Here is a 57168-nt window from a genome sequence, read left to right as displayed (position 1 = left end):
GCGCCTTTGGAAAGCTCCAGGGCAACAACCTGGCCCGAGTCGACATCATTGACATAAAGCCGTTCGTTGCCGGGGGCGAGCACCATATGCTCCGGACTACCGCCAACCCGAAGATTGCGTTTGACGAACCAGTGCCGGGTATCCACTTCGCTGACCGTGCCGTTGCCGGTATTGCTGACCAGCAGAGACTGACCGTTGTCGGTCGCTACCACGTAGTTGGGCGCCGGGCCCGTCGCCACGGTTTCAACCAGCTGTCCGGATTCCAGGTCAACCACACTGATACCGCCGCCCATGGGGTGCGTGGAAACAGCGTAGCGACCGTCAGGGGTCACCAGTACATGGTGCACCGGCCCAGGCACCTCCAGCGTGCGGGCAATCGCGTTCGTGGAGGTATCGACAACATAGATCCGCCCGGTATTGGCGTCTTCCGGAGCTGCCGCGGGCGCACCACCCCCATGATGGGCGGCATGCTCATCTTCCGTCACGCCCTCCGGGCGACTGACCGGTTCCTGGCTGTCGTGAGCGGTCAGGCTGCCGGCAACCAGATAGCGGCCATCGGGTGTCAGTGCCGAGCCATGGGTATTGATGGTCCCGCTGATCGTCGACGTTATCTGGTAACTTTCCAGATCAATAACGCCCACGGAATCCGCCGTCCCCATGGGTACGAATGCCCGGGCACTGTCTCCCATCGCCGTCAGGGACAGGCTCATCAGGACAGTGGCTACCAGCGAGGAGCGCCACCGGTTACGCGCCTGGAGTTTCATAAAACCACCTCCTCAGGTCAGGGTACAACGGGAATCAGATCTCTCTCGGTCACTCAAATCGATTCAACAACCTTTAAAAGCATTTCCCTGACTTTTCCAGCAACCTGCTTGAGCTCGTCGTTATCAATAGCGGTCATGGAAGCCACGGGGTCTATCGCGCTGACCTCGATACCCTCCACAACTTCGCGAAGAATGACGTTACACGGCAGCATCGCGCCGACACGAGGCTCCACGCCAATGGCTTCCCAGGCCATACCTGGATTACAGGCCCCGAGAATCCGGTACGCAGACATATCCTTGTCCAGCTTTTTCTTCATCGTGGCCTTGACGTCAATTTCCGTCAGCACCCCGAAGCCGTGATCGGTAAGCGCCTGACGCGTTCGTTTGTCCACCTCCTCGAAACCCGCATTGCCGATAAGTCGGTCAATCGTGTATGACATACAACCTCCTGTTATTTTTTCATCGGCGGGATTTTCGAACAGCAAAACGGCTCATGCTTGGCATTGGCCCGGACGTTGTCGTCCGTATAGCGATACCACGCCAGTTTCCGCCGGGTCCACCAGCCCGCTTTCAACCGGCCTCCATGGAGCTCGATCAGCTCCAGCAGCTCATCGGTGGACCAATGGGTCCCATCGAAGGTGACATACAGCTGGTTGCCCGGTTTGCGCTCGGCAAAATCGACGCAGGGATGGTGGTTGAGTTCGTGGATAAAATCGTCCCACTCACTCTCGCCAAGGTCTTCGACGGTCAGTTTCCGGCGCAACAGAAACTGCGCCTGATTACTTGCTTTGTGTGCTTTGGTCATGGGAGTGCACCTCGTTGCCTCGCTACCTACCCTCTATCACACCATGCCAACCTGAACTGCGACTGAATACAGGTGAAAATTCCAGGTGGACTCGACCCAGATCAAAGTGTATACAGAAACGGGCCCGGGGAGTATCCCGGGCCCGTCAGCCCCACGATCAGAACGCGATGCGGGCGCCGATCACGGCAAACCAGTCTTCCGTACCACCGCCCCCGGCTTTGGCGAAATCCGCGGTATCGCCGTACTTGCGCTCGTGCACCACACCCACATAGGGCGAGAACGTGCGGTCAATCAGGTCATAACTCAACCTGAGGCCGGTTTCGGTGGACACCAACCCCTTGCCGACGCCAATTTCCCGGTCCTCGCTGAACGCTACCGTCGCATCCAGAGTCGCATACAGGATCCAGTAGTTGGTCAACAGCCACTCGTATTCGGCATCCAGATCGGCGGATGTGTCGCCCTCGTCACTCATGTACAGGTTCGCATCGATCTCAAACCACTGGGGCGCCAGCCCGACAACACCGAGCACCGCGTACGTCCGGTCCGGACCCTCGGGTGTGTCGAACCGGACGCCGGCTTTGGCATCAAAGAACCTGGAAATCGGCACCTGCCCCACCAGCTGGTTTTCCAGTGATTCGTAGGCCCGCCCCTCCAGGCTGTACTCACCTTTTGAAATCCACCGGAGTTTCAGCTCGTCGGTGCCGTAGAAGGAATCCGCATCCCAGACTCCCAGCTCCTCATCATCGTCACTGTAGCGGTATTCAAACTCCTCCAACTGCACACCCCAGGTCGTGAGCGGCTGCTTACGCGCGGTGGTGTCGGAAATCATCTCCTGAGCCGCTAACGCGGTTGGGAAGCCGATCGAAACAAGCAGGCTCACAGCACCCAGCAATCGGATACGGCTCATGCATCACCTCCTTCTTCGGTCGTGGCGCCTGCCTTTGCCTGAGCCGACTCCGGGCCACCCTCAACAATGACCTTGCGGAACATACCGGCTGCCGCGTGATAGGACAGGTGACAATGGAAGGCCCACTGCCCGGGTTCATCAACCTCGGTTTCCATATAAACTGTGGCTCCGGGCTGTACGCTGACAGTGTGCTTGATGGGATTCCACTGGCCTGCACCGACCTCGAGAATGGACCACATACCGTGAAGGTGCATAGGGTGGGTCATCATGGTTTCGTTCACAAACTTGAAGCGGACTCGCTCACCGTACTGGAGACGAATCGGATCCGCATCCTCGTACTTAACGCCGTTGATGCTCCAGATATAGCGCTCCATGTTGCCGGTCAGTCGAAGCTCGATTTCCCGGGTCGGTTCCCGGTCTTCATACAGCGGGTTTTGAGCTTTCAGGTCTGCATAGGACAGGAATTTGCCGCCATTCGCCGCCACGGGCACAAGGCCACTGCCCTTCGCGTAGAACGGATCGCTCGCGCCACCTTTGGGCATCTCCATGGAATCGTGGTCCATGCCCGCCATGCTACCGTGGTCCATACCGGGCATGCCGCCCATATCGGCCATGGTCAGGCGCGCAGGCTCACGCAGTTGGGGAACGGCGGCTTCCATTCCTTCTTCCGGAGCCAGCGTTGCTCTTGCATAGCCCGAACGGCCCATGGACTCAGCGAAGATGGTGTAGGCCTGCGCCTCCCTGGGGCGGACAATCACATCGTAGGTTTCTGCCACGCCGATCCGGAATTCGGCGACATTGACCGGCTGTACGTTATTGCCGTCTGCCTGCACAACCGTCATATCCAGGCCGGGAATCCGAACGTCAAAATACGTCATCGCCGAGGAGTTGATGAAACGCAGCCGGATGCGCTCCCCGGTTCGAAGAGGCCGGTCCAGTTCTGCTCCGGCCCCTTGCCGTTGATCAGACCGGTAAAGCCCTGCAAGTCCTCGACATCCGCTTTCATCATGCGCATGTTACCCTAGGCCATCCGGTCCCGGACCGTATTCATCAGGCCATTTTCAGAAACGTCCGAAAAAAACTCACCCACCGTTTGCTGCTTGCGGTTGTAGTAATCGGGTATCATTTTCAGGTTCCGCATGATGCGGTCACCGGAGTGCGGGTGTTTGTCGGTCAGCTGAACCACGTACTCACGGTCGTAACGGAACGGCTCACGCCCCTCGGGTTCGATGACAATGGCACCGTAAGCACCGTCAGGCTCCTGGAAGCCGGAGTGGCTGTGAAACCAGTAGGTACCCGTCTGCTGGATGGGAAACTGGTAGGTAAAGGTTTCTCCCGGCTTGATTCCGGGGAAACTGATACCGGGCACGCCGTCCTGATCGAAGGGAAGGATCAGCCCGTGCCAGTGAATGGAGGTCATCTCATCGAGGTTATTGGTCACATTGATGGAAACCTCTTCGCCTTCCCTGAAGCGCAGAACCGGCCCGGGGGATTTGCCATTGTAGCCGATACCCGTTTTGACAAAGTCGCCGGTATCGATTTTTACCCGATCGACTGTGAGGCTGTATTCCCCTGCCAGGCCGATCACCGGCAACAGCAGAGCCGCAATGCCTGCCAGAAAGGTTGTGTTCATGGTTTTGATTGCTCCCAACTACAAAACAGTCTATGAGGAACGCCCGCCAGGCCGAGGATTTCGCCGGCGCGGCGGGAGCGGTTGATCAGAAAGGGATCAGTCGAAATCCACTTCGCCATACATACCGGCCTGATAGTGCCCGGGCACGTTGCAGGCAAACTCGATATCACCTTTATCGGAAAACTTCCAGACCACTTCCCTGCTCTGCCCCGACTCCAGCAATACGCTGTTCGGATCGTTGTGTTTCATGGCCTTGCCATTCCCCATATCCATTTCCATCATGTCGCGATTGAGCGTGCCGCCCTGGATAATCCCGTGCTCAACCATCATCATCATTTCCTTCTGGTGGGCTTCGTGCATGGCAGGCGTGCCAATATTGAATTCGTGAACCAGGCTGCCCTTGTTCTCCACTACAAAGCGCACGGTTTCGCCAGGCTTCACATCAATCGAGTCCGGCTCGTAGTAGTTGTCATGCATTTCCACGGTGATTGTCCGAGTGGCTTCTGACGCTTTGCCCGGCTCACCAGTCGCCGCGCCGTGCCCGCCACCATGCCCGCTACGTCCGCTACCATGCCCTTCGCCATGAGCACCCGCTGCAAATGCCGTTGCGGACATCGAGATCGCGACTGCCGCCACCAAGAACTTTGATGCACTCATCCCATCTTCTCCTGCAATAATTTATAGTAAGCGCTGGTCACACTTGCCCCGAAACTTGAGCAATGTCCAGAATCGGCTGATACCACCGCTCACTAACCTGAATTCTTGCTGAAAATACCAAAATAATTATTATTCAGGCTGGATTCAGGCGCTTCAGCGAGACTGCGCCGGTCATATTGCCACTGGAAAGGAACAACTATGCGATTACTATTGGTCGAAGATGATCGCTTGCTTTCACAAGGCCTCACACGCCAATTAGAGAAATCAGGGTTCAGTGTGGATGCCGCCTACACGGCGAAAGAGGCTATCGTTCTTGGCGAGCAGGAGGATTACCGGATAAGCATACTGGATCTGGGCTTGCCCGATGGTAACGGTCTGGATGTGCTGAAAAAATGGCGAGCGAACCGCGTCAGCTTTCCTGTATTGATTTTGACTGCAAGGGACGATTGGCATGATAAGGTCAATGGTCTAAAGGCCGGGGCAGACGACTACCTGGCCAAGCCCTTCCAGACCGAAGAGCTGATCGCCCGCCTTAACGCCATAGTGCGTCGAAGCGAAGGAAGAGTCCATTCCCTGGTAAAGGCCGGCCGCTTTGAATTGGACGAGAATCGCCAGAGCCTGAAACTGGAGGGAGGCACGGAACACCCCCTGACAGGCACCGAGTTCCGCCTGTTGCGCTGCCTGATGAGCCGGCCTGGCCAGGTTTTCTCGAAAGAGCAGCTGATGGAACAGCTTTACAACCTTAATGACAACCCGAGTGAAAACGTCATCGAGGCCTATATCCGGAGGCTAAGGAAGCTGGTAGGCCCCAAAACCATCTCAACACGGCGCGGCCAGGGGTATCTGTTCAACGATGTTTCATAGGAAACCAGCGTCAGTCAAGGGAACTCTGCTTGCCCTGCTATTGCCGGCCAGCATTGGCCTGATGGTTCTTGCGTGGCTGGTGCACGACTTGTTGCTGGAACGGATGTCCAGGGAATTCGTTGAAAGCAGGCTCAAGGACGAAGTCGCGTTCCTTGTACACCAGATTCGCACGTCGAATGGTCGCGTGGATACGCTCCAGACCGGTGATTACTTCCAGGATGTCTTCCATCACGCCTTTGCCATACGGTCGCCCTCCGGGACAATCATTTCGCCCGAGGCCTGGGCGCCTCTTTTAACGCCCTTGATTGAGTCCGGCAATGACGGAACCCTTCGGGTGCACGACACAGAAATAGCTGACGCACCCTCGGATATCCTTGCCTATCGAAAATCCTTCCAGGTAGGCGAAACGCCTATCACTGTGATTGTCTCCGAGGATCTCGGCGCATTGAAACGCAGTCAGGCAGAACTGCATGCCTGGACTGCCATCGTCTCCGTTTTGCTGATACTGCTTCTGGTCGCCGTGATCTGGTTCGGCATTACCCTATCCATGCGCCCTGTTGTAACACTCAAGGCTGCACTAAAAAGGCTCCAGGATGGCAAAATTTCGCGTATTGACGTCCAGTCTCCCGAGGAGTTTCAGCCCCTTGTGGAGCAGCTCAACCAGTTGCTCGACTCTTTGGATCAGCGACTGGAGCGCTCACGAGACGCCCTGGCAAACTTGTCCCACAGCGTTAAAACACCCATCGCAGCTGTCCGGCAGATTCTGGACGACAAAAGCCACCCTCTAAACAACGATCTGAGACACCAGATGGCAGCCCGGCTGAATGACATCGACAAACAGCTTGAAGCGGAAATGCGGCGCAGTCGTTTCGCCGGCCCGCAGGTTGGAAAAAGTGCGTACCCCTTGAAGCAGGCCCGGGATCTTCTTTGGATGCTAGGCCGTTTGTACCCGGAAAAATCCTTTGAGCTGTCCAGCGCCCTTCCCGAGGAAAGCCGCTGGCCGGTTGAAGAGCATGATTTGAACGAGATCCTGGGAAATTTGCTGGATAACGCGGGAAAATGGTCGAACAGTTACGTTGAACTTTCCTTATCACAAGACAACGGGTTAACTCGCATGGTCGTGACCGATGATGGCCCAGGAGTCAACGAAAACGAAATGACCAGCCTGGGTCAGCGCGGGCTACGTCTGGACGAACAAACACCGGGGCACGGCCTTGGGCTCGCCATAGCGAGAGAAATCGTTGAGCGTTACGGTGGGCAGGTTACCTTCTCAACAGCTTCTGGTGGTGGCTTGCAAGTGACTGTCGAGATTCCTAATTGACCCTCTATCTGACGCTTTTAAAGGGTCGACGAATTAGCCAGACGGGACACTGTATATGTATATGTGGCTAGCTCCCTGACTGAAAGGTATTGTTCGTTAACAGAATAAGCGTAATCGGGAGTAGTAACGATTTTCCTCTCCTTTAATGGCATAGCGACCCTTGGCAAAGAAACTCTACCCAACTCAATCCTGGGGAAAGGCTTCCCACCGGGAGACTGCAGTTCAAGATAGCTTTCAGCGACACTGATCCTCGTAGCGTCGTCGATGGGGAAAACTGAAAAGATTTCTCTGTCAGAAAGCGACGAACTCTCTTCGCCAGCTCCGATCCCTGAACCCTTCACAGAGGCAACCATCAGTTTCCCGATGTCTCCGGCAAGCAATTCATATCGCTGGACATGCAACTGGTTATTAATAAACCTTATGGCAACATTCTCTGTTTTTTCAGTTTCTTCCCGCAGCTCCTCCCCAGAGACCTCGAAAAGTTGAGAGTAGATCTTCGTGTATTGCCCCTTGCCTGAGATGTCCCGATCCTGCCCCCATACCACTGCAATCTCAGGATGCGGGTCCACCCGCACCATGGAGCCATCGATGGCCAGCAGGCGCAGTCCCTGCGCATCCAGTTGAGCCTGAATGGCCTGGTTCAGGGCCTCGAACACGGCCGGATCCAGCTTTTGGCGGGCCTTGCAGAAGGCAGAGGCGGTCACGTGACAGGACTCCAGGGCAGCATCGGTGACCTGCTGGAAGAAGCCGTTCAGTTCGGTCTGCAAGGCGGACTGGGGTTGGTTGAGCAGGAACAGCACCAGATGCTTGAAGGTCAGGTGGCAGTGGCGGGTGAAATCCTGGGGGCGCTGACGGTGCTGGGCGATAAAGGCGGGACCATCAAGCAGGTTGGTTATTTTATGTACAATTTTTGGTCAGGACCTGGCTGGGGGTGTCAACCGTTGGCTTTTGTGGGTGTTTCATAAGGCGTTTTCCTCAGGAGTGTGTGAGCGATAATTGTATGGTATTTATCGATAAAAGTCACTAATTCAATGACGTTGGCTGTGGATCAAGCGGCAGGCCATATACATCAGTTCCTGCATGACCGCTCTCAAGCGGCGGCGTTTGGCCGGGTGCCGTATCGGAACATCCGGGCTGAGGAAGGCAATTGCTTGATGCCCATAGCCGACTTGAAGAACGGGTCGGTGCGGACGGTTTACGTCGGTCGACCAGAATGGGGAGACAGCAAAGGACTATTAAAGTTCAATAATTATTTGACACGCTAAAACCGGCATGCTTTGCTAAGCAGACCAATAACAAAATGCTGTAAAAAGCAATACAGGAGTACGCCTATGTCTAAGTCTACTAAGCCCGTGTCTTTCAAGAAATTGACCCTTGCCACTGCGATATTGGCATCACTCGGCCTCGGAGCGGCCCAGAGTAACGCTGCAGAGATCGAGTTCTTTGGTACTGCCAAGATCAAACCGACCTATTACTCCAATTTTGACTTTGATGACCAAAAAGAAGATGGCGCGACGCTCAATGAAGGGGGCCTTGTCAGTGGTAACGGCGCTAATACCCGTGCCGAAACGCGTCTGGGCTGGAAAGCCGCCGGCGATGACTGGTCGGTCAAGATGATCGCAGAGGCCGATCAGATCCTGACCAAAGACAACGTTGACCGGAGTTTTTTTACTACAGCAGAAAAGAACGGCCTGCCCAACGCGGGTGGCGAATTCGGTATCGAACGCGCCGAGTTCCTCTACTCGCTTGCGCCGGCTGTGCAGCTGCAGGCGGGCTGGGACATACGCTATCTCGATCTGCAGTCCGGCGGCCTTCTGTACGGTGACGATCACCCGTTCGTCGGCTTGCGGGGCAAGAACAACGATACCAGCTACGAAGTGCTCTATATTCCGATCAACAATAGGGTAAATACCGGCTCCAGTGAAGCAGGAGACTGGCGCGTCTACAGCGCCAAGGTAAGTCAGAAGGTAGCGGAATGGACGCTCAGCCCGATCCTGGCGTATAGCGATAACGTCGATAGAAATGCCGATGTGACCTATTTCGGCCTGGAAGGCTTCGGCAAGATTGGTGGTGCCAACCTGTCGTTTGAAGTGATCGGCGCCGATGGCACTGTCGGTGAGCGTGACCTGAGCTCCGCGGCTGCCTACGCCGGTATCGAACTCCCTGTCAACGACAGCTTCAGTCCCTATGTGGCGGTCAGATATACCCAGGGCGACAGTGACGCAACCGACAACAAGGTCGAAGGCTTTAACGGTATCACCGATATCGGCCGCTTCAGTGGCCTGATGGGCATGGACGGCAACATCCTGGGCGAAAACCTGAGCACCGGTTATGGCGCAACACTGTATGCCTATGCGCCGGAGCGTACTGGCGGCGCGGGCGTACAGGGTTACGGCGGCATCGGTAACGGTGCATCGGGTATCAACCCGGGGTCGCGGATCTTCGCGCTTGGCACCAAGGGCGCGTTAGCCAATGTGTCACCGAACCTGTCATATAAGGCGCAGTTGTTCATGATCTGGTTTGATGAAACCGGCAACCTGATCAATGCCAAAAACCCCGGCCAAAAGGTTGATGATTATGCCGGTACTACCGTGGATCTGCAGCTGAAGTACGCCTTCAACCAGAACTTCTCGATGGATTACATCCTCTCGACGTTCGTTCCGGGTGACGGCATTCAAGATCAGACCAACTCCAATGATAGTGCCTACGTTAATACGCTGAGCATGAACTGGGCGTATTAAACCGGTCATACGAACAGCGTCAAGTAGCAAGGCAAACGATACCTTTGTATCGTTTGCCTTTTTTTGGAGGCAATATGATCGACATCGCTCGGATCAATTTCAGGCTCCCCGTCTTACTCATTTGGCTGCTGTCTGTCGCCTGGCTGCCAACAGCCTATGCGGAATGGATCCAGACAGAGAAATCATTAGCCGCGTGGGACGATAGCAAAACCATCGATTTCATCATGACCGGTGACGATGGCAGACTCGCTCTGGAGTCACTGGAACTGCTGCGACGGCTCGTTAGTCTCGGCTACCAGATCACCCTGGGGCGGCATGCCGACTCTCCGGTCAGCGCACTGGAGTTGCGCTTAACCGTGACGAACAGGACGGCGACACTGGTGCTTAACCGTACGCGGGACGGCATGACCATCGGCGCCGAGCAGCGTCAGCTTGCTGAAACGACGGCCACGAACTACACCAACAAGACAGTGCGGTTGGCTGGCCGGCCGTCGGTTGGCAACTCTGTCCCTGACCGCCGTATTGACCTGAATCGACGGCCGCTGCGCATTGTCTCGTTAAATCAGCCTAACCCCGATATTTTGCGGGTGGCGCTGTTAGGTGCGAAGGGATTATCGGTCTATGACATCGATAGCACCCAAGTTTTAAAGCCGGTCGCTGAATTCAGACCGTCTAATGCGAACCTGGAGGCTTTGTACCTGGATGCCGGTGATATTGACGCGGACGGCAACACAGAGATCGTCGCGGTATGGGGCGAGAATAATATATCTGGATTTGATGGTATCGATACCAAGCTGCATGCCTGGGTGTTGGCTCTGGACGATAGCGGCCTTAAGCCAGTCAGCGATGATTTGCAGGCCTATCTGCGCATTAACAACAACACGGCCTATCTGCAACGGCGCGGGGTTTATGAGGCTTTTGCGGGGGGGGTATATCAACTGGAGAGCCATGACGGCCTGTTCAGCATTGCCAAAAGCCCGGCATTCCTGGGGTTAAGTAATATTTATCAGGACACCCCCATTGACCACGCATCCGCGTTCTCATTGGATGAAAACGACCGGCTATTATATCGGACCGGTGTTGGGCAGCGGCAAACGGCGGTAACGAGTGTACCCTATTCAGACGCGCTTGGAGAGATAACATTTCCCGTGGTCTACGTGAAACTGGAGCAACAGGAGTATCCACTGGGGTTTGATGAGAGTGATCGCGTCCGGGAGCGGGCGATCCCGCTGGCACGGCGAGTGCAGATCGATGGCGATATCGCTTATACCCAGGTGCGGGGCAGAAATACCTCTCTGTTTAGATCCAAAGCGGAAGGGACGGATCGGATAGTGGCAGTCGATATTCGGTCCGGGCGGATGACAGAGCCATTTGCCGCCGTGGGGAACTTTATCCTCGACTTTACGGTAAGGCAGGATCCTAATAACGCCCGCGTCGCCATTTTACTGCTAAATGACAAACCCGATGGTTCAGGTCGGTCGAGTCTTCGTATTCAACAAGATTCTACCAACCAATAACCACCCGCAGCTCGGGTAATGTAATGGTTGACGGGCAGCGCCGCCGTTCTTGGTGTCGAAGTGGGGACGACGTTCGCAGTTCTCGTGAATCAACCGGTCATAAGTGAGGCACCGTCATCAACTTAACCCGAATTATTCATAAAAAAGGCGAACCTTGTTTATCCCATTGATATAATGGGAGTTAGACCAATAACGCTTCGGAAGAAGCTAAACAAGGCTCACCCATGTCCAATTCTATCCCAACTCAACTGCGTTTTCCTCCCTTTGCCGGCTTTACCGTACGGGCTGATTTTGAGGGCGGGGCGCTGTCATCCGATTTCGGCCCCCTGCTGCTGCGGGGCGTTGACCAGCAGATCGGCCTGATCCATCGACTGGCCCAGGGCAGGCCATTGACGACCGCCGTCACGCGTCCTACATCGACCACACGCTTGGTGCTCTGCTGACCCAACGGATCTTCCAGATCGCTTGCGGCTATGCCGATGCCAACGACGCCAACACCCTGCGCCGTGACCCGATGTTCAAGCTCGGCGCCGAGCGCAAGCCGCTTGACACTGAGCAGGATCTGGCCAGCGCTCCGACCTTCTCGCGCCTGGAAAATGCCGCTAACAATCGCGACCTTTACCGCCTGGCCCAGGCATTTGTGGAACAGTTTGTCGCCAGCTACGCCAAACCTCCAAAGATGATCGTACTCGACATGGATCATTCCGAAGACCAGACACATGGCCAACAGGAGCTGGCGTTTTACAATCATCATTACCAGAGTCACTGCTACCTGCCACTGTTTCTGTTCGAGGGCCTGTCGGGCAAGTTCATCACCGCCGCCCTGCGCCCCGGCAAACGCCCGAAGGGGGCAGAGAACGCGATGATCCTCAAGCGGGTGCTCAAGCGGCTGCGCCAGCACTGGCCCGAGACCCGCATCCTGCTGCGAGGTGACGCTCATTTTGCCAACGTGGAATTGATGCAGTTGGCGCTCGACGATCCGTACACGGATTTTCTGTTCGGCCTGACCGGCAACAGCCGCCTGAAAAAACTGGCCGAGCCACACCTGAAGCGTACCCGCCGGTTGCACGACACCCGCTGCCACAACGCCCGCCTCGCCGAACAGGAGCCGCCGCAACGCTCGCGCACCTTCCACGAGATCGACTATCAGGCCCGCTCCTGGCCGCAGAACTTTCGCACTGTCCTGAAAGCCGAAGTCATGGGACTCGGCGATAACCCCCGCTTCGTTGTCACCTCCCTGAAAGATCCGGCCCCGGAGATGCTGTACACCGAGCTGTATTGCGCCCGGGGCCAGGACGAGAATTTCATCAAGATGATGAAAAACGATCTGGCCAGCGACCGCACCTCGGATTGCCGCTTTGCGGCTAACCACATGCGCCTGTTTTTCTCCTGCGCCGCCTATGTGCTGCACCAGGCCTTGCGCACCGAGCTGTTGCAAGGCACCGAGCTGTCCCGGGCCCAGCCCTCAACGGTGATCATCAAGCTGTTCAAGCTGGCCGTGCGGGTGGCGCAGTACAAAGACCGCATCAAGCTCCACCTGCCCAGTAGCTGCCCGGTCGAGGCCCTGTTGCACACGATCACCGAACGATTATACCGCCTACCCCGGCCCTCGCCAAACACCAGCTGAGCGGCCGTCGGCACTCATCGCAATCCCGGCCTCGGGAGGCTTTCGCACGTCTGGGCATCAGAATTGCTCAAATAGTAAGCGATTCAAGGGGACGGTTTGTCGGCCCGGAGGTGAATCTGAATCTCTTAATAAGAGCGGTTCTCATAACCGGCCCGCGTGGGCGCTTCGACTGCGGAATTGAGTGCTTATTCGGACGGTTTATGAAACATTCGGGATAGATATTGTTCATTCTATTTTTTTGGAATCAATCGCACCCACGTATTCAGCTTCAGCGATACGCTTCGGCCCAGGGGGTGTCTTTATGACGACCAGCAACCCCGCTACCGTGATCACCATCCCCGTAATTTCTGTCAGACTGAACGTCTCATCAAACGCAAACACGCCGATGAGCAGGCCGAAGACCGGCGCCAAGAACGTAAAGGGGTTGAGACGGTTCAAGGGAGCGCTGGCCAGCAGGGCGTACCAAAGCACTACCATCAGGGCAGTCGCCGGAATGGCAAGGACAAATATGGCTGTGGCAAAAGACCAGGTCCAGTCGATCTCAAAGCCCTCACCAAGACCGATGGAAGCCATGACCAGAAAAGCAGAACCGATCAGGAGCTGAATGCCCATCGCCCAGAAAACATCGTCCTTGCCAGCCTGATATTTCAGCAAGACGTTCCCTATCGCCGTTCCAATTGCTCCACCGAGCACGTAGACCGCACCGATGAAACGGGCGTTTCCAAAGTCCAGTCCCGGCATTGCCAGCACGACCACCCCGGCAAAACCGATGAGCAGACCCGCAAACATGCGGCGGGTTACGACCTCCTTAATGATAAAGATCGATAACACCGCCGCGAATAAGGGCTGAGCGTTAGCCAACACCGTCGCGACGCCCGGCCCCAGCTTTCCAGCTCCGAGAAACATACCTCCCAGCCCCATGCCGGTGTAGCTTAAGCCAATCACAGTCAAAATCATCCACTGCCGGGGCGAATAGCTGATGCGACCACCTTGCCTGAATGCGATCAGAATCAGACCCAGGCCAGCTAAAAACGCTCGCAAAGCGGCAAAAAGCAGCGGAGGCGCTTCCGGGAGCCCAACCACGATAAAGGGAAAACAGATTGCCCAGAGAAACGCAACCAGGATCATTCCGGCAACCGTGCGCATCGACAGGGGTTGGCTCACCATCGCCTCCAAATTCCGGCACCTCCGTTCAACGAGCACAGGTCAGCGAATTACCCCAGCACACGAAGCTGAAACAGACCTGAAAACCGTTACCTGACATCTGTTTGACGAGGATTAATACCGACACTATAGTCCAGACCGTTTATGATAACTGACACCCGCTTCCACACGCCGAACAACCCACCTCAGCTACGGGCTCCAGATGCAAGACTCGACCCACGGTTACCAACGGACGGCCAATACCCACGCGGATCGACTTAACCAACAGTGCTACTGCGTCACTCTCGACCGCAAAGCCCTCGACAAAAGCCTGCTGACTCAGTTGGCGGACGCTGGAAACGAACCATCCACGGCCTCCGAACTCCACCATCTTTTTTCAAACACACCGGTTTTCGTCCCCCGGGCCGACATAGCGACGATGGAACGGATCGTTCAGGCGATCGAATCAGCCACCGAACTTCCGTCGTACCGTGAGCGTGTACTGTCCTGGGCACCGGAAATCGCACGCTTCGATCCCGGCCCCATAGGGGCGTTCATGGGCTATGACTTTCATCTGGGCCCCGACGGCCCCCGGCTGATCGAAATCAACACCAACGCCGGTGGCGCCTTCCTGAACCTTGTCTTGTCGAGAGCCCAGCGCAATTGCTGCGACCCATCTCAACAACCCACAACACCCCAGCAGCCGCTCGACGGATTCGAGGACGCGGTGTTCTCAATGTTCAAACAGGAGTGGCAAAGCCAGCACGACAATTTCGGGCCCAGTTGCCTGGCCATAGTAGACGATGCCCCAAAGACACAATTTATGTTCCCCGAATTCCAGTTGGCCCAACAGATTCTCCGAGCCAAAGGAATTGATACATTGATACTCGATCCACAGGAGCTTCAGTATGCCGGCGGTACGCTGACAGCCCGCGGTAAGCCCATTGATATGGTCTACAACCGTCTGGTGGACTTCGCATTGGACGCCGCGCCCCATGCGGCATTAAGGCATGCCTATCTGGATGGCGCCGTGGTGGTAACGCCTAATCCCCATGTGCACGCTGTGCTGGCTGACAAGCGAAACCTGGCCCTGCTATCCGCACCCCACTCCCTTCGAGACTGGGGGCTCAATGAGGCCGATGCAGGCTACCTGGAGAGAGCCGTGCCGAAAACCAGGCAGGTTTCGAGGAACGACGCGGCTGAGTTGTGGAGTGCGCGACGTCATCTGTTCTTCAAGCCGGTTGCCGGCCATGGCAGCAAAGGCGTCTACCGGGGCAACAAACTAACCCGGCGCGTTTTCGAGAACATCCTGAATGGTGGCTACATCGCCCAGGACCTTGTCCCCGCTGGAGAACGAACCCTGAGAATTGACGATGCAGTGGTCACCCGAAAAGTCGACATTCGGCTGTATACCTACGCCGGCAAAAGTATGCTGGTTGCGGCGAGGATATACCAAGGCCAGACAACCAATTTTCGTACCCCCGGAGGTGGATTCGCTCCGGTTTTTCAGGTGTGATTATTACCTTTTCAATGAGCCAATATTTGATCGCATTAATGAAGAATTCCAGATTTTTGGTTTAGCGAACTGTAGAACATTAAGTTACTTAAGCACGGTCCGGACCTATGAAAACATAGGCCCGGAGACCCCTCGGCGCTTATTCGTTGGTGAACGTCACAACATCTTTTTAAACTGCCCGTAGTCTCCTCCGGTACGCAGTACCAGAGTGATGTCGTTGTCGTTCCGATTTCTGAAAAACCAGCCATGATTGCCGGTAAAGGCTGCCTCCAGCTCGCCTTCGTCTTCAGGCACGCCCCGGCCTTTTTCGTAGGAAATTGACTGACCACCTCCATCACCATGGGTATCGAAGTTGATCGGGCCACCTTCTGACACCCAGGAGAACCGGGCTGTAGCACCTTCCTCCATAGTAAGTTTGAATTCGGTGCCTTCTCCCGGTGTGAGAATCACGCGCACTTCATCCTGCCACTGCGGTTCCGCAATTTCTGGTGCAGGCGCAGATTCTGGCTCAGAAGGCGCAACCTCTGCTTCCGGTGAGGGGGCTGGCTTCTCAACGGCTTCATCCACGACAGGTGCATTGACTTCCGGCGCCTGTCGCTCAGTTGAGGATTGAACAGCAACCATCTGAACAGCCTCGTCAGCAGCAGCCTCTTCGGCGAGCTGCTCCTTGATCTCACCCATTTCAGTCAGGCCTAAAAGGCGACCTGCGCCGGTTGGGTCCAGGGCGTACTCGGCGGGCATGACCACGGTTACCAGCAGAACCAGCGCCACAATAGCGGCAATGATGGTGGATCGAACCAGTTTGGCAGTGCTGGGCAGTTCTTCACGGTTGGGTATATCGGTGTTGTACATAAAAAATCTCCAGAATCAGGCGACAAAGTAACCGGTGAGCTGATAGCCAAAGAGCAGAAAACCTGCACTCATCATGGCCACGTTGGCGGTGTAGGCATGGCGGAAAAAGCCGTCGGTTTTACGCCAGAAGCTGATAGCAATGAGGATCATGGCCAGGGCGATGAGCTGTCCGATTTCCACACCCACATTGAAGGCGAGGAGGTTCGGAATCAGGCCGTCCGGCGAGATGTCGTATTCGATGATCTTGGTGGACAGGCCGAAACCATGGAAGAACCCGAAAATCAGCGTGGCGGCCTTGGTGTTGGGCTGAAAGCCAAACCAACGCTGATAGGCACCGATGTTGTCCAGTGCCTTGTAGACGATGGACAGACCGATAATCGCATCAATGAGGTAGCTGTTGATGCCCACGTTGAAATAGACGCCCAACAACATGGTGGTGGAATGCCCGAGGGCAAACAGGCTCACGTAGATCGCGATGTGCTTCATCTGGTAGAGGAAGAAGATGACACCCAGCAGGAACAGCAGGTGGTCATAGCCGGTGACCATGTGTTTGGCCCCCAGGTAGATGAACGAAATAAGGTTTATCCCGGTAATTTCCTGGATGTACCCCTTGTCGCCCTGAGCCACGGCATGGGCGAGTACGTCGGTACTCAGCCCCAGCAAGCCCAAAGTCAGAAATATCCAGAGTAGGCGATTGCCTGTGCCCGTTGAGGACACACCACGGCATCGGCCTGTCAAGTTTGACAACATAAAGACTCCAATCGAATGTGTTTTCTCGGGCCGCCTAAGCGGCAAGAATCAAGCAGGAAGGAGTGCTTTTGGAGGGCGTTCGAGCCGATAGCGCAAGCTGCGGGGGAAATCATCGGCAAAGGGCACGGGCTGCCGGAGAACGGTCAGGCTTTGGGAAATAAGGGGAACCCTTAGCTGGTCCACTGTCTCGTGGGTATGATTGCCAGCATCATGATGCACTGATGATGTCTCTGGCTCTTCGTCAAAATCATGGGTGTGTCCATGCGCACCATGACTGCTCGCTTGGCCGTCAAACTGCGATTCCCAGTCGCCTGCCAAGTTGGCCACACCATGAGAGAATGACTCGCCAATCACCGACAGTGACAGGCCCGCCAATGCAAGGAGTATGACGAGCGTTGGAAGCAGTTTTCTCGGGTGAATGGCCGAAATCATCAATCTACTGCGTCGAGTCTGTGGTTGGATTTCAACGAGAACGGAGGATACCATCCCCCCGTGGGGGATAGGAATTAAAAATGGTAAATGATCACACGCATCAATCTCACCCGAACATTATCAAACGTCTGAAGCGGGCAAACGGCCATCTTGAAAGCGTGATTGGCATGATTGACCAGGGACTGGCAGTGTGCCTGAATGCGCTTTTTATAGACTGTAGGCGACTCGGGCTGATGCGAGACGACTGAGACAATAGCCGCATGAATGTTTGGGCCTATCGCCCACACATGCAGATCACTGACTTTGGCATCGTCGTCTTCGACGGCCTGTCTGACGGTTTCCTCCATGTCCTGATGCTGCTCGTCGAGGAGGACCTTTGAGGTCTCTTTCAGCAGATGCCAGGACCAACGGGTTACCAGAATCGCACCGATAATCCCCATCATCGGGTCCATCCAGTTCCACCCGGCATATTTACCCGCCAGAAGGGCAACAATAGCAAGGACTGACGTCAGCGCATCCGCAAGTACATGAAGGTAGGCCGCACGGCGGTTGTGGTCATGGTGATGATGGTGGTGACCGTGATCATGGCCGTGACTGTGACCATGATCATGGCCTGCATCCCCCAGTATCCAGGCTGACACCCCGTTGACCACCAGGCCAATGATGGCCACAAAAATAGCCCCATCGAAAGAAATGGGGACGGGCTGAATAAAACGCCCGACGCTCTCGATGACCATGTAGAGCGCAAAGACAGCCAGCAGAATCGCGCCGGTAAAGCCGCCCAGCGCATTGACCTTCCCCGTCCCGAAAGAGAACCTGGCGCTGCCCGCGTTTTTCCTGGCATACGCATAGGCGAAGGCGGCAATACCCAGAGCCACCGCGTGCGAACCCATGTGCAGGCCATCAGCCAGCAAAGCCATTGAGCCATAAACGATCCCGGCCAGGGTCAAAACCAGCTTTTGGCCTATCCCCCCTGGGGGGATGGCATGAGAATGCTACTGTAGCCAGATGGCTTCAACAACCTTGACAGAGGGGGCAGTGTCCAATTCGGCATACTCTCACCCTCCCCCCGATGAAGACGAGTAAACCAAGGTGCTATCGCTTTCCAACATGGCTTACGATCTGGAAGACCTCATCAGCCCTGCGCTCACGGGGCCAGGGGTCATGTCGCTGAACCTGGTTGTGAGCTTTTCAGGGGTGCAGTCATGCCTTATCCGATCCGGTCCATGGCTCAGCGGCCCGGTGTTGCTTACAACCCTCCCGGGGTGCCGTCAGCGGCTCATGATGCAGCGCCTTCAACAGGCCAGCTGTCATAGCAACGATAACCAGCGAGAATGGCAGGGCCGCGAGGATGACCGCATCCTGGAGGACGGCAATACCTCCCGCCACTAGCAATACCGCGGTCAATACTCCGTTGCCAATGGCCCAGCCTGCTCTCGACGCCTTGGGAGGCTCAAGCTGCCCTCCTGATAAAATGATATTGACCACCAATGCGCCGGAGTCAGCAGACGTTATAAAGTAGATGCTGATAAGGAGCGTTGCCACCAGACCCATCAAAAATTTAATTGAGTCAGTCGTCTGCAGGTGCTCAATGGTCGCGAAAAGTGCATAGGCGATGTCTTTATTGACCGCCTCAACAATTCCGCCACCCCCGAATAGCTCGCTGTGGAGTGCAGCGCCCCCCATCACCGAGATCCATACAAAAGTCACCAGCGTTGGTAGGAGAAGAACCCCGAAAACAAACTCTCTCAGGGTGCGGCCGCGGGATATCCGGGCGATAAACAACCCGACAAAAGGTGACCAGGCCAGCCACCAGCCCCAGAAAAACACCGTCCAGGTCGATTGCCAATTTCCCGGTTCATTGGCGCCAACATAGAATGTCATGATCAATAGACTATCCAGGTAACCGCCAATTTCCTGCACCAACAACCCTGCCATGTAATCAAAGGGGCCAATAATCATAAAGGCGGCGAGTAAAATCAGCGTTAGCCAAAGATTTACCTCACTCAATATTTTCACGCCCCGCCTGACCCCAGAAACCACCGAAATCGTCGCGATTACAGTAACCACGGCGACCACCGACAGCTCCACCCAAAGAGACGCCTCCACGGAGAAAAGCCACTTGAGCCCCGTGCCAGTCTGACGGGCTCCCAGCCCCAGCGTCGTCGCCAGACCAAATACAGTCGCAAAAACAGCGAGCGCGTCAACGACGTGCCCCCAAAAGCCAAAGATTCTTTCACCAATAAACGGGTACAGCGCTGATCGAGGCGCGAGCGGGAGATCATGGCGATAGCTGAAGTATCCGAATGCAATCGCGACCAACGCAAAAATAGCCCATCCGTTCAGCCCCCAGTGGAAAAACGACAATTGAATTGCAGTAGACGCAGCGGAGGGAGTAAAGCCCTCCGAAGTAAAAGGGTTACCCTGAAAGTGCATGATTGGCTCGGCGATGCTCCAGAACAGCAGCCCCACACCCGTGCCGGCCGCAAACAGCATCGCCAACCAGGGAAAAAGCCGGTATTCCGGTTGTTCGTAGTCTTTACCAAGGCGCACGTTCTTGTAACGCCCCAGCCCTAGCCAAATAACAAATGCCGTCAGAAACGCAACCAGTGCCACATACCACCAGCGCAGCAGACCATCCACGTACGAGGAAACATAATCAAGCGCATACGCAAACTCAGACTGCCAGATCAGCGCGCCAGCGAGGGTCAAACCAATGGCGCCAATGCTGAATAGTGACGGCAAGATGGGTTGTTGGAGATGGCTATTGCCTTTTTCGTTCCACATGATGATTAGCCTTTTATTATGTCCTGGTCTGCCAATAGCGATGCTCGTATAAATTACGAAAAATGCTGCAGTTATTATCTGAATTCACGACCCCAGGGGAGCGGTACCAAGGCTCATCCTCAGCATCTTCTTATTGCAGGTAACAACAAGAACCAATCCCGACAGCAGCACCAACAACACACCCCAGATCAAATAGGTATAGAGCATCGGCATAAAAAATCATCCTGGCTCAGTGTTTGTTCACAAGATTGCGGGGTGCACCCTCAATGAAGCCAACAATGTTTTCGCCGGTGGTCGTGAGGATTCTTTCGACAGCCTCTTTCGTATTGAACGCACTGTGCGGGGTGACGATGACGTTTCTCATGTGCTGAAGAACATGGTTGGCGAACAGCGTTTCCAGATCATGTTTCTTGTCAAAAAAGGAGCGGATCAATTCCGCCTCCTCCCTGATGGAGGGCTCATCCGGCAGTACATCAAGACCGGCAGCCGACACTTTCCCATCCGCCAGCGCGTACAGCAAAGCCTGGGTATCAACAACGGAGCCGCGAGCGGTATTAATCAGGACAACCCCGCGCTTCATCCGCGCGAACTCCCTGTCCGACAGAAGATGCTTGGCCGATTTGCTGCCAGGTACGTGCAGCGTCACCACATCGGACTGCTCAAGAAGACGATCCAAATCGACGTAAGACACGCCATACCGGTCGGCGAATACGTCATCCGGCCTGGGATCGCAGGCAAGAACGTTCAGGCGAAACCCCTGCGCTATTTCTACAACACGCTTTCCGATAGATCCGGTGCCAATCACCCCCAGGGTTTTGCCTTGCAGGTCAAACCCCTGCAGGCCTTTCTGTGAGAAATCCCCCTTGCGAGTGCGATTGATCGCCTCCGGAATCTTGTGGCTAATGGCAAGGAGCAGCGCAAAAACATGCTCTGCTACCGTCTGGTCACCGTAGACGGGCACATTGCTGACCGGAATCGAATTTCTGGTACAATAATCCAGATCAATATGGTCGTATCCCGTCGACCGGGTAGCGACAAACTGCAGATGTTCAAAGCACTCCAGGACCGAATGGTTCAGGGCTGAATGAACGAAGGGGGAGATGATATCGGCGTCCCTGTATAGCCCAACGTTGCCTGTTCCGAGTTCCTCGTCCGTGAAAACAACCTCATGATTGCAGCAGGCCTGCTGCAAAATATCGCACTCCCACTTCTCTGCCTCAAAGAACACAATTTTCATTAGCTTTCCCTGGCCAAACTCATTTTTACTCCGACCTCAGCACAGGTAGCCACAGGATGGGGCTACCTGTGCTGAGGTCATCGATATGGTCGTTTCGCGCCTAGACTTTCTCTCGACGCAGACGCAGGGAGTTCATCACCACTGACAAAGAAGACGCACTCATTGCGAACGCCGCAAAGATAGGTCCTATCAGAATGCCAAAGAATGGATAGAGCACGCCCGCCGCTATCGGCACGCCCGCACCGTTATAGATCAGCGCGAAAAACAGGTTCTGTTTGATATTGCGCATCGTCGCCCGGGACAGCCGTCTGGCGCGGACAATACCGTCGAGGTTGCCCTTAACCAGGGTAAAGCCTGCGCTCTCAATGGCGACATCCGCGCCGGTTCCCATCGCAATACCGACATCGGCCTGGGCCAGGGCAGGCGCGTCATTGACCCCATCCCCTGCCATCGCCACCTTGCGTCCCTGGCTCTGAAGCTCGCGAATGATACTGGCCTTATCTTCTGGCAGCACGTCGGCGCGAATCTCATCAATACCGAGTTTGCCCGCCACTGCCTTAGCTGTGCGCTCATTGTCACCCGTTGCCATGATGACGCGGAATCCCGCGGCATGTAGCGCCCTCAGCGCGGCAGGCGTTGTTTCCTTGACGGGGTCGGCAACGCTTACAAGGCCCGCAACGGCGCCCTCAAGCACCACAAACATAACCGTTTCACCCTCGTCGCGCCTGGCATTGGCAACCTCCATCAGATGGCCGCCGTCCAGCCCCAGCTCTTCCAGCAGCCTGGCATTGCCCAGTGCCACCGGCTTGCCATCAACAACCCCTTTAACCCCTTTGCCCGTGACCGCTTCAAAGTCGTCGGCCTTGCCGAGTGTCACGTTGCGTGCCTCGGCACCGGCAACAATGGCTTCGGCAAGCGGGTGCTCCGACCCCTTCTCCAGCGTGGCCGCCAGCCTCAGGACTTCGGTCTCGTCATGATTCGATTCCGGCAGCACGGCCACCAGCTTTGGCTTGCCTTCTGTCAGGGTGCCGGTTTTATCGACAATCAGGGTGTCCACCTTGGCAAAACGCTCCAGGGCTTCGGCGTTCTTGATCAGCACACCCACCTGGGCGCCTCGCCCCGTCGCTGTCATGATCGACATGGGTGTGGCCAGCCCCAGTGCGCAGGGACAGGCAATGATGAGAACCGCCACGGCGGACACGAGCGCGTAAGACAGAGCCGGCGCCGGCCCCCAGATGGCCCACGCCACGAAGGACAGGGCCGCCACGGCAATCACGGCCGGTACGAACTTGCCGGCCACCATATCGGCAAACTTCTGGATAGGCGCCCGACTGCGCTGGGCATTGGCGACCATTTCGACGATCTGGCTGAGCATGGTATCCGCCCCCACCCGGGTCGCCTCCATAACCAGACTCCCGGTACCGTTGATGGTGGCCCCGGTTACCTTGTCACCGTCGACCTTCTCCACCGGAACCGGCTCCCCGGAAATCATTGATTCATCGATGGATGAGCGGCCTTCAACAACCACGCCATCCACCGGCACCTTGTCACCGGGGCGCACCCGCAAATGATCACCGACCTTCACATCCTCCAGAGCGACTTCTTCCTCGGTGCCATCGGGCCGGATCACGCGCGCCGTTTTCGCGGCCATATCCAGCAGCGCCCGAATGGCTTTGCCGGTGCCCTCACGAGCCTTCAGCTCCATCACCTGGCCCAGCAGGACCAGCGTGACAATAACGGCTGCCGCCTCAAAATAAACGCCAACGTTACCCTCGGAGTCCCGGAAGCCTTCCGGGAAGATCCCTGGCAGGAGCACCGCCACGATGCTGAAGATGTAGGCCGCCCCGACCCCCATGCCAATCAGGCTGAACATGTTCAGGTTCATTGTGCGAAACGAGTTGTAGCCCCGGACAAAGAAGGGCCAGCCGGACCAGAGAATCACGGGCGTGGCGATCACGAGCTCAATCCAGAGCGAGACCCGCTCACCAAAGAATTCGCGAACGGCCATGATGCCAACATAGGGGGTCATGGTCAGAATCAGCAGGGGGACCGTAAAGACCAAGGCAACCCAGAAACGGCGGGAGAAGTCCACCAGCTCCGGGTTGGGGCCCTCATCGTCAACGGCGGCAGACTCCGTTTCCAGCCCCATGCCACAGATAGGACAGGCGCCGGGCTTGGTCTGGCGCACCTGAGGGTGCATGGGACAGGTGTAGACCACACCCGAATATCCAGGCGGCACGCGATCATATTTCCGGTCATCTCCTGACGGTTTTTCATGCTCTCCGGAACACTGGTGCGAATGACCGGAATGATGGTGCGAATGACCGGAATGGGAGCTCGTTCCGGCCTGCTCCATAGGCACAAGGTGCATTCCGCATTTCGGGCAATTCCCAGGCTCATCAGATATGACCTCCGGATGCATCGGGCAGGTATACTGGCCCTCCGACTCCTTCCCAGCACTATCTTTGATAGCAGAACTATTTTCTTTGGCAGACATCTTCCGATCATCCTTTCGATGGTTTCATACCATTCGAGCCTCTCAAGGTTCGACCTGGTCATAAGCAATGTAGTTGCCCTCTACTGCACTCCATTCCACTACGCCCGGATGAACTGAACCTGAAAAGCATTTCTGTGCTTTGCATTTTTTTGATCACCATCAACTTTTCGGTAAAGCCATTGCCCTGAGCTACGCGTCAAACCGGACTTTCAGCTGAAATTCAGTCTTTGCCTATAATCTGGTCAACTAAGCAACATAAAAGTTCGCTCGCCCCTTTTCAGAAGCTGGAGATACAAAAGATGGTCGGTCAGAGAATTATTCGCGTCGCGGTCAACGGTTATGGCGTTATCGGCAAACGGGTAGCGCAAGCCGTTGCGGTACAAAAAGACATGGCTGTGGCTGGCGTAGCTGATGTCGCGCAGGACTGGCGAGTGAGAGCAGCGCTGAGTAGAGGGTATGCCCTGTACGGCGCGACTGAAGAGCACGCCGTTGCCATGGGCGCAGCCGGGCTTGATGTCTCCGGCACGCTTGACGACCTGCTTGAGGCCGCGGACATCGTGGTGGACTGTACACCAAAACACCTGGCCAGCAAGAATATCGAAATCTACCGGCGGCTTGGCATCAAGTACATCGTTCATGGCGGCGAGACACATGAAAGCACGGGCCATTCATTCGTTGCCGAGGCCAATTACGCGAGTGCTGTCGGCCGTGACGGCACGCGCGTTGTATCGTGCAACACAACGTCGATCATTCGTACCCTGTCAGCGCTCAAACGCCACGGCTTGCTGGACCGGGCACGGGGAACCCTTCTGCGCCGGGCCACCGATCCCTGGGAGAGCCATCAGGGCGGGATCATGAATACCCTCGTGCCAGAGCCGGAGATTCCCAGTCACCAGGGCCCGGATGCCCAAAGTGTCGACCCGGACCTGGATGTGGTAACCATGGCGGTCAAGGTTCCGGAGACACTGGCCCACCTGCACTACTGGTCCGTTCAACTGACACGTGAGGCGAGCAAGGACGAAGTGCTCGACGCGTTTCGCACTTCCTCCCGCATCGCCCTTATCCGGATCAGTGACGGGCTCAGCGCGATCAACAGCGTCAAGGAGTTGATGGCCGACCTTGGCCGGCCTCACGACAGCCTGTATGAAGTCGCGCTTTGGGAAGACATGCTCAAAGTGCAGGGCAATGAGCTGTTTTATGCCTATATGGTCGACAACCAGGCGATTGTTGTTCCGGAAACCATCGATGCCATACGCGCACTGACCGGGGCCGAACCCGATGCGGAAACGTCGATCAGAGACACCAACGACAGCCTGGGTATCGGCTCTTTGGGGTTATAGATATGGACGGCAACCCCGGCGACGCCGCCTGTGAACCCGAGGGCGGGGCCGTGAAGGGTGTGTTCAGGCTGTTCGGTGAGGGAGACGAACTCTATGCGGAGATGATTCGCTCGGTCCGTACCGCCAGCCAGCGTATCTTTCTTGCTTCGTATATCCTGGCGGCGGACGAGGTGGGGGCTGAGCTGCTCGATGAACTGATGAAGCAGTCCCGCCACGGCCTCGACGTGCGAATTCACGTTGATGCGCTGGGCTCAAGTGGCGTCCTTACGCGGCTGCACCGGCGCCAGCTCAGGGCCGCCGGCGTCCGTCTACAGCGCTTTCACCGCTGGAGCTGGCGGCAACCGATGCGTTACAACCGTCGCGACCATCGCAAGCTGCTGGTCATTGACGGCAAAACAGCGTATCTCGGCGGCTTCAACATTCATCGCGAAGGCTCGAGGCGCTATTACGGCCCAAAGCGTTGGCGCGACGTGCATGTGTGCTTCGAGGGGCCTCTGGCGGCGGAGGCTGACGCTCTGTTTGACGCCTTCTGGTGCGGTCACCCTGACTGGAGCCCACAGAGTCATACCATCGGTGACAGCCGGATCACTCCCAATACCACACGCGCCTGCCGCATCCAGCTGCGGTGCTCCATCAAAGACCAACTGGCCGGAGCATCCGACAAAATCTGGCTGGCGACGCCCTATTTCGTACCGGACCGGGGATTACGCAAACAACTTGCTCTCGCGGCCCGCCGGGGAGTCGATGTGCGGATCCTGACCACCGAAAAGACCGACTCGACCCCCGCACAATGGGCTGCCCGCGCCATTTACGGGGAACTGCTGGAACACGGCGTTCGCATATTCGAGTACACACCCCGGCTATTGCATTCCAAAGTACTGCTCGTTGACGATGCCTGGGGCAGCATAGGGACCGCGAACTTCGACTACAGAAGTTTGTTTATTAATTATGAACTGACGCTGATTTCCACAAACGAAGCCTTGAATGGCCAGTTAAGAAACGAGTTCGTAACTGACCTGCAGGATGCCAGTGAAATCACTGGCATCGCCTGGAAACACCGCGGCTTCATAAAAGCCGTGTATGACACGCTTGGCCTGTTGCTACGCAAGTGGCTTTGACGTGGGCCGACTTAGATCGGGGCTCAACTTGCCTGGTATGCCGAACCAGGGGCCCAGCCACCCGGTGCGGCAATGATTAAGGACGCAGCGAGTGCTTTGGTGCGAGTCGAGTCATACCGCCTTGATAATCTCCGACAGCCTATCTCTCACCTCACCCGCAATATGCTTGAGTTGCTCATTATCGATCGCTGTCATGGATAACACGGGATCAACCGCACTGACTTCAACGCCCTCCGGGGTCTCGCGCAGGATGACATTGCACGGCAACATAGCGCCTACCCGAGGTTCCACGCCAATTGCTTCCCAAGCCAAGGCCGGATTGCAGGCACCGAGAATTCTGTAGGCGGGCATGTCCTTGTCCAGTTTCTTTTTCATGGTGGCCTTAACATCAATTTCTGTCAGAACCCCGAAACCCTGATCGGCCAGGGCCTTGCGGGTTCGCTCATCCACTGTCTCGAAATCCACATTCTGAATTACGCGATTCATTGTGTAAGACATATACATTTCCTTTTCTTTGGGTAAACCGAGTGAGGCCTATAGTAGCCAGCCCTTCAATATCAACACCTAACCTTTTCAGAACCCATAGCGCACCCCCAGATACAGGTTATTGTTGTCCTGAAACTGACCGAAGAAGGTTTCCTCCCGGGCGCCGAAAAACAGGTTCCCGCCGGCTTCAACAGAGAGATGATCATCAACCTGATAGCCCACCCGGGGGCGCAGGTACGCGTCCCGGTCCGAGGGCGAGTAGAACAGAAACAACGACCACGCCAGATTCTGGCTGTGTGTCAGCCAGGTAAGCCGCTGGGTGAGGACGTGGCGATTCTCGTCCCGCACCGGGGCACCAGGGGGCAAGGCCCGCCGGTAGGCCTCAAACTCGCCCATGCGCTCAAGGTAGTATTGCAGGCCCAGGGTCAGGTTACGGGCAATTTCCTGCTCATAGCCGAGCAGCAGGCGCAGCTCGCTGTTGCGCACCGTGGGATCGTCGCCATCGCGGTCGGCGCGGGAATCGTAATAGCCCAGCTCGACGTTGCCGATGCCCGGCCCCACCGGCCCGCGCAGGCTGGCGCCGAGCACCGACAGCGGAGGAAACCTGGCCCGACCGCTGGCCGGATCAGCCCCGGCCGGGCTCTTCCAGAAGCCGTCGTAGCCGTAGAGCGCGACCTCGTAGGCGCCAAGGTTACGGTACAGCCGGGCGGCCCACTCGTCGTCTTCGAACGCGTCCGCCGGGCGGTCCGCCAGTACAACCGCATTGCGCCCGGTCAGCCGCCCTTGCCCTGTGTTGAAGAAAGAGAGACGGCGGCCGTCGATGAAGCGATCAGCGTCAAACCGGGGGGTGTAGACAAGGTCAAGATTGGCCCAGCTGGAAAAAGCCGAGACCTTCAGCGCGTCCGAGGGCGCCTTGAGGTACTCCACATCGCGGCCGATAAAAAACGAGACCCAGTCCTTGGGAAACAGATCGTTGATGAACACCAGGTCGCCGGTTCCCCAGGTGAGTATCTGGCGCCCCAGCTTGACATCGGTGTCCGCGCTCGGCGAAAACACCAGGCTGGCCTCGCGCAGGTCGAAGGCGCCCTCACCCGATTCCAGGTCCACCGACCGATCATCGTCCAGGTCGTCATAGAGAAAATCGCCGGTAAGGCGCAACGTTGCTCCCCGGAAATACTTCTCCGCCTCGAGCTGCAACCGGGTTTCGGCGATGGAGAGATCGCGCTGGCGGGGATCATCGCCCAGCCGGGTTCCGCCGCGGGCCTCCCAGAAGCCGCGCAGACGAAATGGCAGCGCCGTCGAAGCCGGTCGGTCGGTGGTCTGTTCTGCCCCGGCCTCACCCCCGAGGCCCGCTGGCAGGGCCGGTTCCGCGGTATCACTGGCTGGCGCACCCAGCCCCTCCGGCAGCTCGGGCGCGGCCGCCCATAGCGCCCCGGGCGCTGCACCGAGAACGATACCCGCCAGCAACATGCCCCAGAGCAGGCTTCTGGTGTTCATCCACGCCCTCCTGCCCTCAGTGCACCGGTGGTCACTGCAAGTACTCCTTTGGTGCCCGGCGCAGGTAGCGCTCCGAGAAGACGTCTTCCGGCAGGCCCAGGTCATAGTCAATGCCAGTGTAGGTCAGCTCCGTGGTGCCGCCGCTGCGCAGGTTCTCCATCCTCGCCTTGACGACCGTGGGGTAACCCTGCACCTTCTCCACCGCCAGCGCGGTGTAACGCCGGTAGAGGTTGCCACTGTCGTCGACATACTCGGTGCGAACCGGCAGGAACGACTGCTTGTGGATATAGACATCGTAGTAGGCGAACTCAACCTCCCCGGGCCGCCTGGGTGTGTTGCGCACTACGTAGTAGTTGTCTGTGGTCTCGATCAGCTCATGGCTGTCGGCATCAATACTGCGCCCGGAGATATCCTCGTAAAAGAAATCCGAGCCGACGAAGCTGGTGCGTTTGTCGGAGGCGGCAATTCGCTTAACCAGATCCAGCGCCGGCAGGTACAGCCAGCGGTCGTCGTCCCGGTCCTGGTGTTTCCACACCAGCAACGTCATCTGGCTCACATCCGCCGGCCGCCGGAAATAGACATAGTACTTCTGCTCGCCACGATAGGCGCTCCCCTCAATGGCATCTGTCTCCGGGCCGTCCCGCCGCAAAATGGTAAGCTCGCGACTGCGGGTACGCCCCTGGCGGTCAGTGATGGTCATGGCGACCCTGGCGCGGCCATCACGCCCCTGGAAGTAGGAGACCATATTGGCCCGGTTGACAATACGCTCCACCGAAGGCGCACCACCGGCATCCTGGGCCAGGGCAATGGGCGTGATGCCCAGCGCGATCACCACCAGGGTCAGCTTTTGGAACAGGGTAACAGGCCAGTATCTACTCATTGCACGCCTTCCTCTTGGTTTTGCGGATTCGGGGCGGCCCTGCGGGCACCGGGAAACAGCCATCGTTGCAGCAGGGTTACCAGTGCCGGCAGGATCAGCAGTGTGCTCAGGCCGGCGGTCAACAGAATGGCCGCGATAAATACCCCCACCGTCTGGTAGGGCACGAGCGGTGCGGCCAGCAGCGGCAGGAAACCAACGCCAAGTACGATGGCGTTGCGGGTTATCGCCCGTGCCGGCTCGCCGAACATCGGCGCCACCGAGCGACGCCAGGAGCCTGTCTCAGCCTGGGTGGCGCGGGCGCGGGCCAGGAAGTGGATGGCGTAGTCCACGGCGAGCCCCAGACTCAGGGCGCTCAGCACGGCGACCGGCATATCGTAGTTCTTGCCGATGATACCGATCAGACCGTAGATGGCCCCGATGGTCACAGTCAGGGGAATCATGCACAGCAGTCCCCAGAGCAGCGAGCGGAACAATAAGGCCATCAGCAGGAGCACGACCACGAAACTGCCGAACAGGGCCATGGCCATGCCGCTGACCATTTTTTCCTGCCAGACCACATTGATGTAGTTAAGACCAAACCAGCGTGCCTGGATCGACGCAGGCGGAGGGTTGGCCGCGATGAAGTCGTCGAGCGCCTGAACCACCCGGCTCATATCCCGGTTGTCGCCACTGGTAAGCTGAACCCAGATGCTGGCACGGCGGTAGTCGGGGGTGACGAAGTGCCAGAGATCCTGGGGGCGGTGGCCATTCTGGTAGGTGAGCAGGGTCTGCGCAACCGCCGCCGGACTGTCCGGAATGCGAAAGGCTCCGTCATCGCCGCCCAGCAGTTCGCGGTGGACGGTTTTGACCAGATCGGCGACGGAGTTGGACTTGCCGACCACGCCGGTCTCGCCCAGCCGCTGCTGCAACCTGGCGATGTAGCGCAGGACTTCGGGGCGTTTGAAGATCTGGTTGTCCTGGGCCGCGTTATCCCCCTCCGGAACCAGCGCCAGATAGGCCATGTAGGTGCCGCCGAAATGTTCGTTGAGCGCCCGGTCTGCCACCCGGATGGGGTGCTCGGGCTCGAACCACTTGACCGGGTTATCGTTGATGCGGATCAGGCTGATGCCATAACCGGCGGCCACCACCACGACCATGGTAACCACCAGCACCGCCCTGGCGTGGCTGACCACGCCCTCGCCGAGGCGACGCAGCCAGCGCCCCATGACCGTATCCTGGTCCGGGTCCCCGGCGGCGTGCCCGAAGCCGGTGAGCCGCCGCTCCGGCATCAGCATGATGTAAGCAGGAATGAAGGTCACCGTGCACAACCAGGCCAGGAACACACCAATCGCGATAAAGATGCCGAACACCTGAACGGGCGGGATCGGGGTGAGTGCCAGTGACGCAAACCCGGCCATCGTCGTCAGGGTGGTGAACAGCATCGGTTTGAACAGTATCCCCATAACCTCCCGGCTGGCCCGGTGGCGGTCACGATGCAGGGGATAGCGGTCGAAGAATTCCGAGAGGATATGCACCGCGTCCAGCACCGCAATGGGCATGATGAATACGGGGATCATCGAGCTCATGATGTGGACGGTGCTGCCGCTGATCACCAGCAGCGCCATGGTGCTCGCGGCCGCCACCATGGCCACGATCATCGCCGAGGTAATGAGCCGGACGTGGCGGAAGAACCACCACATCACCAGGAAGATGACCAGCATTGCCAGTGGCGCCGAGATCGCCATCTGATAGAACATCTGCACACCAAAGGTGTCCTCCGCCACGGGCAGCCCGGTGATGTAGACCTGATCGCCGGTATCCTTCCAGCCAGCGACTTTGTCAAGCAGGGCTTCGCGGACCCGGTAACTCATGTCCTTGCTGGTCAGCGGCAGGTAAAGGGCGACTGCCTTACCATCGGCGCTGACCAGGGTATTGTCGAACAGCGGAATGCGTTGCGCCCGCTCAAGAATAGCGAGCGCCTGGTTGCGGGTATCCGGCGGCTCTGGCATGAGCCAGCTGAAACGAACCGAGCCGACCCCCTCTTGCTCAATGTTGTCGACCCGCGAGAGCGCGAGCATATCCTCCTCGACCACGCCCTCCTGCCGGCCCGGGTTGTCCGGATCGGGCCACCTGAGCGTACTGGCATACTCCGTCAGCTCATAGATGCGCCGCAGCGAACCGACATTGAATACCCCGTCAGGGTTGCTTTCGTTGACCACACCCACCACGACCATGTCATAAAGCGAGAATTGCTCCTTCATGTCGTCGTGGAAAACGCGCACGGGTTCGTCGGAAGAGAGCATGTTCTCGGGGTCGGTATCGATGGTCAGCGGATTAAGCAGACCAAACCGCTCGGGCCAGACGCTTGGCAGCGCCGCCAGCGCCACCAGCGCCAGCGTGGCAACCACCATGGCCCAAACGGTCAGTCGAGGACGGTCAGTGGCGAACTGTAGCCACGAACTCTCGGTGTTTTCAGCCATTGACAGCGCCTCCGCAAGTCAGTCGAAGGCGGCGCCGGGCTTCTTGCCCAGGGCCTTGAGGATCTTCGCCAGAGGGCAGAATCCGCTGAAGGCAGCCTGCAGCATGTTGGCGCCCACAAACGCGGTGAACCACAGCCAGTAAGGCGAGTGGAGCTGGGAGAGAGCCAGACTTACAAGAATGAAAGATCCTGCGAAGGCGAGTACAAGGCGGTCGATAGACATATGCCCCTCCTGTTATAGTAGCGCGTTCCGGCACTTTCAGCAGATTGCGCACTGCGCTGGCTGCACTGAAAGCACCCGTACACAATACCTGGCATGGCCACGTGCCGGGCCATGGAGAGCCGGGGCCTGCCAGACGACGACGGGCAACACTTGACTACCTGGCCAAGAGCAGCCGATCATCTGAACCAAGCCTAACATGTTCACGATTGCAGAGCTATGAATGTATGAATAAAAATCGGATGTCGGAAGCGGCGGATCAGGCCACCAATCTGCTAAAGGCCCTCTCCGGGCGGAGCCGGCTGATGATCCTCTGCCAACTGGTCGACGGCGAGCAGGCGGTGAGCGAACTTGCGGATGCACTGGAGATGCGCCAGGCGGCCGTCTCCCAGCAACTCGCCCTGCTGCGCAAGGACGGCCTGGTATCTGCGCGCCGCGAAGCGCGGACCATACACTACTCCCTGGCGGGAGAGGAGGCGCGCCGGATCATAGAAGTTCTGTATGAGCTGTTCTGCGATAACGACGCATGCTAAGAAGTAGGGCAACAAGGAGTTTCGAGTTGCCCTACTTCAACTACTAATTGCTGGCAAAGGCCTGGCGCATGTATAGAACCATGGCCTCCGCCTGCTCCTTGGTCAATGAGCTGATGCCGCCCTTGGCGGGCATCGCCATGGATGAGCCGGGGCTCTTGAAACCCTCCATGATATTGGTAACCAATACATCGTCACTCTTGGTCAGCCGGCCATCGCTCTTTGTGAAGTCAGGAACGCCGGGCAGCTTGCCCTTTCCGTCTGCGCCATGGCAGGCAACGCAGGTGGAGTTATAGAGCTTTTCGCCGGCTTCCACGCTGTCCGCCTGAGCCGCGGCTCCGCCTGAGTAGGCAAAGCTCCCGGCGACCAGGCTGGCGATCAGAAAAGATGATCGTTTCATTTATTCTCCCCCTTATTATCTGCCGGATCATTGGCTTTCTGGAGGAAGGTCAGGATATCCCTTGTTTCCTGCCCGGTTAAGCCCGCTCGGATTCGCATGTGAAGCACGGTTGGCTCCCAGACATCGTCACGGAACTCGGCCGGGTCGCGCATGTTATGACACCGTGCGCAGTTTTCGGCCCATGACTGGGCGCCCCGGACGAACGCCATGGGGTCGTCGGCGTCCTGGGCAGCGGCTGAACCTGCGCCACCGATGAAAAGCGCGGCCATGAGTGCAGCGTTACTGATGAGGTTGCGGTTCATTAGTTTCATGTTAATACCCTCTTAAAAGCCGTAAGCCAACTGAATGTTGAAGCGCTCGTCATCGTTGATAGCGTTGTAGTCGTAATCGTCCACGGTGTAGGCCGCCTTGATGATAACGTTGTTTGCGAACAGGTAATTCACCCCAACGGACCACTGGGAGCGGTTTGCATCGGCATTCGGGGTGTCCAGGTCACCTATGCGGGCAACACCTTCCCACTTGGTATCCGGCACCCGGTACGCCGCCTGCGCATACCAGGCTCTGAAGTCAAGTTCCCCGGCCGCCGCGCCATCAGCAACTGTGCTGCTGGCTTCGCTTCCCACGGTCTGCTGGATGAATTCACCGCGCAGCTGCAGGGTGTCAAGGTTGTAAACGGCGTCCGCGCCCAGAACGGTGTAGTCACGGTCCGGCTCTCCTGCCGCCAGGTCAGACACATCGTGCCCCTCGGCCACGCCGATCTTGCCCAGGGCGCCGGACAGGCCCAGCTCCAGCGCCGGCACCGGCAGGAAGCCTACCCGGCCACCGTAGACCATATTACCATCGCCATTGGATGCGGCAGCCTCGGTTTCCATTTCAATTTCCACTTCTTGGCCGGGATCATCATCAACCAGAAGGGTCGGACCGTTCGCGGTGAACAAGGCGTAGTTGGCCCGCATCGACCCGCTCAGCGGAATGCCGCCACGCAACTGAACACCCAGGTCGGAGAGCGGGGCTGCGCCCCCGTGACCAAAGCCCACGGGTGCGGTAGGTAGCTTGTTGATCCAGGCGGGATGGATATTCTGGCGGAACTGGCCGATCGGGCTCAAAAACTTGCCCGCGACCAGTGCCATGTAATCGTTCAGGATAAGATTGATGTTCGCATATTCTGCTGCGATTTCAGTTACACCATCGGCATTCGTCACGATTTCAAGCTCGCCTTCAAACAGCACCCGGTCGGAAAACTGAAAATGAAAGATCGGCGCAAAATTTGCTGCCGTAAAACCGTCTTGCTGTCGATCAGAGCCCGCTATGAAATCAACGTTGCTATATCCGGACATATGCAGCTTGGACAGCGTATCGAGATTGTTGCTCTTTACATCCTCCCGCAGTGCCGCGATCTGCGACTCAAGGTTGGCAATTCTTGATTCGGTGTCTTCGTTTGCGATCGCGGCCCCGCTTGCGAATACGGAGGCTGCCAGCGACAGCTTAATAAAATGGAGTTTTTTCATAGGTGCACCCTTCTGGGTTAGATGAAGAGACGTATATAGCTGTTCCGGAAAAAGGCTTTCGAAAAGCCACTGATCCAAAACATGAACAATTAGACACCTTGAAACTGAAACGAAACTGAAATTGTCAGTCGTGCCGCCCTTATCTTGATGCAGGTCAGTTTTTACAATGGCCGGATATCATGAGATTGAGCCAGCACCGTATGTGGGGGCGCCACGCAGTATAGTCAGACACCCGGGAATGATCGCTCCTGTACGCCGTCTCAACGGAATCGAGCCTGATGCGAACCAGTCGACCGGCAAAACCAATACCTGCGTCACACCGTATCATTTTCACTACTATTTCGTGACGCAGCGGCGAGCTGACGCCACCGCCCCCAGCGGGGGATGAACATCGGCACCTGCCGCTGGTAGGCACGGTACTCCTCACCGAACTCCTTGAGCACCTGCCGTTCCTCACGTCGAGCCAGCCATGTGTAGACAAGCACGATCACCGGAAAAAGGCCGACCGAGAATAACGTCGGCCAGTGCACCACCCCTTCTCCAAACAGAGCGATGAATAGCCCCGTATATTGCGGATGCCGCACATACGCATACAAGCCGTCTTTCACCAAACGGTTTTCACCTCGTGCCTTGTGGACCTGACGCCACCCCTGAATAAAGAGGCCGATCCCGGTGAACGCGAGCGCATAGCCGAGCAACATTGAGACCAACATCCCGGTTTCACCCAGCCCTACCAGGGTCGACCACAGGCTGGCGCTGACATACTCACTGTCGAGGCCAAAAAAGCGCACCAACAGATAAATAGTGAGCGGAAAGCCGTACATTTCTGCATAAAGCGCAATGATGAAGGCCTGCACCACCCCGGCGCCGGCCCATTCCCGCCAGTTTTTCGGCGCGAAATAACGGTAAAAGAACCAGGACACCAGAACGATAACGATCAGTGTGATGCCCCAGGCCCCAGCGTGATTGAACGATTCATTCATAGCATGATTGACCTGTATGTGGGGCGGCTAGCTGCATCGGTTGCCGCCCGGATTGTTTTAGTGTGAGAATCAGTACGGTGATGACCAGCGCTTTAGTTTTCCCCGTAAAGACTGTTGTAAATCGATCCTCGCGCTCCATCGCTACAATGTCGCCTTATCAGCGCCTGAGGAGCCACTTTTTGACAGGATCGCCTGCACTATCGAATGGGCATCACATTTGTTGGCCTGCAGCAGCCCCGATGTATCCAGGGTGCCACCATGGTTTTCATAGCCAAACGCCAGCGTCCGGTCGGGCCCGAGATCGAGAGGACGGCAGAGTCCCAGCAAGGCCTCTGGGCGCATATGGCACACGAACACTCTGAGTTTTGTATCGTGAGGAAACAGCTCGGCCCTGTAAGAACTACCAGACTGATGCCCTGACTCGATTGGATCCCGGGGACTCCGGAATCGACCGGGCTCGAGAAGGCAGACCACACCACTCGAAAGCCCTCTCTGAGCCAGCGCTTCGGCAACCTCAAGGCAAACCCGGAGTTGATAGGCGCCGACAGCGATCAACTGCACATCACCGGCTTCACCAAGAGCGATGGCACCATCCCGGAGCAATTGCACAGCCTGACGGCCGTCAAAAACGGCAGGCAGTTTTGCCTTGGGAACCGTCATGGCCCAGAACTGCCCCTGGGTTCGAAAACACTCGTTAAGGCACGCCACAGCACTATTGCAGTCGGGAGGATAGACAACGCGGGCAGTGTCACTCATTTCTCCCATCAGGACTTCGCCGAAGGCCGGGTCCTGATGAGACTGCTCGTTCTTGCCGTTTTCCCAGAGGTGCGACGTCGCAATGACCGGCACGGATAACCATCGGGCGGGCCGACCGAGACTTTTCTGGTGTCGCGCAAAAATAATTTCCTGCCGAAGAGCGCCAATCATTTTCATGGCAAACGCTTCGTAGGACACCACCAGATTCATACCTCCCTTATTACCCAGAGCGGCGCTGACAACGGCCTCCTCATTCAGGGCTGTGATTACCGAGCCGTGAAGGGATTCCGCAAGGCCGGGCTCGGGCGTCAGGGTGCGATGCTTCAGAAGGTCAAGCGACTGGTTCATCTGATTACTACGCAATTCATCCGGGTTCCCCAGGCGAATACGAAGCGCCGGGTTGGCCTTTACAAGGGCAACAAACTGCCGATCAATCGCAACCATGGGCGACTCTGATACCGCCGTTTGCAACCAGACCGGTTCGGGCACAGTTTGCAGCTTGACGTCACGACAGCTCAGCGGATGATCCTTTTCCGCAGGCCGATCGTCTGCCCGGTGAGTTGCCAGCACGTCGCGGGCGCCGTGAATCTCGATCTCGGGCACAAACAAACGGGCAATGGATTCGTTAAAGTGCCTGCGCGAGACCTCATCAAATCTCGGTATTGCCGGAAGCGGGGTACCATGCGCCGCGTTTGAGCCAGCACCATAGAAACCATAGCCTTTGACCGTCTCGGCAATCAGATAGGGGAGCTTTACAGGGTACCTCATGTGGCCGGCGCTGACCTGTTCGCTGCACGCCTGAAGCCTCGATTCGGCCTCGAAGATGCCCCAGATAAAGGCCGCAGGGTCGCGGCCATCAATGAGTATGGGGTAAAAACCATTGAGCTCCAGGTGCTGCCGGAACCAGTCCGTGCCTCCTTGCAGAAAGATGGTTGACCGTTGATCAATGCGGCGCCCGTTAGCAATCATCACCGGGGTCACCAGGCCACAGTCCTCGGCTCGCCACCAGCGGCTTGCCCAGTCGCTGCCCCGCTGCTCCTCAAATGCCCCATCACTGAGAAACGCGACCAGACGCTCCCCCGGCAGCGGCATATGGGTGTATTGCAGTTCCGCAAAGCCCAGGTATCCGCCCTCGATCAGCCCGCCGGCAGTGTGGGGGTTGACGTGACTGCCCAGGGGAACCCCCGGTGTCCCATCGAGAGTGACGGCGTAGCTGTAAAAGTCACTCACCAGCCGGGACAGCCCCGCCTCGTCGAGCGTGTACCGATCCTGCTGTTCTGGATGCAGATTGCCGAGCAGTATGTTGACGCTTTCGATAGCCGCCACACAGTGCCCCTGCCCCATCAGCCAGCTACGGGTCAGCCCCGCCAACGCGTTGGCGGCCGTGTAGCCAAGATAGGCAGGCACCATGTTCAGCGAACCACCGGTATGCCCCTGGGGATTTTCCTTGAAGTCATCCGCCGCCAGCGGCTGTCCGGACAGGTCCACTCTGCTGGCATAAGTCATGTGGGCTACCAGCCACATGGCCGCGTTGGTGAGGGTGTCTGCAGCCTCGAAAATAATCAGGGCATCGTCGAGCGAGTCATAACGCCCGGCACACACGAGTTCCTGGCACAGGTCGAACACGCGCACCTGGGTCAAATCGGTATGTTCGATCACCCCGCGCCCTTTTGCCCAGTTGGCAAACTGGGGGTAACGCTGCCGGTATTGGGCAGCACGCTGCTGGATTCGATGTGAATCCTCAATGGAATAGCCGTTCATGATCTCTCCCTGATAACTCTACTGACGTTAATGGTGGCCTATTAGAAATCCTCGCCGTAAATATCCGGATTACCCCGGGTATTTGCCCGGTCTCACATCAAAGACGCAAAATGGATTGGTAGCTTGCCACCTCCACCTCAAACCGGGTGTTCTGACGCAAGTGATCCTTCATGGCCTCCAGCGCATCAGGGTCTCCATGAATCAAGTTGATCGGCGTTTCGGGGGCTAAGTCACTTTGAGCCAGCCACTGTTCAATCTCTGTGAAATCTCCATGTCCGGAAAGCCCACTCAACACCTCCAGCCGGGCCTTGACCGGAACCCAGTCGCCGTGGATCTTGATCCTTTCCGCTCCATCAACCATTTTGGCGCCTCGTGTCCCCCCTGCCTGATAACCGGCAAAGATAACGGTTGTGCGGTGCTGGCCGAGGAGACGCTTGAAGTGATGAAGAATGCGACCGCCCGTTGCCATACCGCTGCCTGCAATAATTACGTGCGGGTAGGCCTGATCAGCCAGCGCCTTGGAGTCCTGGACGCTGCGGCTATAATGAACGGTGCTGCACATTTCGTGGCATTCTGAACTGCTCAACCGATGCTGATCTTCGTAGCGGCAGTAAATCTCAGAAACATCAATCGCCATGGGGCTATCCAGATAAACTGGCAACCTTGGAATTCGTCCCGCCTTCATCAGGTCGGTGAGCATATGTTGCAAGACCTGCGCTCTGCCCACGGCAAAGGCTGGAATCAGTATATTGCCCCCTTTGTCGACCGTTTCGTTGACGATGTCCGCCAATTGTGACGGCAAATCCACGTCTTCGTGGCGACGATCGCCATATGTTGATTCCAGCATCAGCATGTCGAGTGCTGGCAGGGGTGCCGGTGGCCTCATGAAAATATCATTGAGGCGGCCCACATCGCCGGAAAAACCGACGCGTTTACCTTCCGCCTCGATGATGACACAGGCCGCCCCGAGAATGTGCCCGACCGGTCGCAGATGAAAGCGTATATCACCGAGCTGGATCACTTGGTGAAAGTCCACCGACTGAAACAGCTCCATGCAGGCTTCTGCATCCTCCTGATCATACAGGGGCTCCGGATTCTCATGCCTGCTCAGCTTATGGCGGCCGAGGTAATGTGCCTCCTCTTCCTGAAGATGGCCGCTATCGGCCAGCAATATGCTGCATAGCTCTCGGGTGGCATGATGGGTATAAACCGCCCCCCGGAAGCCCTGCTTGTACAACACGGGGATGTAGCCTGAATGATCCAGATGGGCATGGGTCAGAAGCACGGCATCCAGCGAGGCAATATCGAGCGGCAACGGTTGCCGGTTGCGCTTTCTCAGCCACTTGTACCCCTGAAACAGGCCGCAATCGACCAATACACGTGTCTGGCCGGTTTCAACCAGGAACTTGGAGCCGGTCACGGTTTCCGTGCCACCCAGAAATGTAATGTTCATCGGCGCTCATCCTCCACCTGATTGAGAAAATGCCTGACCGGCGGCACCAGCAACTCGCTGACATCGATCTCATTGCTGCTGTGTGGAACCGTGTTGGTGGTCACCAGCGTCTGCAGGCCGGTACCCAGAAGGTAGGTGTCCGAGGCCTCCGCAAAAATGCCATGCACCGCCGCACACAGGATGGCCTCCGTGCCTTGTGCCTTAAGTGCCCTGACACACTCGCCAATGGTGCGGCCGCTGGAAATAACGTCATCAATGATGACGGCTTTCCGGCCGTTATACGCCGAGATATCCGGCAAGGTGACTTCAACGCGCCGGTCACCCAGACGCTGCTTGGTGCCAATGACATAAGGATGGTTACTGGCCTGCGCGATACTTGATACCCATTGCTCACTTTCCGCGTCCGGACCTACCAGCAACAGACCGTTTTGCCCCCGTAGCCAATCCGCCAGCGCCGGTGCTCCCTGAACAACTTGCGTGGGTACGCTGTAGATTTCGTCAAGAGACTGGTACCTGTGCAAATGCGGATCAACGGTGATCAGCCAGTCGATATGTAAAGACAAAGACTGGGCAAACACCCTGGAAGTGACCGCCTCCCCTTCTTCGAAGCGTCGATCCTGGCGCATATAGCAAAGATAGGGCGCCACCAACCCAATCGACCTGGCACCGAGTTCCCGGAGAGTTTCAAAGAGAAACAGGAGAGCAAGGTATTTGGTGTCTGGATGCGTTAGGTCGGCCAATATTACGCAGTTCGCACCTTTGACTGATGTGAGCACACGTAAGTAGGACTCACCATCAGGGAACCTCCGCACCTCCAAACTTCCCGGCTCCAGATTGAGCCGATCACAAAGTTTTTCCCGTAATGGATGGGGAGCAAGGCTGAACAACACACTTTTTTCAGTAATGCCCACAATCATTCCTCTCGCTTTACAGTGAAGATTGCCGGCCCCATATCGTTAAACGCCAGCGCATAATCCTGCTGCCCCGGACTGTCACTGAGCAATTCATAGAGAGGCTCTCCCTTAGTGACTCTATCACCGACGGTCGCCAGTAGCCGCAGCCCTGCGGTAGAGCTGGCAGGTGCGCCTGCCAGCTTGGCGACACGGGCAAGCCGACGATTGTCGATAGACACGATTGTTCCGGATTCCGAGCACAGAACTGGGCGCCTAAAACGGGCTTCACCTAAGCTCCTCTGCCCTCCCTGAGCCTCTGTTATACGCTTGAACTGCCCCCAGGCAGAGCCGTTTTGAAGTAGTCGTTCTGCTTTGACCATCCCCTCTTTCACGCCACGACCATCAGCCAGATCGAACAAATGGCCAGCCAGCATGATGGCGCGGCTCCGTAGATCCTCCGGCGCACCCCGCTTTCCCTGCAACACGGCCAAAACATCACGGGCCTCCTCTGTCGGCCCGATCCCTGCACCAACCGGCTTGCTGCCGTCTGTCGCGATGCAGCGTACCTTCAGCCCACAGGCCGCCCCAACGCTTGTGAAAAGAGAGGCCAGCCGGTCGGCATCGCCGGGCGTTCGAACCTTGGCCGTCTCCCCCACCGGAATATCAATCACCGCATGGGTGGAACCGGCAGCAATCTTCTTGGACAGCACCGAGGCCACGAGCTGGCCCTCACCATCAAGGTCCAGCGCTCTCTCGATGCGAATCAACAGGTCATCAGCCGGGCTGAGGTTCATCGCCCCACCCCAGGCGAGACAGGCACCGGTTTCTCTGACCACACGGCGAATCTCGTTCAGCCCAAGCCTCACATTGGTCAGCGCTTCCATGGTGTCCGCTGTTCCCGCCGGTGAGGTGATGGCACGGGAGGAGGTTTTAGGCATTACTAAGCCTGCTGCGCTGACGATCGACACAACCAGCGGCGTGGTCCGGTTGCCCGGCAGGCCTCCAACACAGTGTTTGTCGAACACACGATCCACGCCTGGCCAATCGAGCTGTTGTCCGCAATTCACCATCGCCTGGGTCAAAGCAACAATCTCATCGAAACCTAATCTGCCACCCGCACAAGCGCTCAGGAAACAGGCTATTTCGACATCGCTGTATTTGTGTGCGGAGATATCGGAGACAATGCGGGCCATCTCAGCCGGAAGCAAGCTGTGTCCGAATACTTTCCGACGAACCAGACTCAAGGATTCGATATAGGGCGCATGATGTACTGAAACCAGGTCAGACTGAGCCACCCCGAGCCGCTCTATGGCGATATCTGAAAGCCCCGCATACCCTTTGGGAACCGTTTCATCAGACGAAATATTGAGAGTTGCGATGATGGAACGTCCCTGCGAGGAAATTCCCACCCTGGAACTGGCGGCGAATCCTTCTGAAAGGCACACATCACAATCATCACGCATGTAGACGACAGGCTCCTGACGAGTATTGATACCCATCTTGAAAACCCGTAACTGACTGGAAGACGCCACCATGTATCAACATCCTTTTCTGCGTCGAAGAATAATTTCAGTGTTCTGATCAGAGGTCGTTCATACGCCCTATCTGCCTGGCCAATCGCATAGCTTCGTTCTCTTCCATGGTTAGCAACGACTGCAGTAATTCTTTCGCCTCGGGAATCTCGGCTTTGTCGGCCATGGTGCGATAAAGGTCCTCTATCTGATCATGGAAATCGAATACTTCTCTGCATATGCCCTCAAAATCCAGCTGTGCGTAGGGCTCATCGCAGGTTCTGTGGGTCTTAATGGGATGGTGAGACAGGTAGTCGTAGACCCTTGTCTCCAACGCTTTGGAATCGCCCTGCGACTTGAACTCGTTCACAATACGTTCCATTTCCGATTCATGGGTCGCCAAATAGTCCAGCAACGCTTGTGCTCGCTCTTCTTCATTCTTAGTGGCGCAGTGGGACAGGCATCTTGCAAGATGAGCATGCAGGTCCCGTGTCCAGTTAATAAGTTCTCCGAAGGTTTTAATATCCATCTTCCCTTTCCCTTATGTTGTTTCGTTTTGACAATTACGCCAGCAGACAGCCATTACCTACCACTAAAACTCATGAGCCTGAATTCATGCTGAAAAAATCCAACAAAAGATGAAAAAAGAGCCTCTCTATAATGAGGAATTGATACGCATCAAACTTTCCACTTTGGCAATTCTTCAGCACCGGAGAATCCGATGGGAACCACCTTCCGCCCCTATTCACCTGATCAGGAACTGCTTCTTCCCCCGAGCCTGAACGAGTGGCTGCCCGAAGGGCATCTGGCCTATTTCATCAGTGACGTGGTCGAGGAACTGGATCTGAGTGCCTTCTACGCCCGGTATGAAGGGAGCGGTCGGCGCAACTCGCCTTTCGATCCGCGGATGATGTTGAAGGTGTTGATCTATGCGTACGCGACCGGCGTGTTTTCATCACGAAAGATCGCCCGGAAGTTGGAAGAAGATGTCGCCCTTCGGGTCCTGGCGGCTGGCAATTTCCCCAGACACCGCACTATCTGCGATTTTCGCAAGCAACACCTGGCTGCGTTCAAGGCCGTATTTATTCAGGTGGTCCGGATCGCCCAGGAAGCGGAATTGGTTACTCTCGGTACGCTGGCGATTGATGGCACCAAGGTCCGGGCCAACGCCAGTAAGCACAAGGCCATGAGCTATGACCGCATGCGGGAGGAAGAAGCCCGTCTGTCAAAAGAGGTTGATGAGCTTTGTGGCCAGGCTCGCCGTGTGGATGAATCGGAAGACCAACAGTTTGGCCCGGATCAGCGGGGCGACGAGTTACCCGAAGAGCTTCAGCACCGTCAGGGGCGGCTGGACAAGATCCGGGCAGCGAAGGAGAAACTGGAAGCGGATCAAAAAACGCAAGATGAGGCCAAAGGCCGGCATCCAGACGATGATCGCCGCTCACCCAAGGGTGGCCGGAACTTCAAGAGAGATTATGGAGTTCCGGAGGACAAGGCCCAGAGTAACTTTACCGACCCCCAAAGCCGGATCATGAAAACGAATGATGGGTTCCAGCAATGCTATAACGGCCAACTGGCCGTGGATGGCGAGTTCCAGATCATCGTGGGCAACCGCCAGGGTAACAACCCCAGTGATAACGGCTGTCTGGTGCCGCTGCTGGGCGAGGTAAAAGAAACTCTGGGAAGTTACCCGGGCCAATGTCTGGCTGATGCGGGTTATCGCAAAGAGGAAGACTTGCAGGCATTGGAGACAAAAGGCATAGATGGCTACGTCTCGCTGCGCCGGGAAGGCAAAAAAACCGGAGATATAAACGCGAGCCGGTACCCGGCGACGGCCCGCATGGAGGAGAAGCTTACCACGGCGGAGGGGCGAGCAGTCTACGCTCAGCGCAAGCACATGGTTGAGGCGGTGAATGGCTGGATCAAGAATGTCCTGGGCTTCCGGCAGTTCGGCTTGCGGGGCCTTCAGGCGGTGCAGGGTGAATGGGATCTTGTCTGTCTGTCGCTCAATCTCAGGCGCATGAGTTCACTGATGAGGCTGGCATAAGTCGCTGAGGCAGCCTTTGGCTCACGGTAGGTACAGCTGGGGCCCTGCGATGCCCCTTTTAACCGGTTAACTGGCTGGATCGAAAGCGATGATGGAGCCGATCCGATATCGCGAACACTCCTTCCGGCCAGACAATGATCCGGTCTGGCGGAAACGAGGGCTCAAAACGTTTCTGCCGCGCAGACTCCTAGTCCTTTTGGCTGCATTTACACCCGTAGGACTAGTGGGCCTGATTGTCGGTGGTGCTGCTATTGCCGTAGGCGCTGCCGGCACCGCTGTGGCTGCCAATCATGTTTTTGAGAAAAACAGCGGCAGTTGGTACGACGACATTATGGAGTGGCTGGCAGCCCTATGACCTTTTCGACTCTACTCGGGATCTGTTTCCTCTTCATTCTGATTGGATGGGTTCTTTTTCTTCTCTTCGGACAGATTACAGTCAGAAGGCTAAGGAAAAATCCCGAAACCAGGGACAAACTAGTTCCCATCCATAAACAGGCGTTTTTCAATATTCACACTTGGCGAGGCCGGCCACGGAACCACACCTCACCCTCGCTTCACACACTTCAGGACCACGGGGGGGCAAATTCGCCGTCCGAGGCCGCATTAGGACGGTTTTCGGGCGAACTCACCCCTCGGCCCCTCTAGCCGATGCACTCTACCTGAGTTCGGCGGATCTTGGGATGGGCTAAGTGGGGCGCTGCCGCGTAAACACCGCCAGATTATGGGCCACCACCGCCGACCAGACATAGGCTCGGAAATGAGACAGCCCCTTCCAGGTGCAGCGAGTCAGCCCATAGGCCCGCTTCAAACACGAGATACCCGCCTCAATACCCGCCCGAAAGTCACACAGCCGACGATAGACCCAAAGGCTTTTCGCCATTTGCTCGACCCTCAGGCCCTTCTTCTTGCGAAAGGCCACGTCCTTGACGCCCAGGGCCTTGGCGTGGCGCACATTCGCCTGGCTGGCATAGCCGCCATCGGCGGCCACTTGGCGTGGTGCACGCCCGTAACAGGCGATCTGCCGTTCCAGCAGCGGCATAAAACGCTCACTGTCGGCGGGGTTGCCTGGCTCGATCAACACGTCAAGCACCAGGCCGCTAACGCCTGTCGTCAGATTGAGCTTGTGGCCATACTGGATCTCTCGCCCACCCTTGATGATGATGTCCGTATGGGCCTCGAACAGGCTGAACACCTTCTCGCTTGCCGGCACCGTTTCCCCCTTGAGGACCCGCCGCTCTGTCTGATCGATCACCCGCGCCAGCAAGACGCCATAGCGCACCGCCTCCCCCTGCCAGTCGGCCAGGTCCTGCGCCTCCACCGCCAGGGCCTCCAGCCTCAGTTGGGCTTCGTGCAGATAATCCAGCGTGGCACGGGCCACTTTGAGCAGCTTCCGGTAGCGCTTGTCTTGCGACTGCCTGCCTCGCCCATACTGGATCTGGCGATCATACTTTTTCGCCGCCCGACCGTGATCATGCCAGGTCAACCGGGTGTCGCCCGCCAACGCCTGAGCCCACTTCAGCAAGCGAACCAGGACGCGGACCCCGTCCCACAGCAGGCTGCTATCGGTGGGTGGATGAATATCCGTCTCGGTCACCGTGCTGTCTACCCGCACCTTGCGTCCACGCTCGACCTTCTCCGCTTGCGCACTGACCAGCAACGTCCGGTTGATCCGCTCCCAGCTTTCGGCGCGAATGCGGCCGATGCAAGCCTGAAGCACGGATTTGCGGGGCCGACAGGCCGGCTCCAGCCGCGCAAAGGCTTGAAACGACCGAGAGTCCTCCAGGCAAAAGGCCAACTCCTCGTAGCTGAGCTGGCGGCGCTGCTTGAGCAGGGCACAACGCAACACGGTCTCCACCGACAAGCCACGGCGTCCGGTCGGCTTCACCCGGTCTCGGCCCAAGTCCGCAGCCACCCCCTCCAGCACTTCGGGGTGCTCATCCAGCCAATCGGACATGAGCTTCAACTCACGGCCGAGTTCGTGCTCGGCAAACACATCGAATATACTGCGTTGTGCAATGCTTTTTTTTCGCATTGTGGCCTCCGCGGATTTTGGTTTTTCTTTTAATTTCAATTGGTTGAAACAAAGAATGCCATTTTCCGCCGGAGGTTTTATTTATTCAGTTCGCATTTTTTACAATAAGATCATTGGTTTACGTTTATGGATGGGCACAAACTAGGACTTGAGTTCGCCAGTCGCTGGGATATTTTCAACGTCGCTGGCGCCATGTGCCGCCCCCAATGGCTCAGCGAACGGCTCAGACGGTCAACCCTCTCCTTCACTGCGGCAGATGAGCGACCAATTTACGAAAACACCAACTGGTTTGACCGCCTGTTGGGCAGGACGATGTTTATCATGATGATGGGCGCGGTTGCTGTCATGCTGGTTTTGATGCTGATGCATTTTATTGGGCTGGTTAATTGAAGGCTGGCCCTGACACAGGCTTCTGAGAAGCCCGCTTCAAACCTCAAGCGCGATTGAAACCGGGACTTGAAACCCAGACAGACCTATTTCTCACCTTTCGGTCGCCCAGGACCACGCATTTCCACGCGAATGCCGGTACGCCGCTCTACCTCATCAATAAATCGTTCACCACCTGTCAATTTGTTTCGATCGATTGCCTGACGAATCAAACCATCAGATATCGCGTTGGCACTATCGGCAACGAAGTTACGATAGTTTTGAATCCGATCCTCTGGGGTTCGCCCAAGGTTGCCCAAGGTGGGCGGTTCATCAAGCCAGTCTTGGGCCATAAGCCCTACCCGTGCTGGATAGCTGGACCAAGGGTATAACTCCGGAAACTCCACCATCTGCGCCTTCACCGGGTTCAGTTCGACGTAGCGGCAGCAGCTCAACAAGTAAGCATCCGTATCGATAGGGCTGACCTTGTACCGCCCTTCCCACAAGGAACCACTACGCCCTTCCATACTATTTACGAAACGAGTCTGGCGACCTGCGAGACGCTTCATCAGTTGGGGAATGGCGGACAGTTCATCCGTCGCGCGGACCACCAGATGGACATGATTGGTCATCAGACAATAACTGTATACCTCCAGACCGAGCGTTACCTTCCACTCTCTCAGATTCGACAGGTAGTACTCATAGTCGCGAGTTTCAACAAACACGGCCTGGCGGTTGTGACCGCGCTGTACAATATGATGAGGAAGTCCGGGCACGATCACCCGAGCCTGACGGGGCATTGGCTTCTCCTTGCCTTGTGGAGTCAAGGCACAGGATCCGTCCTGTGCCTGGGGATTTGTATTCTAGCCTACAGAGAAAGGCTTGGGTGCGAGCGGGGCCAAACTTTCAAGGACCGGCGCGTGGAAAATAGATCTGTCCCGGTTTCCGGATCTGTCCCGGTTTCCGGGTGGATGATCAATCCGGCAGAGACGCCGCCTGATGCTCATACACCAGATTTGACAATAACTCCCTGTTGAAGGAACAATACTATGAACGAGCTGGCGTACTTCATGCCTTGGGCAGGAAACATATTCCTGATGATGCGTTTCGACTGCGGCGCTCGTGTGACGGGCCATGGACACGGTACGACCAAGCATGGCAAAAGGATGCCAGAGGGACAGTTCACCGAATGCCTACGCCGGGCACCTCCCGACAAACATCGGCTCGCCCCACCTGTTTCGGCCTGCGGTTTGCCGAACAAGCAATGTATATGACAATATTTATTTGGCCTCATGCATGACGACACTGACAAAACAGGGATCTGAAGAACGGGCGGCGGGCTTAATTACCGTTGGTGCCATGCTCTTGGCGTTGGTGCTTGCCAACACCCCGCTACGCGAGTTCTACCAATTCCTGCATCACACCCCTGTGTCAGTGCATGTGGGCGCCCTGGGCATCCACAAGCCGCTGATCCTGTGGATCAACGACGGGCTGATGGTGTTCTTTTTCCTGTTGATGGGGGTCGAACTCAAGCGCGAGTTGCTTGGGGGACTGTTGGGCTCGATCCAACAAGCCGCACTCCCCGGCATCGCTGCGATTGGCGGCATGATGCTGCCGGCACTGATCTACCTGGAGATCAATGGAACTGAGGGTATCGCAGCCCACGGCTGGGCCGTGCCTACCGCCACCGACATCGTGCTGGCGTTGGCGGTGCTCTCGCTGCTCGGCAAGCGCGTCCCCCCCGCATTGCGGGTGTTCCTTATGGCCTTGGCGGTATTCGACGATCTCGGTGCCATCATAATCATCGCTTTGTTCTATACAGAACGCCTCGCGGGAGAGGCCCTGATTATCGCCAGCATTGCCCTCGCTGGGCTCACCGTTCTAAATCGCTTGCGGGTCATGAGCGCCCTGCCTTACGTGCTGCTGGGGCTGGTGTTGTGGGTCGCGGTACTCAAATCTGGGGTTCATGCGACCTTGGTCGGGGTCGTGATCGCTTTTGCCATTCCTGCCAAGACCAAAGATGGCCATCGAGAAAACTCCCCCCTTGCTCGCACCTACCTTGGCCTGAAGCGCTGGGTCGCCTTCGGCGTCGTGCCCGTATTCGCTTTCTTCAATGCAGGAATTGTGATGAGAGATGGAAGTGAGGGTTTCGGCAACGTCTTTCTCGGTGCAGCCCTCGGCCTCGTGCTAGGCAAACCGTTGGGGGTGTTTATCTTCACCTGGCTGGCAATCCGCCTACGCCTCGCACGACTGCCCATCGGGGTTCACTGGTGGCACCTCTTCGGGGTGGCCGTGCTGGCGGGTATCGGTTTCACCATGAGCCTGTTTATCGCCGGACTGGCTTTCGATGCCCCGGCGGCTCTGACCGCAGCCCGCCAGGGCGTGTTATTCGCCTCTGCCATCGCGGCACTGGTCGGCAGCGCGGTTCTGGCGGCAACGCTACCCAGCGAAGCCGACGTGACCAAACTTCATCCTGGCACCGAGGGGTAATACGACTGTGATAGGTGCGGTGCTCCTCACCAAACTGCTCTAGCACCTGCTGCTCATCGCGTCCAGCTTGTCCAGTCTTGACACAATGGCTTGCCTGACCGATTGAGGATCGCTGCCATTAGCGAGCAGCAAACCCGCGGTATCAAGCGTTCCCCCATGATTGGTGTAACCGAAAGCCAATGTACGATCCCGCCCCAGGTCCAGAGGACGACAAACGCCCAGCAGGGATTCCGGGCGCATATGGCACACAAATACCCGCAGCTTTACATCACTGGCGAACAGCGCCGCTCTGTTCTGGCCGGATGACTGATGCTCCGCCTCTACCCCGTCCCGAGGGTCGCGGAAACGCCCCGGTTCCAACAGGCAGACAACGCCGCATGAGATGCCCTGCTCGTTGAGGTCGTCAGCTACGGCCTCACAAACCTGCCGTTGATAGGCTCCCACGGCGATTAACTGCACGTCATTACCTTCGCTTAGCGCAAAAGCACCATCCATCACCAATTTCTCGGCCTGCCGGCTTTCCAATGCTGCCGGCAACCGACCTTTGGGAATTGTCATGGCCCAGACCTGCCCTTGCGTCTGATAGCAAGCATTAAGGCACGCCAACGCGCTGTTGCTGTCTGGCGGATAGACTACGCGGGCGATGTCACTCATCTCACCCATTAACACGTCGCCAAAGGTCGGGTCTTGGTGAGACTGTTCGTTTTTGCCATTTTCCCAGAGGTGCGACGTGGCAATGATAGGAACCGAGAGCCAGCGAGCCGGCCGGCCCAGGCTTTTCTGGTGCCTGGCAAAAATGATTTCCTGACGGAGAGCTCCGACCATTTTCATGGCAAATGCCTCATAGGAAACCACTAAGTTCAGACCGCCCTTGTTACCCAACGCTGCATTGACGACAGCCTCTTCATTAAGCGCCGTGATCACCGAGTCGTGCAGGGATTCGGCCAGCCCGGGCTCGGGGGTCAAGGTCCGGTGCTTCAACAAATCAAGAGTCTGATTCATCTGATTGCTGCGCAGTTCATCCGGATTCCCCAGTCGTACACGTAAAGCCGGGTTGGCCTTCACAGTGGCCACAAATAGCTGATCAATGGCGGCCATGGGCGAGCTCTGTTCCCCCGCGGAAAACCGGGACAGACCTATTTATCCGGAAAACCGGGACAGACCTATTTATCCACAGTGCCAGCGATCCCGCAGCAGGCGCTCGAGGTGGTCCCGAATCCAGATAATGCCGGGATCCCGGTCATGGCGGGCGTGCCAGACCAGGTACATGCTGGTGGGATCAACCTCAAAGGGCAGCTCTCCCATCCAGAGCCCGTTCACAAAACCGCAGTCCTGACTGATGAGCTCCGGCACCGCCGCAATCAGGTTTGTCTCCCGAAGCACCTGCGGCACGATGGAGAAATGATTGACGGTGGCGGCAATCCGGCGGCTTTGCCCCTTCTGGTCCAGGTAGCTGTCCACGAAACCATGGGCGTCGCCCGACATGGACACAAGCAAATGCCGGGCCTCCAGGAATTCCTCCATGGTGATCGGCTTACCCGCCAGCGGATGTCCTTCGCGCATCGCCAGCACGTAGCCACCCTCAAACAACCAGGTGCTCCGCAGGCTGTGGTCGTGCTGGTTCAGAACGCCAACCGCCAGGTCCACGTGGGCTTCGCGCAGATCGTCGTAGGTGCCATCGGGCGTGTACGAGGAGTTGTTCGTGAAGCTCGAAGAGTCACTGGGGCACGCCATGCGGGAGGACGCACGGCGAACTGAGGACGAAGCGCCGGCGTGGACAGCGCCAACGGACAATCACTGATCACGAAAACAAAAAGGCCGGCTTGATGAATGCTTCCGAAAAGAATGTGGTTCTACGGCTTAATGAGCATAAGAAGAACCCATCAAATCCCTGGCGGCTATCTGTCAAATTGCATGGGCGTAGCCATGTTCCATCACAGCATTTTATCAGACCGGCGCCCATATCTTAGCGCCAGAAAAATCGGCACACCAATCTGCGAGAACAGCGCCAGGACCCAAAGCCCGTTGCTGACAATCGACGGTACGAAGGGATGAACGGCTAGCACAACCAGCGCCATGACAATGCCGAACAGCCTCAGACCGGCGCTGTGGTATTTGTCGGTGGCATCAGCCACGGTTCGACGCAGCGCCCATAGCGAAGCTAAAAAAACCGCAAGGCCGGCCGAGGCAAGCGCGCCGTAGCCGGCCGGATAAGGCTCCCACAGGCCGACGTAGACTTCTCCGGCCAGCGCAACACCAATCGTCACCGCACTCCACAAAATCACGATGTGAGCAAACCAGTATCTCAGCAGCACAGCACTGGTGCGGCTCTTCGGTTTTGCATTGCCTGCGCAGTCGAAATAAGTCCAGGCCAGCGCGAAGAGGGACAAGCCGCCCATGGTCACATTGAACAGCGTACCCGCGCTGACTATGTAGACGCCCTTGTCGGCCAGCGTGACCACCAGCTTAAAGAATCCTTCACCCAGCAAGATCAACATCAGAAGGCCGAAGCGCTCCGAGATGTGTCCGAGTTGAGGCACAAAGCGTTCGAAGCGGAGCGTGCCTACGCGCGGCAGCATATACTGCAGCTGAATTGCTGCCACGCCGGCGGCAAAGACCCAATAGGCGACCGGTGTGGGCAAAAAAGCCGACAGCGCGAACAACCCGGCCAACACGAAAAAATTCCGCCCCTGTTCCTGCGCCAGCCTATTGGCCGCGTTGTCGGTCCACAGATCGCCTCCTTTGGCCTTGTCTCTGTAGATCAGCTCATAGATCCACTGATGGCTGACCTGAAGCCCTGCCTCACAGAACCTGCGCATAAACCCCGTTATCTGTTGCGGACTCCAGGCGTGACGAATCCGCTCCTTAATCCACATGATCACGCCGGGATTGCGTTTGTTGGCCTTCGGGGCGCTGCATCTACGAGCGTCACTCAAGACCTGGGCTTCTTCCGGCTGGTAACCATCCTCTGTTGCCAGATTGCGCCTGAGCTCTCTTGAGACTGTGCTGTTGTGGCAGCCCACAGTCGTGCCGATGTCCCGCATGCTCAGCCCGGTGCTGCGCAGTGCAAAAATCTGGTATCGTTGTGTCTGGGTCAGTTGTCGGTATTCCATCTCTGCTTCACTTTGGTCGGTAAAGCTAATCAGGATACCGGCACTGGCCCTTCTTGCTCTACCCGTGGGTCAAAGTGCTGCACTTATTCTATGAAACCAAGGTAAAACGGAAATAACGTCTGAAACTGGCATCACCCGACACAACAGATAGTTCAACTTTATCTTGATTAAGCTGCTGCGCAACCCATTGACAAAGGACTTGATAGCGAGCGTCCATATTATTCCCTAAGGTTTTAAATTTAATAACAGAATATAATTGCAGGGTATCCTAATCAAAAATAAAAGTTTCAGCAAAATAATAAATTAAACTTTGGTTTTGCAGCCCGGTTGAGGACAGCGAATGATAATCTAAAGCTTAGGCAGGGCCGCATACCCTGATACAAATAAAAATACCCTTAACAAATAAGGGTATTTTTAACTGGAGAATTTACCAAAATTTATTTTAAATCGATGGGTAGAGAATATACAAAAGCCATTTTCAGGTCATCATCACATCCACTATAAACACTAAATCCAGGCGCACAGTTAGCTTCATCCGGAGCGTCAACTATCTGACTTAATGTAAAGCTTAAATTATCATTATACGAATAGGTTAAATCCAAATGAGTATAATCTGTGCCTGTCGCTTCAGAGTCACTGTAACCAAGCGTGGCTGAAAAAGCATCAATGGAACCGCTTAAAGTATAATATTCATAGCCTGTAGCACCTGAGATATTATCATAGTAAGAGAAGTGAACCGGGCCGTAACCTAGCGTTAGAATGATCTCAGATAAATCTCCAATAGTATCATCCTGCACCTGATTACTTGGGTAGACATATGTGACGAACATCAGGTCATACATGAAACCCTCTACTTCACCACCAAAACCTGCATAAACATCAAATTCATTACCCGATTCCGCATCGCCCGATGACCCCCAAATACCACCGTAAAAACCTCCGGCACTGGCATTGATATCACCTGAAATAGCTGGAGTACTATTTCCCAAGTTATTACCTCGCCATAGGTACATATTAGAAACAGCTACTGAAGCGGTTACTTCAACTTCCTCAGCCATCATCATATCGTCAGTTATTGGCACTTCTGCAGCAGCTTGTTGAGCAACCATCATAGAACCAGCAGTAACTGCAGCACTAAGCGCAGACAAACGGAATGTAGTCATAGATTTTTTTAACATAACAAGAACCCCCAAAGGTTTATTTAATTGAGCTATTAATACTCGTTGATAATAATTCCTACCGAGATGTAAAGCACGGACCGTGCCATGCTATTTTTTATCTTTATTTTCAATATATTACATAACAACTACGTATTTATACTTATACCTACACTACACCTAAGCGCACCAAAATAATGCGCTTAAATTTAGGGTGCACCAATTTGACACCCGCTGTAACCCTTAGCGAGAGAATAGAAAATTTAATGAATAGGTATATCAGAGCACTTTAATAAAATGCACTGAGTAATTGAGACGGGACTCTAAAAATACTGACGGGAAACTGCTGTACAATTACTACGCTTGCAAACAAAGACCTCTATTGAATAACGAGTATTCCATCCATTTCAACTTGGGCATGACGAGGCAAAGACGCGACGCCCACAGCAGCGCGAGCCGGATAAGGTTGAGTAAAATACTTTGCCATAATTTCATTCACTTTGGCAAAGTGACCAAGATCAACCAAATATATATTCAATTTCACAAGATCCTGCAAAGAAGAACCAGCCGCTTCGCATACTGCTGACAAATTCTTAAATACTTGATCAATTTGAGCGTCAATCCCGCCATCAATCATTTCCATCGTGCTTGGTACAAGAGGAATTTGTCCCGAAAGGTAGACAGTATCACCAACTTTTACTGCTTGAGAGTAGGTACCAATAGCTTCTGGAGCTTGATTTGTTTGAACTATTGAGCGATTAGACATGCATTATCCTTTCTTATCTTTCTTTGGGTTTTTCCGAGTTTTCGTGATCACACGATTCAAGCGCACAACCGCTTTTATCATTCGCACCCGCTTCATAACGTTCGCCAAGTGACGGCGACCTTGAACATGCAGCACCACGCCCACAACACTAAGCTTGGCATTTTGCTCGATTACGCCAATACGCTCGATATTACCTTCTGCTCTGGTAATAGCCGCGGCTAACCCGGATTTCTCATAGTGCTCCAACAACCTTCGCAGACCAAGCCTGGTAGTGCCAGATCCGAGTGGTCATGGTCGAAGTTGGCGATTATTTAGCCAGTTTCCGGCATTCAGGCACAACTCCCCCTTTCCCCCATTGGTATCGGGCCGGGGGAGCCCGATTATCTACTGGGGCACCAAGCGCTGAACCAGTGCTGAGAGATCGTTCTTGTGTGGATAGCTATCACTCATCAACACCCGTATTCGGCGGGTGTTGCGGATGATGACTGCGCCAACCTTGATCAGCTTCAAGCGCAAGGTGCCGGCACTCATACGTTCGAAGGGCGTGTTTTTCAGATGCACCCGCAAACGCTCGAACAGGGTGTAGGCGAAGCCGGATAAGATCAGCCGCCACTGGTTGGTCCACCAGTGTGTGCTGGAGGTGCGACCGGCAAACAGATCCAGTTGTTGATCCTTGATCCGGTTCTCCATATCACCCCGTGCGCAATACTGTTCGTAGTAGAGCTTGAATCCGTCATCGTAGCGGGAGCTGATAACGAACCGGGGGTTCGGGCCTTGAGGGCCATATTCCAGGCGCGCAACCACCCAGCGTGGCTTATGCCAGCTTCGGGCTTTGTAGCGGAAGCGGAAGGTGCTGGCGAGCTTATGGCCATGAGCCTCGTAGTAGGTCCGGACTTTGTCCATGGCTGGGGCGGCAAGCGCCTCCAGCCGCTGGTTGCGGGCCATGCCTACGATGTAATCCACCTGGTTGCGATCGCACCAGGCCAGCAGTCGGGGCTTGCTGAAGTGGGAGTCGCCCCGGAACACGATCCGGGTCTGTGGCCAATACTCGCGAATAAATCGCACCAGCAGCGCCAGAATGGCCCAGCTGTGCCGGGCATCACCTCGATTGCTGGTGCGCAGATAGCTCACCAGCAAGTGCCTACCGCAGAAGACGTAAAGCGGGAAGTAGCAGTGATGGTCGTAATACCGGTTAAAGAACTTACCCGGCTGGTCGCCGTGCACCGGAATATCGGTGCCGTCAAAATCCAGCACGATTTCCTTGGGCGGCTTCTCATGCTGCTCGATAAAGTGGTGCCAGAGCAACTCATGCGCTTTGACAATGGTTTGCCGATCCATCGCCTGCTCCATTCGACAAAGCGTGGACTTGCCGGCCAGAGTCGAGGCATTCCCCGTGGCGGTTTGTAGTGCCTGATCAAAGCGAAGCGCTTCATGATCATTCAGATCTTCGTAGCCACCGGCCACACCGTAGACCCGTTGCCGGACCAGGGACTTGAGCTCATGACGAATCATCCGGGGATCCCGCTGGTCGGTCAGAGTCTCGGCCAGCCGTTGGGTTAACCGGTGTTGTTTGTCGACTTCGCGCAGTAACAGCAAGCCGGCATCGGAGGTGATATGGCCTCCGGAGAAGTCGGTTTCAATCTGGCGGCGGGAAAGTGGCGAGAAGGTCAGTTTTTGAGGTACCATTTTGGATAGCGGTTGTTGGTGTTGATTGATGGTGTAAGGTCCTGAAATTTTAACACTTTCAGCCGCTTTCTTTTATCCCCTCATGAGAAATTCGGGCTAACTCTGCAATAATGCCTCGTTGACGTTCAAGTTCTACACGAATTTCTACGGTAAATTCATCGGTAATATCTTTGACCCAAGATAAATGCATCTGAGCAAGATTATCCTTCAAGTTCAATACCTTTGAACAAGATGCAGAATGCACCACCAAGCCTGACGACTCATCAGGAAGACCAATAATGGGGTCGCCAGGAATTGGATAACAACAGTTGGCAAAAGATAAGCTCATACCTTCTGTGCCTTTTACCAAGACCTTGGAATCTATATTGATGACTTCTTTTTCAGCGAGATCTGGATTTGAATCCGAAACCAATTGCCTTGCTACAATATAGGGCATGCGATAACCGGCTCCAATTGTTCGCAATAAGGAATCTACCGTCTCACATTGGTTATGCTCTAGCACCTTTTGTATTTGTTCTTGGCTAATATCTTTCCAGCTAAAATTAATACCGTTAAGTGATTTTTCTAAGAGCTTACGACCCAACTCTAGGCTTTCAGCTTCTTTTTGTTCTTTGAGTGCGTAAACCGCTGAAGGTTGCCACCCATTCCACGTGAAGCCTGCCACCCGGACCGGAGCAAGGCTGCCACCCATCGGAGCGTAGCGACGCGGGGTTTCTCTTCTTACTCCGAAGTCTCAGTGCCCGTCAACTTTGCCTGCTGTTTTCGCATGGATTCGCCCCGCAGATTGATCTTGTAGGCGTTGTGTACGAGCCGGTCCAGGATGGCATCTGCCAGAGTGGCGTCACCGATGATGCCGTGCCATTCCTCGATGGGTAATTGGCTAGTGGCGATGGTGGAGCGCCGGCCATGTCGGTCTTCCAGCACCTCCAGCAAGTCCCGCCGGTTCTCCGCGCTCAGCTTCATCAGCCCCCAGTCATCCAGGATCAGCACGTCGACCTTGGCCAGGCTGGTCAGGAGCTTTGAGTATTGGCCATCGCCCTTGGCGATGGTCAGCTCTCGTAGCAGCCGGGTCAGGCGGACGTACTGGGCGGTGTAACCCTCCCGGCAGGCCTTGTGTGCCAGAGCACAGGCCAACCAGGTTTTCCCGACGCCAGTCGGGCCGGTGATGAGCACGTTCAGGTGTTCCTTCACCCACTGGCAGCTGGCCAGACTCTGGACAAGCCCTTTATCCAGGCCCCGTGAGTTCCGGTAATCAATGTCTTCGAGGATGGCGGCGTGTCGCAGCTTGGCCCGGCGCAGGCGGCTGCTCATGCGTCGGTTGTCCCGTTCCGTCATTTCCCGGTCGACCAGCAGGCCAAGGCGCTCCTCGAAGCTCAGGTCGGTAATGTCGGGGGTGGCCGACTGATCCGCCAGGGCGGCGGCCATGCCGGTCAGTTTGAGGGCGTGGAGCTTATCCAGCGTGGGATGTTTCAGCATGTCAGGTTCCTTCAGTGGTAGTAGGCGGGGCCACGGATGTTGTCGTGTGTGTCGGGTAAGGCCAGTTCTTGTTGCTCTTCCAGGGGCTGCTCATCCAGGCGGTGCTTGAGGATGGATTCGATGCTCTTGTATCGGCAACTGCCCAGCATCAGGGCGCGTTGGCAGGCACGTTCTAATCGTGCCTCGCCGTA

The 57168-nt window shown here is 56.4% G+C and carries 51 protein-coding genes and 5 pseudogenes (2 of these 56 cut by a window edge); 15 read left to right on the top strand and 41 right to left on the bottom strand.

Translation table 11 applies throughout. The features are described from left to right. The 6 genes and pseudogenes from AC5JQH_RS12360 to AC5JQH_RS12335 form a co-directional block, all read right to left on the bottom strand. On the bottom strand, positions 1 to 764 hold the 5' portion of the coding sequence (locus AC5JQH_RS12360; RefSeq protein ID WP_493791974.1) for a YncE family protein. Its footprint begins 310 nt before the window's first position; the window shows 764 of its 1074 coding nt (coding positions 1-764); it begins with the start codon at positions 762 to 764; its stop codon lies beyond the left edge, outside the window. 53 nt (positions 765 to 817) lie between these two features. After that, positions 818 to 1204, bottom strand: coding sequence for a DUF302 domain-containing protein (locus AC5JQH_RS12355; RefSeq protein ID WP_288944953.1), 387 nt, complete (start codon positions 1202 to 1204; stop codon positions 818 to 820). An 11-nt stretch (positions 1205 to 1215) separates the two neighbouring features. Then, complete coding sequence (locus AC5JQH_RS12350; protein ID WP_288944954.1) at positions 1216 to 1569, bottom strand: hypothetical protein; 354 nt, start codon at positions 1567 to 1569, stop codon at positions 1216 to 1218. A 157-nt stretch (positions 1570 to 1726) separates the two neighbouring features. Then, a complete protein-coding gene (locus tag AC5JQH_RS12345) occupies positions 1727 to 2476 on the bottom strand; it encodes a copper resistance protein B (RefSeq protein ID WP_288944955.1) in 750 nt (249 codons plus the stop codon). After that, positions 2473 to 4109, bottom strand: a pseudogene (locus AC5JQH_RS12340) (copper resistance system multicopper oxidase). The gene AC5JQH_RS12345 and the pseudogene AC5JQH_RS12340 overlap by 4 nt, the downstream one beginning before the upstream one ends. 96 nt (positions 4110 to 4205) lie before the next feature. Next, a complete protein-coding gene (locus AC5JQH_RS12335; RefSeq protein ID WP_493805646.1) occupies positions 4206 to 4766 on the bottom strand; it encodes a cupredoxin domain-containing protein in 561 nt (186 codons plus the stop codon). 198 nt (positions 4767 to 4964) lie between these two features. On the opposite strand from AC5JQH_RS12335, the gene AC5JQH_RS12330 reads away from it, so the two are divergent. Together AC5JQH_RS12330 and AC5JQH_RS12325 are read left to right on the top strand one after the other, a co-directional pair. Then, the gene (locus tag AC5JQH_RS12330) at positions 4965 to 5630 is read left to right on the top strand and encodes a response regulator (RefSeq protein WP_039881786.1); all 666 of its coding nucleotides are present in this window, start codon (positions 4965 to 4967) and stop codon (positions 5628 to 5630) included. After that, entirely contained in the window at positions 5620 to 6951 is a 1332-nt protein-coding gene (locus AC5JQH_RS12325) for a sensor histidine kinase (protein ID WP_493805645.1), read from the top strand. Before AC5JQH_RS12330 ends, AC5JQH_RS12325 begins: the two co-directional genes overlap by 11 nt. A 533-nt stretch (positions 6952 to 7484) precedes the next feature. On the opposite strand, the pseudogene AC5JQH_RS12320 reads toward AC5JQH_RS12325, so the two are convergent. Continuing rightward, positions 7485 to 7817: pseudogene (locus tag AC5JQH_RS12320) on the bottom strand (hypothetical protein); the annotation flags it as partial. Here AC5JQH_RS12320 and AC5JQH_RS12315 point away from each other — a divergent pair. From AC5JQH_RS12315 to AC5JQH_RS12300, 4 genes and pseudogenes are all read left to right on the top strand, one after another. Continuing rightward, positions 7755 to 7916 carry a hypothetical protein gene (locus AC5JQH_RS12315; RefSeq protein WP_493805644.1) on the top strand — a complete coding sequence of 54 codons (162 nt, stop codon included), beginning with the start codon at positions 7755 to 7757 and terminating at the stop codon, positions 7914 to 7916. The pseudogene AC5JQH_RS12320 and the gene AC5JQH_RS12315 overlap by 63 nt on opposite strands. A 366-nt stretch (positions 7917 to 8282) precedes the next feature. Further along, positions 8283 to 9692: a hypothetical protein gene (locus AC5JQH_RS12310; protein WP_493805643.1), complete on the top strand. Its 1410-nt coding sequence runs from the start codon at positions 8283 to 8285 to the stop codon at positions 9690 to 9692. Between the two features lie 74 nt (positions 9693 to 9766). Further along, entirely contained in the window at positions 9767 to 11209 is a 1443-nt protein-coding gene (locus AC5JQH_RS12305; RefSeq protein WP_493805642.1) for a hypothetical protein, read from the top strand. A gap of 224 nt (positions 11210 to 11433) precedes the next feature. Continuing rightward, a pseudogene (locus tag AC5JQH_RS12300) lies at positions 11434 to 12836 on the top strand (IS1380 family transposase). 225 nt (positions 12837 to 13061) lie between these two features. On the opposite strand, the gene AC5JQH_RS12295 reads toward AC5JQH_RS12300, so the two are convergent. Then, positions 13062 to 14003 carry a DMT family transporter gene (locus tag AC5JQH_RS12295; protein WP_493805977.1) on the bottom strand — a complete coding sequence of 314 codons (942 nt, stop codon included), beginning with the start codon at positions 14001 to 14003 and terminating at the stop codon, positions 13062 to 13064. A 199-nt stretch (positions 14004 to 14202) separates the two neighbouring features. Between AC5JQH_RS12295 and AC5JQH_RS12290 the strand changes: the two genes are divergently transcribed. Further along, on the top strand, positions 14203 to 15495 hold the full coding sequence (locus AC5JQH_RS12290) for an ATP-grasp domain-containing protein (RefSeq protein ID WP_493805641.1): 1293 nt from the start codon (positions 14203 to 14205) through the stop codon (positions 15493 to 15495). A gap of 156 nt (positions 15496 to 15651) precedes the next feature. On the opposite strand, the gene AC5JQH_RS12285 is transcribed toward AC5JQH_RS12290, so the two are convergent. From AC5JQH_RS12285 to AC5JQH_RS12275, 3 genes are read right to left on the bottom strand one after another with little or no spacing between them, the layout of a single operon-like run. Then, the gene (locus tag AC5JQH_RS12285; protein WP_008169988.1) at positions 15652 to 16347 is read right to left on the bottom strand and encodes a hypothetical protein; all 696 of its coding nucleotides are present in this window, start codon (positions 16345 to 16347) and stop codon (positions 15652 to 15654) included. Positions 16348 to 16362: 15 nt separating this feature from the next. Next, positions 16363 to 17097, bottom strand: a complete 735-nt coding sequence (locus AC5JQH_RS12280) for a HupE/UreJ family protein (protein WP_175497415.1) — start codon at positions 17095 to 17097, stop codon at positions 16363 to 16365. A 48-nt stretch (positions 17098 to 17145) separates the two neighbouring features. Beyond that, positions 17146 to 17529 carry a hypothetical protein gene (locus AC5JQH_RS12275; RefSeq protein ID WP_273085705.1) on the bottom strand — a complete coding sequence of 128 codons (384 nt, stop codon included), beginning with the start codon at positions 17527 to 17529 and terminating at the stop codon, positions 17146 to 17148. A gap of 80 nt (positions 17530 to 17609) precedes the next feature. Between AC5JQH_RS12275 and AC5JQH_RS12270 the strand changes: the two are divergent. Further along, a pseudogene (locus tag AC5JQH_RS12270) lies at positions 17610 to 17711 on the top strand (metal-sensing transcriptional repressor); the annotation flags it as partial. An 18-nt stretch (positions 17712 to 17729) separates the two neighbouring features. On the opposite strand, the pseudogene dmeF reads toward AC5JQH_RS12270, so the two are convergent. The 4 genes and pseudogenes from dmeF to AC5JQH_RS12250 form a co-directional block, all read right to left on the bottom strand. Further along, positions 17730 to 18479, bottom strand: a pseudogene (gene dmeF, locus AC5JQH_RS12265) (CDF family Co(II)/Ni(II) efflux transporter DmeF); the annotation flags it as partial. Between the two features lie 253 nt (positions 18480 to 18732). Further along, entirely contained in the window at positions 18733 to 20316 is a 1584-nt protein-coding gene (locus AC5JQH_RS12260) for a BCCT family transporter (protein WP_008169995.1), read from the bottom strand. Positions 20317 to 20545: 229 nt separating this feature from the next. After that, positions 20546 to 21553, bottom strand: a complete 1008-nt coding sequence (locus AC5JQH_RS12255; protein WP_008169999.1) for a hydroxyacid dehydrogenase — start codon at positions 21551 to 21553, stop codon at positions 20546 to 20548. A 100-nt stretch (positions 21554 to 21653) separates the two neighbouring features. After that, on the bottom strand, positions 21654 to 23975 hold the full coding sequence (locus AC5JQH_RS12250) for a copper-transporting P-type ATPase (protein ID WP_493791860.1): 2322 nt from the start codon (positions 23973 to 23975) through the stop codon (positions 21654 to 21656). A gap of 374 nt (positions 23976 to 24349) precedes the next feature. On the opposite strand from AC5JQH_RS12250, the gene AC5JQH_RS12245 reads away from it, so the two are divergent. Continuing rightward, positions 24350 to 25390 carry a type II glyceraldehyde-3-phosphate dehydrogenase gene (locus tag AC5JQH_RS12245; protein ID WP_493805640.1) on the top strand — a complete coding sequence of 347 codons (1041 nt, stop codon included), beginning with the start codon at positions 24350 to 24352 and terminating at the stop codon, positions 25388 to 25390. Between the two features lie 2 nt (positions 25391 to 25392). Continuing rightward, positions 25393 to 26508 (top strand): phospholipase D-like domain-containing protein, encoded by a 1116-nt coding sequence (locus AC5JQH_RS12240; protein WP_482901787.1) that lies wholly within the window; start codon positions 25393 to 25395, stop codon positions 26506 to 26508. Between the two features lie 111 nt (positions 26509 to 26619). Here AC5JQH_RS12240 and AC5JQH_RS12235 read toward each other — a convergent pair whose 3' ends face one another. From AC5JQH_RS12235 to AC5JQH_RS12215, 5 genes are all read right to left on the bottom strand, one after another. Beyond that, entirely contained in the window at positions 26620 to 27006 is a 387-nt protein-coding gene (locus AC5JQH_RS12235) for a DUF302 domain-containing protein (protein WP_493791842.1), read from the bottom strand. A 75-nt stretch (positions 27007 to 27081) separates the two neighbouring features. Beyond that, the gene (locus tag AC5JQH_RS12230; protein WP_493791843.1) at positions 27082 to 28491 is read right to left on the bottom strand and encodes a hypothetical protein; all 1410 of its coding nucleotides are present in this window, start codon (positions 28489 to 28491) and stop codon (positions 27082 to 27084) included. Positions 28492 to 28522: 31 nt separating this feature from the next. Further along, entirely contained in the window at positions 28523 to 29371 is an 849-nt protein-coding gene (locus tag AC5JQH_RS12225; protein WP_405418220.1) for an outer membrane lipoprotein-sorting protein, read from the bottom strand. Then, positions 29368 to 31830: an efflux RND transporter permease subunit gene (locus tag AC5JQH_RS12220; RefSeq protein ID WP_493791844.1), complete on the bottom strand. Its 2463-nt coding sequence runs from the start codon at positions 31828 to 31830 to the stop codon at positions 29368 to 29370. The genes AC5JQH_RS12225 and AC5JQH_RS12220 overlap by 4 nt, the downstream gene beginning before the upstream one ends. Before the next feature lie 18 nt (positions 31831 to 31848). Continuing rightward, complete coding sequence (locus tag AC5JQH_RS12215) at positions 31849 to 32052, bottom strand: YgaP family membrane protein (RefSeq protein ID WP_053113999.1); 204 nt, start codon at positions 32050 to 32052, stop codon at positions 31849 to 31851. Positions 32053 to 32276: 224 nt separating this feature from the next. Here AC5JQH_RS12215 and AC5JQH_RS12210 point away from each other — a divergent pair, with 224 nt between their 5' ends. Then, a complete protein-coding gene (locus AC5JQH_RS12210; RefSeq protein ID WP_493791845.1) occupies positions 32277 to 32582 on the top strand; it encodes an ArsR/SmtB family transcription factor in 306 nt (101 codons plus the stop codon). Positions 32583 to 32625: 43 nt separating this feature from the next. Here AC5JQH_RS12210 and AC5JQH_RS12205 read toward each other — a convergent pair whose 3' ends face one another. The 9 genes from AC5JQH_RS12205 to AC5JQH_RS12165 all read right to left on the bottom strand — a co-directional run bounded on the left by AC5JQH_RS12205 (position 32626) and on the right by AC5JQH_RS12165 (position 42373). Continuing rightward, on the bottom strand, positions 32626 to 32979 hold the full coding sequence (locus tag AC5JQH_RS12205; RefSeq protein ID WP_008170016.1) for a c-type cytochrome: 354 nt from the start codon (positions 32977 to 32979) through the stop codon (positions 32626 to 32628). Then, positions 32976 to 33290 carry a cytochrome c gene (locus tag AC5JQH_RS12200; protein ID WP_493791846.1) on the bottom strand — a complete coding sequence of 105 codons (315 nt, stop codon included), beginning with the start codon at positions 33288 to 33290 and terminating at the stop codon, positions 32976 to 32978. The genes AC5JQH_RS12205 and AC5JQH_RS12200 overlap by 4 nt, the downstream gene beginning before the upstream one ends. 12 nt (positions 33291 to 33302) lie before the next feature. Continuing rightward, positions 33303 to 34487 (bottom strand): porin, encoded by a 1185-nt coding sequence (locus AC5JQH_RS12195; protein ID WP_493791847.1) that lies wholly within the window; start codon positions 34485 to 34487, stop codon positions 33303 to 33305. A gap of 314 nt (positions 34488 to 34801) precedes the next feature. Then, on the bottom strand, positions 34802 to 35470 hold the full coding sequence (locus AC5JQH_RS12190; RefSeq protein ID WP_053113994.1) for a methyltransferase family protein: 669 nt from the start codon (positions 35468 to 35470) through the stop codon (positions 34802 to 34804). A 141-nt stretch (positions 35471 to 35611) separates the two neighbouring features. Next, entirely contained in the window at positions 35612 to 37987 is a 2376-nt protein-coding gene (locus AC5JQH_RS12185) for a phosphoketolase family protein (RefSeq protein WP_405418206.1), read from the bottom strand. A gap of 97 nt (positions 37988 to 38084) precedes the next feature. After that, the gene (locus AC5JQH_RS12180; RefSeq protein ID WP_493805639.1) at positions 38085 to 39440 is read right to left on the bottom strand and encodes an MBL fold metallo-hydrolase RNA specificity domain-containing protein; all 1356 of its coding nucleotides are present in this window, start codon (positions 39438 to 39440) and stop codon (positions 38085 to 38087) included. Beyond that, entirely contained in the window at positions 39437 to 40357 is a 921-nt protein-coding gene (locus AC5JQH_RS12175) for a ribose-phosphate diphosphokinase (protein ID WP_493791851.1), read from the bottom strand. Before AC5JQH_RS12175 ends, AC5JQH_RS12180 begins: the two co-directional genes overlap by 4 nt. Further along, the gene (locus AC5JQH_RS12170; protein WP_493791852.1) at positions 40354 to 41868 is read right to left on the bottom strand and encodes a thymidine phosphorylase family protein; all 1515 of its coding nucleotides are present in this window, start codon (positions 41866 to 41868) and stop codon (positions 40354 to 40356) included. The genes AC5JQH_RS12175 and AC5JQH_RS12170 overlap by 4 nt, the downstream gene beginning before the upstream one ends. Before the next feature lie 46 nt (positions 41869 to 41914). Next, positions 41915 to 42373 (bottom strand): ATPase, encoded by a 459-nt coding sequence (locus AC5JQH_RS12165; protein ID WP_092034305.1) that lies wholly within the window; start codon positions 42371 to 42373, stop codon positions 41915 to 41917. A gap of 192 nt (positions 42374 to 42565) precedes the next feature. Here AC5JQH_RS12165 and AC5JQH_RS12160 point away from each other — a divergent pair, with 192 nt between their 5' ends. Next, a complete protein-coding gene (locus AC5JQH_RS12160; protein WP_053113971.1) occupies positions 42566 to 43891 on the top strand; it encodes an IS1182 family transposase in 1326 nt (441 codons plus the stop codon). 196 nt (positions 43892 to 44087) lie between these two features. Further along, positions 44088 to 44246, top strand: a complete 159-nt coding sequence (locus AC5JQH_RS12155; RefSeq protein ID WP_493805638.1) for a hypothetical protein — start codon at positions 44088 to 44090, stop codon at positions 44244 to 44246. Between the two features lie 330 nt (positions 44247 to 44576). Here the strand turns inward: AC5JQH_RS12155 and AC5JQH_RS12150 are convergent, their stop codons facing one another. Further along, positions 44577 to 45923 carry an ISNCY family transposase gene (locus AC5JQH_RS12150; RefSeq protein WP_474541292.1) on the bottom strand — a complete coding sequence of 449 codons (1347 nt, stop codon included), beginning with the start codon at positions 45921 to 45923 and terminating at the stop codon, positions 44577 to 44579. 126 nt (positions 45924 to 46049) lie between these two features. On the opposite strand from AC5JQH_RS12150, the gene AC5JQH_RS12145 reads away from it, so the two are divergent. Continuing rightward, entirely contained in the window at positions 46050 to 46313 is a 264-nt protein-coding gene (locus AC5JQH_RS12145) for a hypothetical protein (protein WP_493805637.1), read from the top strand. Positions 46314 to 46396: 83 nt separating this feature from the next. Here AC5JQH_RS12145 and AC5JQH_RS12140 read toward each other — a convergent pair whose 3' ends face one another. After that, positions 46397 to 47089 (bottom strand): transposase, encoded by a 693-nt coding sequence (locus AC5JQH_RS12140; RefSeq protein WP_493805636.1) that lies wholly within the window; start codon positions 47087 to 47089, stop codon positions 46397 to 46399. 496 nt (positions 47090 to 47585) lie between these two features. On the opposite strand from AC5JQH_RS12140, the gene nhaA reads away from it, so the two are divergent. Further along, positions 47586 to 48779 carry a Na+/H+ antiporter NhaA gene (gene nhaA, locus AC5JQH_RS12135; RefSeq protein WP_493805635.1) on the top strand — a complete coding sequence of 398 codons (1194 nt, stop codon included), beginning with the start codon at positions 47586 to 47588 and terminating at the stop codon, positions 48777 to 48779. Between the two features lie 39 nt (positions 48780 to 48818). Here nhaA and AC5JQH_RS12130 read toward each other — a convergent pair whose 3' ends face one another. From AC5JQH_RS12130 to istA, 10 genes are all read right to left on the bottom strand, one after another. Further along, positions 48819 to 49877: a hypothetical protein gene (locus AC5JQH_RS12130; protein ID WP_493805634.1), complete on the bottom strand. Its 1059-nt coding sequence runs from the start codon at positions 49875 to 49877 to the stop codon at positions 48819 to 48821. 69 nt (positions 49878 to 49946) lie between these two features. Further along, positions 49947 to 50573, bottom strand: coding sequence for a LysR substrate-binding domain-containing protein (locus AC5JQH_RS12125; RefSeq protein ID WP_493805633.1), 627 nt, complete (start codon positions 50571 to 50573; stop codon positions 49947 to 49949). Between the two features lie 140 nt (positions 50574 to 50713). Then, positions 50714 to 51892 (bottom strand): low temperature requirement protein A, encoded by a 1179-nt coding sequence (locus AC5JQH_RS12120; protein WP_493805632.1) that lies wholly within the window; start codon positions 51890 to 51892, stop codon positions 50714 to 50716. A gap of 437 nt (positions 51893 to 52329) precedes the next feature. Beyond that, on the bottom strand, positions 52330 to 53070 hold the full coding sequence (locus tag AC5JQH_RS12115) for a TorF family putative porin (RefSeq protein ID WP_493805631.1): 741 nt from the start codon (positions 53068 to 53070) through the stop codon (positions 52330 to 52332). Between the two features lie 358 nt (positions 53071 to 53428). Beyond that, positions 53429 to 53815, bottom strand: a complete 387-nt coding sequence (locus AC5JQH_RS12110) for a RidA family protein (RefSeq protein WP_493805630.1) — start codon at positions 53813 to 53815, stop codon at positions 53429 to 53431. 3 nt (positions 53816 to 53818) lie between these two features. Then, positions 53819 to 54061: a hypothetical protein gene (locus AC5JQH_RS12105; RefSeq protein WP_493805629.1), complete on the bottom strand. Its 243-nt coding sequence runs from the start codon at positions 54059 to 54061 to the stop codon at positions 53819 to 53821. A gap of 138 nt (positions 54062 to 54199) precedes the next feature. Next, positions 54200 to 55501 (bottom strand): IS1380-like element ISMaq3 family transposase, encoded by a 1302-nt coding sequence (locus AC5JQH_RS12100; RefSeq protein WP_011784498.1) that lies wholly within the window; start codon positions 55499 to 55501, stop codon positions 54200 to 54202. 58 nt (positions 55502 to 55559) lie between these two features. Next, positions 55560 to 56192, bottom strand: a complete 633-nt coding sequence (locus tag AC5JQH_RS12095) for a RelA/SpoT AH/RIS domain-containing protein (protein ID WP_493805628.1) — start codon at positions 56190 to 56192, stop codon at positions 55560 to 55562. Positions 56193 to 56221: 29 nt separating this feature from the next. Further along, positions 56222 to 56977 (bottom strand): IS21-like element ISSpu5 family helper ATPase IstB, encoded by a 756-nt coding sequence (istB, locus tag AC5JQH_RS12090; RefSeq protein ID WP_008170042.1) that lies wholly within the window; start codon positions 56975 to 56977, stop codon positions 56222 to 56224. 11 nt (positions 56978 to 56988) lie between these two features. Further along, a protein-coding gene (gene istA / locus AC5JQH_RS12085) for an IS21-like element ISSpu5 family transposase (RefSeq protein ID WP_493805627.1) crosses the window boundary here: on the bottom strand, positions 56989 to 57168 show its end. It continues 1362 nt past the right edge of the window; 180 of the gene's 1542 nt are visible here — the last part of the coding sequence; its start codon lies off the right edge, out of view; the stop codon is at positions 56989 to 56991.

The sequence above is a fragment of the Marinobacter sp. H13 genome (assembly GCF_059072335.1).
Note: the sequence above shows the minus strand (reverse complement) of the source record. Positions and strands in the feature narration are given on the sequence as shown.

Coding starts and splice junctions, on each gene's coding strand:
- AC5JQH_RS12115 (WP_493805631.1), bottom strand. CDS start 53,070: ATGTTAAAAAAATCTATGACTACATTCCGTTTGTCTGCGCTTAGTGCT.
- AC5JQH_RS12185 (WP_405418206.1), bottom strand. CDS start 37,987: ATGAACGGCTATTCCATTGAGGATTCACATCGAATCCAGCAGCGTGCT.
- AC5JQH_RS12350 (WP_288944954.1), bottom strand. CDS start 1,569: ATGACCAAAGCACACAAAGCAAGTAATCAGGCGCAGTTTCTGTTGCGC.
- AC5JQH_RS12305 (WP_493805642.1), top strand. CDS start 9,767: ATGATCGACATCGCTCGGATCAATTTCAGGCTCCCCGTCTTACTCATT.
- AC5JQH_RS12245 (WP_493805640.1), top strand. CDS start 24,350: ATGGTCGGTCAGAGAATTATTCGCGTCGCGGTCAACGGTTATGGCGTT.
- AC5JQH_RS12140 (WP_493805636.1), bottom strand. CDS start 47,089: ATGCCCCGTCAGGCTCGGGTGATCGTGCCCGGACTTCCTCATCATATT.
- AC5JQH_RS12195 (WP_493791847.1), bottom strand. CDS start 34,487: ATGAAAAAACTCCATTTTATTAAGCTGTCGCTGGCAGCCTCCGTATTC.
- AC5JQH_RS12355 (WP_288944953.1), bottom strand. CDS start 1,204: ATGTCATACACGATTGACCGACTTATCGGCAATGCGGGTTTCGAGGAG.
- AC5JQH_RS12210 (WP_493791845.1), top strand. CDS start 32,277: ATGAATAAAAATCGGATGTCGGAAGCGGCGGATCAGGCCACCAATCTG.
- AC5JQH_RS12290 (WP_493805641.1), top strand. CDS start 14,203: ATGCAAGACTCGACCCACGGTTACCAACGGACGGCCAATACCCACGCG.
- AC5JQH_RS12345 (WP_288944955.1), bottom strand. CDS start 2,476: ATGAGCCGTATCCGATTGCTGGGTGCTGTGAGCCTGCTTGTTTCGATC.
- AC5JQH_RS12230 (WP_493791843.1), bottom strand. CDS start 28,491: ATGAACACCAGAAGCCTGCTCTGGGGCATGTTGCTGGCGGGTATCGTT.
- AC5JQH_RS12250 (WP_493791860.1), bottom strand. CDS start 23,975: ATGCATCCGGAGGTCATATCTGATGAGCCTGGGAATTGCCCGAAATGC.
- AC5JQH_RS12275 (WP_273085705.1), bottom strand. CDS start 17,529: ATGATTTCGGCCATTCACCCGAGAAAACTGCTTCCAACGCTCGTCATA.
- AC5JQH_RS12315 (WP_493805644.1), top strand. CDS start 7,755: ATGCTTGAAGGTCAGGTGGCAGTGGCGGGTGAAATCCTGGGGGCGCTG.
- AC5JQH_RS12200 (WP_493791846.1), bottom strand. CDS start 33,290: ATGAAACTAATGAACCGCAACCTCATCAGTAACGCTGCACTCATGGCC.
- AC5JQH_RS12335 (WP_493805646.1), bottom strand. CDS start 4,766: ATGAGTGCATCAAAGTTCTTGGTGGCGGCAGTCGCGATCTCGATGTCC.
- AC5JQH_RS12215 (WP_053113999.1), bottom strand. CDS start 32,052: ATGTCTATCGACCGCCTTGTACTCGCCTTCGCAGGATCTTTCATTCTT.
- AC5JQH_RS12190 (WP_053113994.1), bottom strand. CDS start 35,470: ATGAATGAATCGTTCAATCACGCTGGGGCCTGGGGCATCACACTGATC.
- AC5JQH_RS12330 (WP_039881786.1), top strand. CDS start 4,965: ATGCGATTACTATTGGTCGAAGATGATCGCTTGCTTTCACAAGGCCTC.
- AC5JQH_RS12235 (WP_493791842.1), bottom strand. CDS start 27,006: ATGTCTTACACAATGAATCGCGTAATTCAGAATGTGGATTTCGAGACA.
- AC5JQH_RS12220 (WP_493791844.1), bottom strand. CDS start 31,830: ATGGCTGAAAACACCGAGAGTTCGTGGCTACAGTTCGCCACTGACCGT.
- AC5JQH_RS12120 (WP_493805632.1), bottom strand. CDS start 51,892: ATGGAATACCGACAACTGACCCAGACACAACGATACCAGATTTTTGCA.
- AC5JQH_RS12280 (WP_175497415.1), bottom strand. CDS start 17,097: ATGTTGTCAAACTTGACAGGCCGATGCCGTGGTGTGTCCTCAACGGGC.
- AC5JQH_RS12255 (WP_008169999.1), bottom strand. CDS start 21,553: ATGAAAATTGTGTTCTTTGAGGCAGAGAAGTGGGAGTGCGATATTTTG.
- nhaA (WP_493805635.1), top strand. CDS start 47,586: ATGACGACACTGACAAAACAGGGATCTGAAGAACGGGCGGCGGGCTTA.
- AC5JQH_RS12100 (WP_011784498.1), bottom strand. CDS start 55,501: ATGGTACCTCAAAAACTGACCTTCTCGCCACTTTCCCGCCGCCAGATT.
- AC5JQH_RS12175 (WP_493791851.1), bottom strand. CDS start 40,357: ATGATTGTGGGCATTACTGAAAAAAGTGTGTTGTTCAGCCTTGCTCCC.
- AC5JQH_RS12285 (WP_008169988.1), bottom strand. CDS start 16,347: ATGTACAACACCGATATACCCAACCGTGAAGAACTGCCCAGCACTGCC.
- AC5JQH_RS12295 (WP_493805977.1), bottom strand. CDS start 14,003: ATGGTGAGCCAACCCCTGTCGATGCGCACGGTTGCCGGAATGATCCTG.
- AC5JQH_RS12110 (WP_493805630.1), bottom strand. CDS start 53,815: ATGTCTAATCGCTCAATAGTTCAAACAAATCAAGCTCCAGAAGCTATT.
- AC5JQH_RS12205 (WP_008170016.1), bottom strand. CDS start 32,979: ATGAAACGATCATCTTTTCTGATCGCCAGCCTGGTCGCCGGGAGCTTT.
- AC5JQH_RS12130 (WP_493805634.1), bottom strand. CDS start 49,877: ATGGCCGCCATTGATCAGCTATTTGTGGCCACTGTGAAGGCCAACCCG.
- AC5JQH_RS12180 (WP_493805639.1), bottom strand. CDS start 39,440: ATGAACATTACATTTCTGGGTGGCACGGAAACCGTGACCGGCTCCAAG.
- AC5JQH_RS12150 (WP_474541292.1), bottom strand. CDS start 45,923: ATGCGAAAAAAAAGCATTGCACAACGCAGTATATTCGATGTGTTTGCC.
- AC5JQH_RS12170 (WP_493791852.1), bottom strand. CDS start 41,868: ATGGTGGCGTCTTCCAGTCAGTTACGGGTTTTCAAGATGGGTATCAAT.
- AC5JQH_RS12145 (WP_493805637.1), top strand. CDS start 46,050: ATGGATGGGCACAAACTAGGACTTGAGTTCGCCAGTCGCTGGGATATT.
- AC5JQH_RS12325 (WP_493805645.1), top strand. CDS start 5,620: ATGTTTCATAGGAAACCAGCGTCAGTCAAGGGAACTCTGCTTGCCCTG.
- AC5JQH_RS12310 (WP_493805643.1), top strand. CDS start 8,283: ATGTCTAAGTCTACTAAGCCCGTGTCTTTCAAGAAATTGACCCTTGCC.
- AC5JQH_RS12240 (WP_482901787.1), top strand. CDS start 25,393: ATGGACGGCAACCCCGGCGACGCCGCCTGTGAACCCGAGGGCGGGGCC.
- AC5JQH_RS12260 (WP_008169995.1), bottom strand. CDS start 20,316: ATGTGGAACGAAAAAGGCAATAGCCATCTCCAACAACCCATCTTGCCG.
- istB (WP_008170042.1), bottom strand. CDS start 56,977: ATGCTGAAACATCCCACGCTGGATAAGCTCCACGCCCTCAAACTGACC.
- AC5JQH_RS12160 (WP_053113971.1), top strand. CDS start 42,566: ATGGGAACCACCTTCCGCCCCTATTCACCTGATCAGGAACTGCTTCTT.
- AC5JQH_RS12165 (WP_092034305.1), bottom strand. CDS start 42,373: ATGGATATTAAAACCTTCGGAGAACTTATTAACTGGACACGGGACCTG.
- AC5JQH_RS12225 (WP_405418220.1), bottom strand. CDS start 29,371: ATGAGTAGATACTGGCCTGTTACCCTGTTCCAAAAGCTGACCCTGGTG.
- AC5JQH_RS12095 (WP_493805628.1), bottom strand. CDS start 56,192: ATGGGTGGCAGCCTTGCTCCGGTCCGGGTGGCAGGCTTCACGTGGAAT.